Source organism: Natranaerobius thermophilus JW/NM-WN-LF, from assembly GCF_000020005.1.
Taxonomy (GTDB): Bacteria; Bacillota; Natranaerobiia; order Natranaerobiales; family Natranaerobiaceae; genus Natranaerobius; species Natranaerobius thermophilus.
The window spans coordinates 70,172-127,842 of record NC_010718.1 but is presented as its reverse complement, the minus strand read 5'-3'; the positions used below and the strand labels follow the sequence as shown (position 1 = coordinate 127,842).

Sequence of the window (57,671 nt, the reverse complement as noted above, 5' to 3'; positions counted from 1 at the left end):
GCCTTGTAGTGTCTCCTTTGTTTATTTCGTATGGTCTGGTTTTGGACACCATTATTTCCAAATCGTCAAGGGCGATGAGTTTATGCCAAGCACGGCGGACCGCATCAATCAAGGTTAACCAAGAACTTTTACCCTTGATAATTTTGACTTTTTTGAGAAAATCACCCAAAGATTTTAAAGGGGGTTCAAAGATAATCATATCTGTATCGTAACCTGCATCCTTTAAAATTCTATGATGCATTTCTCCATAATATCCAGCACGACAAGGACCTACGCCTCCTGAACTCACAATGGTATCTGCTCCTTGTTCAATGGCTTCGATATAAGTCCCCATCAATACTTTAAAGGGAATACATGCGAATTCCGGTGAATATTTTGTACCATAAGTCAAAGTTTGTTTGGTAGGCGGCGGTGGTGTCACAGCTTCATGACCCAAGTCCTCCACAAGCATTTTAAACGCAATATAAGAAGTCCCCATTCTGGGAAAAGTAACCTTTCTCATTATAATCCCCTCTTTCTCTTCAACATATCCACAAAGGCTTCTACTCTAGTACCTACACCAGCTTCTCCGGTGTGTTCATCTAAAGATAGTGTCAAGAAAGGAACTCCATTTTGTTTGCATTCTAATTCTACTAATTTATCGACCATAGCATCGGGACCACAGCCAAAAGCCGTCACATGGATCACACCATTCACTCTTGGTTTGTCTAAATAATACAAAGCCGCTCGTGCAACCTGATTACTATAATACCAGAACATCTCTTTCGAAAAATTCTTTCTTTGTTTGAGCAGCTCTTGAGGCGGTACATTATCCTTTGTTAAGACATTAACCCCCATATTCTTTAATCGCTCAAACAAACCAACACTAATATAAGAGTCATATATTGTATAAGGATATCCAAGCAATGCAATTGATATGTCTTCTGATTGAGTTTTGTTATTATTAGAGTCTAAATTCTTTTCCCCTCTTAATGCCTCCCAGGCATTTTGGGGTGTAAAGCCTTGAGTCAGTAAGTTTCTATATTTTTGATACTCTCTACAAGCTACCTGATAAGCTTTAAATATTTCCAAAAAACCTTTATTGAATGTACGTCCAATGCGATAAAAAAACTTCCATAATTCAAATCTTCCCTTTCTTAAATCAAGTCGTTCATCAATGAGAGGAGGAAGCCCCTCAATTGAATATCTCACCATATCAGGTAAGCCTAAAAATTTAGGACACACAGTCTCTTCACCATCTAAACTCACTAATCGAGGAACAAATAAGTAGTCAACTTTACCTGTCAAATCTTTAACATGACCATGATATATTTTTATAGGAATGCAAGCATCATTAACAGTTTCCTTTACCCCTTGGTCCAAAACCTGCTTATTGCTCTCACTAGACACCATAACATCCATATTCAATTGTTCAAAAAAAGTAATCCAGAGAGGGAAAAAAGTAAAATAAGCTAGTGCCCGTGGGATCCCTATTTTGGTAGTCATACCTCCCACTCTCCTTTCCGATCTAAATCTAAACTAGTATATACACTTCTATTCCCTTCGATTTTAAATTAATTTCATTTTTTTTGCAACTTAAAAAGCTGCTGAACCTTCGAGGTGTCAGCAGCTGATATAGTCCAAGTAATTTATTCTTCATCTAAATTAGTATTTCTTATTGTTCAAGATATTTCATAGCCTTTTTATGATATTCTTCAGCGTGATTTTTTAAATTATTGGCCTCTTCCTGGGAAAGTTCTCTAACGACTTTACCAGGCACTCCAACCACCAAACTATTTGGAGGTATTTCTTTACCTTCGGGAATTAGCGTTCCAGCACCTATTATACAATTTTCGCCAACAGTCGCACCGTTAAGAACAGTAGCACCCATCCCTATCAAAGTATTGTTAGCAATTGTACATCCGTGTAGAATAGCTCCATGACCAACTGTAACATAATCTCCAACTTTTAAAGGTTCATTTGTGTCTACATGACAAATAGACCCGTCTTGGATATTAGTTTTTCTGCCAATTTCGACAATATCCAAATCCGCTCTGATGACTGAATTAAACCAAACACTAGCGCCTTCAGCAATAGTTACATCACCAATAATTTGGGTGCCATCTGCTACAAAAACATCTTCAGATATATCAGGATATTTCCCTTTAAATTCATGCAGCATCCGTTACTCCCTCCTGTCTAAAAATGTATTCTTTTAAATTTTACACTATCCTTTGTATATATGGCAAATTTAGGTATAGCAAGCTGAACACAATGTCAGTTTTTTAACTAAGGGTTGTTATATTTTGTTGTTGATATTAAATTAATATTTTAAAGTTACCAACATTCGGTTATACCATTCGATTTTACATAGCTTAAACTAGAAAGGATTACCATTAATCAGGGCTTTTGCAGCCAATTGTGCCAATTCATAAGGAATATTAGTCGGGAATAAGCTTAAAATCAAACAACTAAAGCCCAAAATCGCAACGGGCATTACCATTTTCATAGGAGCTTCTGAAATCACTCCTTTTGATTCTACGTCATCATCAGTTTCTTCACTTTTTCCAAAATAAGCAGTGTTAATTATAGGTAAGTAATAGACACTGTTCATCAAACTACTTATTAATAAAATCACGACATAATATGGTTGTCCCGCTTCTAAAGCTCCTAAGCTCAATGACCATTTGCTAATAAATCCATTAAGAGGAGGTATACCAATCATAGCTAAAGCTGCTATTGTAAAAGACAACATGGTTAAAGGCATGGCACGACCTACACCTTTTAGATCTGCTATTTTCTTTTTACCCGTTTTCATAATCATGGCGCCAGCGGCTAAAAAGAGGGTGCTTTTCATAAAAGCATGACTAAATATATGGAAAATATCACCTGTCATCGCAGTTTCAGTTAATATGGCCAAACCTAGTAAAATATAACCCATTTGCCCAATACTCGAGTACGCTAACCTACGTTTTAAATCCTCCTGGGTAATAGCCACAGCGGAACCTAAGAAAATAGTGATGACTGCAACTACTGCTAAAATCAAGTGCCAGTTCGCCTCTAGTATCATTTGGTAATCAAAGACGTGAAACATGATTCTTATTAATCCATAGGCCCCTGTTTTGATCATAATACCAGATAGCAAAGCACTTGCAGGAGAGGGAGCCACCGGATGAGCTTCAGGTAACCAAATATGCAACGGAACCATTCCCGCTTTCATGCCAAAACCGATCACAAATGAAAGAAAACCTGCAAAAGCTAGGGAAGTAGGCGTTGAAATTATTCCCATTTCACTTAAAGTAATTGTCTGACTTAACTCAAAAGTAATGATGATTCCGAAAAACAGAAATAATCCACCTATAATTGTTACAATCAAATATTTATATCCAGCTCTAAGAGCCTCCTTAGTTTCATTATGGATTATTAATAAGTAGGAGACCAGAGACATAATTTCAAAAAATATGAACATTGTAAATAAATCTCCCGCTAAAAATAGACCCATAGAACCGCTTAAGGTCAAAGACAATGCGGGATAGTACCTACCTGTATAATTCTCTTTTTTCATATATTCAAGGGAATAAATAGTAACTAACATCCAAATAAAAGAAGCCAACAAACTCAAACCGAATCCTAAAGTATCAACCATAAATGAAATTCCAAAGGGAGGTATTAAGTTTGCTAATTGATAATAAATAACCTCACCTTTTATAACAACAGGATACATGGCCGCCACCATTAAAAAAGTTATGGCAGATGTAACCACCGATAATAAATTCCTACCAAATATCGACTTTTGTTCAACTAAGAAAATAACCCCAGTCATAATTAAGGGGAATAAAACAATCAACATCGGTAAACTATATACTAAATCTGTAAAAGACACTACTAAAACCTCCTAATTGTGATTATGTTCACTTTAATCTGCAATAGATTAATAGCCAACCTGCTCTTTTAATGCATCGCTTACCCAATAAAACACCCCCTCAGTTCAGAATTACAGGTATTTTTCAGAATTTTTTTGACAAATTGTCCAGTAGTAAACTTGATACTGTTATCATTTTTCAATTTTAACAATTAGATTTAATTCCGTCAAACTCGACAGATTTTTATGATTACGTCTAATCACGCTTAAAAAAGGATGATACTGCCTTTTTACCGCTTGAAAAGGCGAGCTTAAAAAAGTCACCATGGTGGTCTAGCAGTTTATCTAGAGAATCCACAACATAGTCAATTTGTTCCTTGTCAACTATTAATGGTGGCTCTAATCTAATAACATTAGGATTATTCAAGGTGAATGCAGTTAAAACTTGATATTCATTCTGCAGCTTTTCGGCCACAAAAGCACCAGTGTATTCCTGACTTACTTTTTCAAGCATTCCCTTAGACAGTTTGTTTAAGACACTTTTTTCCGGAGAGTTAAACTCAATTCCGATTAATAAACCTTGTCCTCGCACCTCTTTAATCATGTCGTGTTTATCATCTAGCTGTTTCAAAGAGTTTATAAAGTATTCACCATGTTCATTTGCACGTTCGGGCAAGTTGTTATCCAAAATAGAGTTGATTGTCGCTATTGAAGCGCCAGTAGCTAAGGCATTACCGCCAAATGTTGATGTATGCATCAGGGCTTCTTCCATTCTACCATAGGCCTTATTCCACAGTTCAGGAGTAGTAATAAAGGCACCAATGGGAAACACGCCACCGCCCAAGGATTTTGCAAAACAAATTATGTCGGGAGTTATTTGCTCCCATTCGCATGCCAGCATTTTACCAGTTCTACCCAAACCTGTTTGAATTTCATCTAAAATGAAAACAATATTGTTTTGACTACAAATTTCACTAACAGTTGATAAATAACCCTCAGGAGGAACTATTACACCTCCTTCACCCATAACAGGTTCTAAAATAACGGCCGCTGTATTTTCATCGATTTCTTCTCGTAGGGCTTCATCATCACCATAGGGTATTTGAGTACATTCAGGGACTAAAGGGAAATACCCTGCTTTAAATTTATCTCTACCGGATACAGATAAAGAACCCATGGTCTTTCCATGAAATGATCCCTTGGCTGAAATAACCTTTGATTTGCCAGTTGCTCTTCGTGCAAGTTTCACCGCTCCTTCAACTGCCTCAGCTCCACTGTTGCAAAAAAAGGAATGCTGTAAATTACCTGGTGTTATAGCAGCCAGGTTTTCTGCTAAAGCTGCATTAAATGTCCCGGGAGCAGCCTGTAAAATGTTCGGTGAACCTTTTATTTTGTCTAGAGCATTAAACACTTCTTCAGGATTATGTCCCAAATTTAAAGAACCATATCCGCCCAAAAAGTCTAAATATTCTATACCATTATCATCCCATACTTTAGTACCTTCAGCCCTGACAAATTTTTTATCAAAACCTAGTAAGCTTAGCATCTTCATAAATCCCGGATTTAAATAGTTATTATGTTTCGTACGCAGTTCTTGTCTTGTCATTTCTAAAGTTTCATCAATATTAATTAACTCCATTTCAATCCATCCTTTCGGATATTTCGGATATTCTTAGTCCGGAGTTTCTGTACAAATTACAAAACCAGAAAGGTCATTGTCATTATTTTAATCCCTGTCAAACTCTCCATCTCTGGCTCTATGTGCTATCCTAGAAGCTGATGAAGCTGCTATAGCACAAATTAGGTCATCTAAAAAAGTATTGACCTTTCCTCCTTTTTCTTTATTAATCTTATCAATCACTCCTGGTTTCTCTTTATCAAGATAACCGAAGTTAGTTAAACCAATAGAGCCATAAATATTGACTATACTGAGGGCTAGGATTTCATCAACCCCGTATAATGGATCATCAGTAAGTAGAAGTGACTGTAAAGGTTCATCCACATCTCCCTTCTCCGAAGCAATATCCAAATAAATCCCTGTTAAAATAGCATTCTGTACTTCTCTTTTCTCTAGTACTGCATCAACACTATCCCTAGCATCTTCCAGAGTCAGCTTTGGTAAGTATGGTTTTTGCAAATCCAATACCAGTTCAGCAATTTCGTCCAGATCAACTCCTCTTTCTTTTAACATGGCAAGAGTTGCCTGGTATAATTCATTATATTCCATATAAACCACCCTTTTTGAGGAAATTTCCTCTCTATTTGTATTGTACTCCAATTATTGAAAGTAAACAATGGAAAACCAGAATTGATTTGTAAATAAATAGTTAAGTGAGCTCACTTAACTATTTAACTCTTCCAAGCGATTAATGTCACCCTGTTTCCCTACTACGATTAAGACATCACTTTTATGAAACTGCGCATTTGCTTTGGGAGAAATATTAATATCGTTACCCCTCTTAATAGCTAAGACCGTTACACCATATTTAGCTCTTAAGTCTAGTTCTTGTGGAGTTTTACCCACCATTTTTGTGGGTACAGAAACTTCTGCTAGGGAATACTCAGGTGATAGTTCGATATAGTCTAATATATTTGTAGTCGCCAAGTTATGGGCGACACGGCAACCCATATCCCATTCGGGGAAAATTACTCTATCCGCTCCGATTCTCTTTAAGACTTCTCCGTGCATTTTATCCTGAGATTTGACCACCACATGTTCCACACCCATGTCTTTCACCAAAATTGTAGCCATAATGCTGGCCTGGATATCTTCACCAATGGCAACTATTACTACATCAAAGTTCCTAATACCTAAGGCCTGCAAGTTCTTCTCTGAGGTTACATTGGCTTGAACTGCGTGAGTAACTTCTTTAGAAACTTCTTCTACTCTTTCCTCATTTGAGTCTACAGCTAGAACATCGTATCCCATATTAGTAAGAGTATAAGCTACACTAGATCCGAACCTTCCCAATCCTAGAATAGCAAATTGCTTTTTCTTTGCCATATCATCAACCTCCTGTATTAACCGATTAACAGACGTTCTTCTGGATATTTAATACCAGTATCGTCCGATTCTTTCGCCAAGGCAAAAGCCAGTGTTAATGGACCTACTCGCCCAACAAACATGGTTACTATAACCACTATTCTTCCTACTGCGCTTAAATCCGGGGTAATGCCTTTTGATAATCCTACAGTTCCAAAGGCTGAAATTGCTTCAAACAAGGCTTCTTCAAAATTAGCATCTTCTGTCACTAAAAGCACCATGGCCACTAAAACTACTATCCCTAGGGATATGAATATAATAGCCAAAGCTTTACTAATCAGATTATATGGAATTCGCTTTCTCAAAAAAGACACCTGATTTTTTCCCTTAACTACCGATATGACTGCCAAAAGTAAAGTTCCAAAGGTAGTAGTTTTGATACCACCACCTGTTGAAGCTGGCGAAGCACCGATAAACATGAGAACCATTATAAATAAAGTGGTGGCCTGGTTTAGCTCATCAGTAGGTAACACATTAAAGCCTGCCGTCCTTGGTGTTGCCGCAGTGAAAAACGCACTCCAAATTTTCGCCCCACCTGTTACTGAACCCAGAGTTTTAGGGTTATTCCATTCCAAAAGGGTCACAGTTAAGAAGCCAATCAATAAAAAAGACCCAGTTATGATCAATGCCACTTTGGTATGAAAACCCAGCCTGGTTATGTAACGAGTGAAGTATAAATCGACTAAAACTGTAAAACCCAAACCACCTATTATAAATAATAAAGGGAGCAAGAGTGAAATTAAAGGATCATTTACATACGGCATCAAGCTGCGAAAATCACCTATTAAGTCAAATCCAGCATTACAAAATGCACTGATGGAATGAAACAAACCGAAAAAGAAGCCTTTAGCCCATCCCAGTTCTTGTGAAAACCTGATTCCCAAAATCATTGTTGCTATACCTTGAATAGAAAAAGCCAATATTAATATTGACCTGACCAAGCGAACAACTCCCTGCAAGTCAAATTGATTCAATGATTCCTGAATAACTATACGTTCTCTCAAAGTTATCTTACGACCAAGGGCCAAAAAAATCAAGGTAGCTGAAGTCATAAAACCAAGGCCACCTGCTTGAATTAATAGCATAATGACAGTTTGGCCAAAAACAGTAAAGGTGGTTCCGGTGTCCACAACTACCAGACCAGTAACACAAACGGCCGAAGTTGCTGTAAATAAAGCATCTAGTAAGGGCAATCTTCCGGCTTCTATTGTAGCTATAGGTAGGCTTAAAAGTACAGCTCCTATTATTATCAATGATAAAAATCCTAAAACCAATGTCCTGGCAGGATTAAATCTGGTTGCTCTTACCATATTGCTCACTCCAAATTCCCGAAATAAATATAACTCTTTTAATTGATACCTAAAGCCATTTTACATATAAAAACCGTCAATTACAAGCAGAAAGAGACAAATAACAATTAAAGGGGTGTTACCAGTATCATTTTTGGCACACCCCTACTAGCACCCCTAAATATAGTTAGTTAAAAAACATACTTGCATAATAGTTTTTAATAGTTTTCAAAAATTAACTCTGGATCTCGAAATGGTTGTTGTGCTCTCAAATTTTTGTGAATTAGCGGAAGTTCTGTTTTATCTCCTAATAAAATGGCTCCCTTTAGACAATTTTCTCTAAAGATAGCTTTTTTAAAAATTTTATTACTGGAGTCTATCTTGGTCACCACCTGATCGTCTTCTTGAGGATAAATTTCCCCGAGAGAGATCAGATCTATTCCTGCAATTTTTAAGGAAGTCGAAGGAATAGTCCCTTCGTAATTTTGTCCCTCTTCACTGGCCATGTTTACTGCTGCTAATTTGCCTTGTTCTAAGGCAGCTGGAATAATTCCATAACTTTTATCTTGGAATTCTGCTACATCTCCTGATGCGTAAATATTTGGATCACTTGTCTTTAAATGTTCGTCTACTACAATTCCTTTATTGACTGAAATTCCAGCCTTTTCAGCTAGAGATATATTAGGGCGTACCCCTGCGGAAAAAATAACTATCTGTCCTGGTATTTTTCTACCATCTTTCAAATTAACATTTAAATCTTTGGAATCTCCTACAGAATTTTTTGGCGGTTCAATACTTTCAGTATTCCCTTCTAAAACTACTGAAATCCCGTATGACTTTAAAATTTCTTGCAGAAGTTCACTACCTTTTTGATCAATTTGCCTTTTAAGAAGCCACGAATTCCTATCAATCACAGTAACTTCTTGCTTTAATTTAGTTAAACTAAAAGCCGTTTCTAATCCCAATAAGCCCCCACCAATAACGATACTTTGACTACTTGTAAGAGCTCTTCTTTGTATTTGCCTAACCTCATCAATGGTTCTAATAGTGAACACACCACGATTTTCTGCCCCTGGGACAGGTGGAAGATTCGGGGTACTTCCATTGGCAAGCAATAATTTATCATAAGAAATTTCCTGACCACAATCGGTAATAACTAGCTGTTTTTTACTATGAATTTCTTTCACTGTTACATTGAGATAAATATCAATTCCCTGTTGACAATACCAATCAGGAGGATAAAAGAAAATATTTTCGATGTCAACCTCTTTTCCCAAAAGTTCTATTAATCTAGGTCGATTATAACAGTAATGTGGCTCATCTCCAAGAATAGTAATTTTGGCCTCAGGTTTTAAATTTCTCAGATTTTTAGCTGCCGTAATTCCTGAAACACCACTACCTACTATTACGTAATGCAAAATGACACCCCCAGTATATTAAAACCAGAATAAAAGATGCGGGCCCAAACATATTGGTCCCGCATCAAGAGTTTAGTCACCTTAAACTTATTGTTCTTCAAACATGCTTTTATCAACACCACATTCTGGGCAAACCCAATCCTCTGGGATATCTTCAAAAGCTGTACCAGGTTTCACTCCATTATCTGGATCTCCCTGTTCAGGGTCGTACACCCAACCACATACAGTGCAAACGTACTTTTTCATGCTAAATTCCTCCCTTGAAGTGTTAATCGTAATGACTACTGGTTTCACCAGTTATTACTAGTTATTTTAACATATAGTTTTGTAAAATTCTAGCACTGTTATCAATCTTTTGCAATATTTAAGATTTTTCAACTTTGACGGCGCTGACTTTTAGTTCTGGGGTTTTAGCCGCAGGATCTAGGGCGTCATTAGTTAGCCTATTAGCTGCTGCTTCTTTGTAGTGGAAATCCATATAAACAACTCCTGGAGCCACTCTATCAGTAACCTCTGCAACAGTCACAACTTCACCTCTACGGGAGGAGACTTTTACTTGGTCACCATTTTCAATACCTAATTTTTCAGCATCTTGCGTGTTTATTTCAATATCACCTTCAGGGACTTCTTCATTAAGTTCTCTGACCTTTCGGGTCATAGTAGCATGATAGTGGTACAGCATTCGCCCTGTAGTCAGTACAAATGGATATTCATCATCTGCTGTTTCAGCTGGTTCTCGATAATCCACGGCCTTAAATTGTCCTTTGCCTATTGCAAAGTTACCTTCTTTATGAAGATATTTAGTACCAGGATGGTCTTCAGATGGACAGGGCCATTGAATCCCTTGATCTTCAATTCTGTCATAAGAAATACCACTATAGCTTGGTGTTAATTTCCTAATTTCATCCATGATTTCTTGAGGATTGCTGTAATTCATTTCATAACCCATCTGTTGAGATAAGTCAGCTATGATTTGCCAGTCTGGCTTACTATCTCCCACTGATTCTATGGCCTTTCGAACTCTTTGAACACGTCGTTCAGTATTAGTGAATGTTCCATCCTTTTCCGCAAAAGAACTAGCTGGTAACACTACATCTGCTTTTTCTGCAGTCTCTGTTAAGAAGATATCTTGAACAACTAAAAAGTCCAAGCTATCAAGGGCTTCTTCCACATGACCTAAGTTAGCATCTGTGACCATAGGATTTTCACCCATAATATACATAGCTTTTAAATCTTCACCAGTTGCTTTTAGCATTTCAGTAACAGCCATACCCGGCTGATCATTTAGCTCCTGTCCCCATTCTTGAGAAAATTTGGAGACTGTTTCAGGATCTGCTACTTTTTGATAACCAGTTAATACATTGGGTAATCCACCCAAGTCACAGGCTCCCTGGACATTATTTTGACCTCTCAATGGATTAACACCAGTACTTTCTCGACCGACATTGCCTGTCATCAATGCCAGGTTCGCAATTGAAGAAACTGCATCGGTTCCAGTGGTGTGCTGAGTGATTCCCATAGTGTACAGAGTAGAAGCTTTATCGCTTTCTCCATACATGATAGCAGCTTGTTCAATTTTGTCCTTGGGTACTTGGGTTATCTGTTCAATTTCATCCAATGACACCTGTTCAAGTTGTTTTTTAACTTCTTCAAAACCTTCAGTATTGTTTCGGATAAATTCTTTATCGACCAAATCTTTCTCCAAAATAACTTTCATAATTCCATTCAGTAAAGCTACATTGGTTCCTGGTAAAGGTCTCAACCATATATCCGCTTTTTCAGCTATCTCTATCTTCCTTGGATCAGCGACAATCAATTTTGCCCCTTTATTTTGAGCTTTAAATACTTTTTGAGCGATAATTGGATGAGCTTCTGTAGTATTAGTTCCAATAGCAAATATCGTACTGGTATCTTCTATTTCTCCGATACTGTTAGTCATTGCTCCACTACCAAACTGTGTGGCCAGACCGGCCACTGTAGGAGCATGTCAGAGGCGGGCACAATGATCAATATTATTTGTACCTACTACCGCTCTCGCAAATTTTTGAAACAGGTAATTATCTTCATTAGTGCATTTTGCAGAAGCTAAAAATCCAAAGGCGTCGCCACCGTGTTTTTCTTTTAGTTTTTTAAAGTTTTCCGCAACAGTATTTAAGGCTTCTTCCCAATCAGTTTCTACAAGTTCACCATTTTTTCTAACAAGAGGTTGGGTTAGTCTATCATCATTATGGATAAATCCTGTTCCAAAGCGGCCTTTAACGCAAAGGTATCCATCGTTTACTTCAGCCTCTTCATCAGGACTGACACCAACAACCTCTCCATCTTTGACATTTAGATTAAAAGTACACCCGACACCACAGTATGGGCAGGTTGTCTTGACTTTTTCGAAATCGTAATCCCTTCCCTTACCTTTCAAGGGTTTTGGAATCAAAGCACCTACTGGACATACATTTATACAATTACCGCAATCTACACAGGGGGAGTCGCTAAGTCCTTTATCATAAAATGTTGCCACTTTAGTTTCAAAACCTCTATCCATGAAATCAATAGCTTCACTTCCTTGAATCTCGTGGCAAACTCTAATACACTTCCCGCACAAAATACATTTATCCAGGTCTCTTTCAACAAAGCGACTAGTTTCATCTATTTCATGTTCGATAACTTCTCCCCGAAATCTGCTTTCAGTAACCCCGTATTCATAACAGTAATCTTGAAACTTACAGTTTCCGTTAGATTCACAAGTTAAACAATCATTTGGATGATTTGCCCATAATAATTCCAAAACCATCTTTCGTGCATGCCTTACTTCATCAGTGTTTGTATTGATCACCATGCCATCTTTTACAGGAAGAGTACATGCCGTTGGAAAGTTTCCAGCGCCTTCTACTTCCACAACGCACAAACGGCAAGCACCCACTGTAGTCAGATCTTTTTGGTGACAAAGGGTAGGAATTTCTTTTCCTAATTTTTCACAGGCATCCAGCACAGTAGAGGTCTTGGGAACTTGTATGCTTTGACCATCAATGGTTACAGTTACAAGACTCATTTACCCTCTCCCCTTTCTACATTATCCCTAATTATAAAAATCCGTTTTTAAATTAATTTAGCCTAAAGTTATTGCTTCAAATTTACATTTTTCATAGCACTCACCACAGCCAATGCACTTATCCGGATCAATTTCATGGGCTTGTTTTTTCTCGCCAGAAATTGCGTCAACTGGACAAACTTTGACACAAGCCGTACATCCGATACAGTTATCTGCAATAATTTTATACTTAACCAAATCAGCACAAATTCCGGCAGGACAACGACCCTTTTCAATATGCTCTCTGTATTCGTCTTCAAAGTATCTTAATGTGCTTAGTACTGGATTTGGTGCTGATTTCCCAAGTCCACACAGAGAAGTGTTTATTATCATTTCTCCAAGTTCTTTTAAGAGATCGATATCTTTAGGCTCACCCTGTCCTTTGGTTATGCGCTCAAGAATTTCTAACATACGCTTAGTTCCTTCACGACATGGTGTACATTTACCACAAGATTCGGCTTGAGTAAACTTAAGGAAAAACTTAGATACATCTACGACACAGGTCTCTTCGTCCATTACTACCAGTCCACCAGAGCCCATCATAGCGCCCGCATCATCTAATGTATCAAAGTCAACTGATAAGTCCAGTTTGTCTTCAGGAAGGCAACCTCCTGATGGACCACCAATTTGGACAGCTTTGATTTTATTTCCGTGTTGTATGCCTCCACCAATGTCAAAAACAATATCTCTAATACTTATTCCCATGGGAACTTCAACAAGTCCTGTATTATTCACTTTACCAGTCAAGGCAAAAACTTTAGTACCGGGACTTTGTTCTGTTCCGAACTTAGTAAATTCTTCGGCGCCCTTTGATAATATAAAGGAAACACAAGCTAAGGTTTCTACATTATTCAGCACTGTTGGTTTTCCCCAGAGTCCTTTTTCTGTAGATCGTGGCGGAGTTGGTCTGGGCATCCCCCTTCTACCTTCAATGGACCTAGTGAGGGCAGTACTCTCGCCACAAACAAAGGCTCCTGCACCTTCTTTCACTTTTAATTTAAAGTTAAATCCTGATCCAAGAATATTCTCTCCCAAAAGGCCCAGTTCTTCTGCTTGCTGGATTGCTTCTTTTAAACGACGAACCGCCAAGGGATATTCAGCCCTTATATAAACATACCCAACTTCCGCACCTATTGCATAGCTGGCAATGGCCATTCCTTCTATTACACTGTGAGGATCACCCTCTAAAATACTTCTATCCATAAAGGCTCCCGGGTCACCTTCATCGGCATTACAAACCATGTATTTTGTTGGTTCAGGTTCTTGACTAGCAAACTTCCATTTTTTGCCTGCAGGGAAGCCAGCACCACCGCGTCCTCTTAGGTTTGCATTAATAACTTCTTCGGTAACTCCTTGGGGGTCAAATTCTGTGACAGCCCTGGCAAGGCCTTGATACCCACCTCTAGCAATGTATTCATCGATGCTTTCAGGATTGATATAACCACAATTGCTTAGGACAATTCTCTCCTGTTGTTTATAAAAACCAATTTCATTATAGTAAGGAATCTTTTCCGCACTTTCCTCATCTTGATACATTAATCGTTCTACTTTGCGACCTTTTAAAAGGTGTTCTTCTACTATTTCTGACACATCTTCTGCTGATACGGTAAAGTAGGAAGTTCCCTCAGGATACACGATAACTATAGGACCGAGCTCACATAGTCCATGACAGCCCGTAATTATTAACTTAACTTCATTCGAAAGATTGTGTTTATCTAATTCTTCATTAAACTTATCTTGCACTTGTTGACATCCGGATGAACTACAACCAGTACCACCGCATATCAAAACATGAGATCGATACACTTCCATTTTTATCCCCTCCTCTCCCAATTACTGATTAGGTTTACCAATCACTAAATCTTGGACTAATTTGCCATTAATAAGGTGATCATTTACTATCCTGGGTATATCCTCAGGGGTTACATTTCCATAAGTGATTCGTTCTTCCCCTTGTTTTTTGACATCCACTAAGACTTCATTTTCACACATTCCAATACATCCAGTTTGGGTAACTGTAATTTCCTTTAGACTTCTTTTATTTAATTCTTCTAATAGGGCGTTCATAACTTCTCGAGCGCCAGCCGCGATACCACAAGTACCCATTCCTACAATCACCATATTTTCATTTGTCTTTCTAACTTCAGTACTATTTTTCGCTTGTTCTCGATATTTTTTTAAATCTTCCAGTGATTTTAATTTCGACAATCTAGTCACCCCCATTTAACGAAGTAATATTTTCTTCAAGGTATTGTTTTACCCACATAAGCACTTCTAAATCTCGAAAGGCATTTTGATGAACAATTTCTTTGATCTCTTCAGTTGAAAACTTAAAAAGTTTATTTTCAACTTGATAACTAAAATACAGCTTTAGGTCGGGATTACCTTGCAGTATTGAAATAAAGGTATTAGATAGTTTCCCTAGGGGTGGACGGTCCCAATGGCTATATTTAAACCTAGCATTAACTTGAGTCCCTTGTCCCCAGGGGCTTGAAGATATATTGATATCTCCATCGCATTGTTCCGCTTTCATTTGAAGTAGTGACAATCCCAAACCTACTTTTCTGGTCTTTCGTGAGGTTTTAAAGGGATCAGTAGCCTGTTGTTTGAATTTGTCATCCATGCCTCTTCCATTATCTATAACCTTTAAGGTCATTACATCATCTTGATAACTCAAGTAAAAGTCAACTTGAATTTTAGTAGCAGAAGCCTCAATGGCATTTTGTATTAAATCTAACAGATGTAATGAAAGTTCCTTCATTATTATTTATATTTGTCTAGAATCTCTGGAATTTGATCTGGAACTAATCGACCATGAGTGTTATCATTCACCATAATAACGGGGGCCAGACCACAACACCCGATACATGCCACAGGCTCGAGAGTGAATTTTAAATCCTCTGTAGTTTCACCAGGTTCAATATTCAGTTCTTCAATCAACTTATTCATAATTTTCTCTGCCCCTCGCACATGACAAGCCGTTCCAGTACAAACCCGGATCACCCATTCACCTCGAGGTTGTAAATGGAACTGGGCATAAAATGTTGCTACCCCAAAGACTTTACTTTCAGGCATGTCAAAGGCTTCAGCTACTTTTTGCATACCTTCTTCAGGCAAATAGCCATAAAACTCTTGAACTTTCTGTAAAGCAGTAATTAAAGCTCCTTTTTCGTTTTTGTATTGGGCTAAAATTTCTTCGAGCTGTTGTTCTTCTTTTTTCTTAGCAGCGCTACCGCATTTACATTCAGCCATATCTATTCCTCCTCTCTATAAAATCAAAGTCTAATATCTAATTTTAATAAATTTTTACCGTATCCCCCTTTAATTAAGTATCACCTCCCTGAATCCTTGAGATTCCAAGGCTTTTTGAATGCCACTTAATACAGGCTCTTCCAATAAAAAATAAGTTTTATATTCAGGTTTCTGAAAATCTTGCAAATCATGAGCATCTGAAGACATAATTATTGGGTAATCTTTCAAATTAGAAAATTGATTTGTAAATTTAATATAATTAGAATAACTAAAAAATTCCAAGGCTTTGAATCCCTCATTCCCTATTGGGGGGCCAAGATTAGTCAATAAACTGTAACTAGGTTTATCAACATGGGCTGGAATAACCAGGCCAGAATACTGTTTCACTTTCTCCATTAATTCAGATATTCCTAAAGAGGATGAAGAAAGTAACATGCGCTCCTCATGAGCTAATATTTCTTCCCTATCATTAATCACCAGCTGAGTGCCAAAAATATCCTCTTTATTCGGAATTTGTGGAAAAGTCTGAGCTATCATAGACTCAAAGCGGGCCAAATTGGAATAACTGGGGAAATAGCAAAGACAATGGACCTCTTCCCTTGTCTGTAATTCCATCCCTGGTATGACAGTAATCCCTTCTCTAGCCGCTTTTTTTTGAAAAGCTGGTACATTTCTACCTGTGTTATGGTCAGTAATGGCTATAATTTCAATATTCTCTCTTTTACAAATATCGATAATATTGTTCGGACCCATATCCAAATCAGCACAAGGAGACAAGACACTGTGAATATGAAGATCAGCTTTGAACCACTTTCCCTTAGACATGACTTTTTACACCTAATTGATACAATTGTCCTGCTATTTCATAGCTTGTATCTTGACTCCTGAGAATGACTGCTTTTTCCCGTTTTGCTTTATCTAAAGTCTCTTGTTCGATCTGAACACCTTCGGTCACTATCACAGCAGCTAAATCAACTAAGGAAGCAACAGCTACAATATTGGGATGACTTTGCAATGTTATCCAAACATAGTTTTTAGCACTCCTAGACATGACAAAGCTCAGTAAATCAGAGCAATAACCACCTTCGATTGGCTTATCCAATTCATCTTCACCGACAATCACCTCTAGATCAAGCTCGGCAATTAAATCCCGGAGAGTCATCAACAGACCACCCACCTATCTAGGTTAAAATGAACATTATTAAGTCCAGTTTATTCCCATGTATATATTAATCTTTTCTAAAGTTATAAAGTCCCTTATGCCTCATTTTAAGAACATGTGGAATTCCTTTTGCCATGGTATAAGCTTCTTGAGTTAAGCTTGCAACATTATCAAGCAAGTAAAAAACACAGTCCTTCATATCTGCTCTTTGAAGCACCACATCTTCCGCTAAAGATCTGCAAGAAGGTGAACCGCAAGCTCCACAATCTAGTTGTGGTAGACAGTTCAATAGTTTTTCAATTTCAGATAGTTTTTTAACCGATTGGCTGATGCTATTTGAAAGCCCTTCTAATGGTCTTGGCTGAATATTAATTTTTCTGATATTAAAGCTTTTTGGTAAACTCTGTGTTACTCCATCTAGATATGAGCTATCTTTTTCCATTTCGTTAATTATCTTGTTCATTCTCACCTTGGAGACAAAGGGATTTTCTACATTTAAAACCCCTCCAACACAGCCTCCATAACAGGAATGCAATTCTATATAATCTAGTTCTGATATTTTTCCTAGCTCGATTTCTTCTAAAACATCCATCACATTATTAATCCCACTAATTGAAAGACAATCATTAGATTCTATTCCTGTTTGGTCACATCCCGTTACATCGTGCCCAACACCAATACCTAGCTCTGGTGGATAAATGGCTCCATCCAAGTTTTTACGGTTATTTGAAATTTGTTCTTCTTCACTATTGGTAGCTTTTACACTTTTTAATAGTTGGCTATAAATATCAATTAAAGACAGTACGCCATTAAGTGAAGAAAAAGGTCGGCCCTCTGGGCTTTTGACAGCTGTTACTCTTGCAGAGCACATTGAAATTAAAAAAATACCGATATCTTCATCATCTAAATTAAGTTGGTTTTTTAGATATTCTCTAGCTATATCTCCTGTAATATCCAGAGGTGTATCTACAGGAACTAAATTGCCTACAAGTTCAGGAAATTTTACTTGGATTAATCTTACAATAGCTGGACAATGAGTAGAAATTAATGGTTTTTTTGAAAAATTTGAGTTTAAAATTTTATTTACTTCATATGAATACCATTCTCCACCAAGAGAAATTGAAAACACTTTATCAAAGCCTAAATCTAGAAAAGCTCGAAAAACCTCTTTTGGTAATACATCTTTGGGAAACTGCACTAAGACTGAAGGAGGAACTACAGCGACTTTATGTTGAAAATTATCAATTTGGGAAATATTATCTGATTCTGCAATTTTGGCATTGTTAGGGCAAATTTGAATACAGCCCCCACAGTCGATACATCTTTCCTTTAGGATCTCTGCCCGTCCTCCTTTTATTCTTATGGCTTGGGTAGGGCAGAACTTGAGACAGTGTACACATCCAATGCAAGACTCTTCTTTTAGTCTTACTGAATGATAATAAGGCTTCAAAATTACCCGCTCCTTTATATTAACCTAATCTACTGAATCAGCTTCTAGTTAATATATACTGTAGCTTCAAGGACAGTTCCTTCTCCAACTTGTGAATTAATTTTTAGATTGTCCGAAAATTTTTTGATATTAGGCAAACCCATTCCGGCACCAAAGCCCATTTCTAAAATTTCGGTGGACACTGTAGTATAACCCTCTTCCATGGCTTTATCAATATCCTGTATACCGGGGCCAGTATCTTCAGTCCTTATGACGACTCGATACTGGTCAACATCCAAAATTATTTCCCCGCTATATGAATGGATAATTACATTCATCTCTGCTTCATAAGAAATCACAGTTGCTTTTCTAATAATCTTTGAAGGAACTCCTAGGCTTTTTAGTATTTGCTTTATCTGAGCCGAAGCTTCACCCCCAGATTGAAAGTCCTGACCTTCTAATTTATAAGACTTGATAAACTTCTCTTGTTCTTCATCCATGGTCTAACCCTCTTTCAGGGCTTTCGGGTAAATTATCATCAGTATTTATTCCTCTTAAACCATGGGTAAATAATAAACCGGATGCTTCGTAAAGCGTGTAATCCGTAGACAACAAGGTAATACCACATTCTTCAGCTTCCTTAATCAGTTCATCTTTTGGCTCTTTTCCTCGTACGAAAATAATGGCATTTATATCGAGTAGTTCAGCAGTTCTGATCACTTGTAAGTTTGTAAGTCCAGTTAGCAACAGGGTATTGTCAGATTCACCAAAAAAAGCTAGCACATCGCTCATCAAATCTGTTCCAAATGCAACTTCGACTGAGTTTTCCTCTTTTCCAGTTAATATATCGGCTTGAAGTATCTTCTTTATTTGTGAAATTTTCAAGATTATACCCCTTTCAAAAAAGCATTATTCTGTCGAACAATTATCTCAGTTTGATTCTTGATTAATTTGCAGCCCATATTTTTTAATTTTATTTAAAATTGTAGTATGGGAAACTCCTAATTGTTTAGCAGCTTTTCTGGCACTTGCATGTTCACTCAAAACTTTTTGCAATATTTGTTTTTCAACTGACTGTAATATTTGAGAAAAGTCTTTGTCTTTATAATTTACACTGATTTCTGCTTCGCTCTGACCATTTTGATACTGTTGATTCTGTTCCCAGTTTTCCATTTCGCCTTCGTAATTTGAAAAACCATCCTCTTGACCAAAAAATAAATGTTCACCTTCAATTATATTGTCATTAGCCAAATTAACTGCACGCTCAATTATATTTTCGAGTTCTCTTACATTGCCGGGCCAAGAGTAAGTTTTTAGCAGTTCTCGACTTTTTGGGGAAAGTTGATACTGTCCTCCATGATTAGTCCTCATTTGCCCGAGTATATGGTTTGCTAAAGGAATAATATCCTCTTTTCTATTTCTTAATGGTGGCAGTTTTATAGGTATAACATTTAAGCGATAATACAGGTCTTCTCTAAAATAACCTTCATTAACAAGCTTTTCTAAGTTATGGTTTGTTGCAGTGATTACCCTTATATCGACACTAATTTCCTCTTTTCCACCTATTCTGCGGACTTCTCTTTCTTGTAAAACTCTGAGTAATTTGACTTGTAATTGTGGATTGAGATTACCTATTTCATCTAAGAATACTGTACCTTTGTTAGCTAGCTCAAACAGTCCATGTTTTCCACCTTTTTTCGCACCCGTAAAAGCACCTTCTTCATATCCAAATAATTCACTTTCCATCAGTGTTTCCGGTATGGCAGCACAGTTAAGAGGGACAAAGGGACAATCCTTCCTAGGACTTTCCATATGAATAGCTCTGGCGAACAATTCTTTTCCTGTGCCGCTTTCCCCAGTTAACAGAACGGTAGAGTCTCCATGAGCAATTTTTTTTGCAAACGAAATTGTTTCATTCATAATACTACTTTCAGCTATTATATCGTCAAAAGATAGCATGGTCGGGTGAGTAATCCGATGAACTAATTTACGCACTTCATTTATATCTTTGATGGCAGCTACAGCTCCTACAGTATTGCCATCATCGTTTTTGATAGGTCTCCCTGAAGTCAAATAATGGCTTTTACCACCAGGTAGTGTGACAAAAATTTCCTTATTGTCATAATCCTCCCCGGCAGACAAAGTTTTTAATATGGGTAATTCAGCAGAAAGTATATCTCGAATGTCTCGACCCTCAATGTTTTCTGATAGATTTAAAATCTTTTCTGCCGAGGGATTAATCATAGTAATTATTCCAGATTTGTCTAATGCAATTATTCCTTCTCCTATAGTATCTAAAATACCTCTGAGTTTTTGTTCTTTTTCTTCTTGAGGCAACAGACTAATTTCATCAATCCCTCTAACACCAGGAATTTCTTTGACTGCGCTTTCTAAGGCCCCTTTCATAGCAGGCGCAAAATCAAGTTTCAAATAGATTAACTGCGGTGCCACTTCCATAGCAGTTATATTAATATTTTTTAAGTATACAACTCTTAAAACATCGAGAACCATTCCAACTCTATCAACAGTCTGAACTTGATATCTGAAAAAACTCATTAAATCACCCCATCATTAACTATTGCTAGTTCGGTGTTTTAATAAACTTCTATCCCCAATGGATAGTTCCTCCCTATCATCCCCCTGAATACCAAGAAAATATGAGAAACAGGTTGAATTTAGTAACAAGTGATGGGGTGAAATAAGCTATCATTCAATTAAAGTTTAAGTAGATCTTCTAATACCAAACTTGGGCCAGACAGTTCTTTCAAGAATTGTTCTATAGCCAAAAAAGGTACCGCAGGATAAGGCCGCAAGAGTGCCAAGTCTGCCACCAAACCCTACATAGGCTGGAGCAGTTGCAATAAACATCATGCCACATATTATTCCTAAAGCTGTTACTTGGCGCATGCTGCCAATTTTATCACCAGACACCATACCCGCATAAGAAGCTGCTGCTAAAACTCCAGCATGTTCAGTGGTAATCAAACCTGGAAATACCGTTTCCAAGAGTCCCGCCATAAACACAACTACAGCTGAACCCAAAACATTGCCTTTACCAAGATGCACACTAATGTAATATGTCACTATGATCCCCAAAGTTGCTAATATAATCAATGACAATTCATCCAAACCCATCATTGCAGTCACCTCCAAGTTATATTTTTCACATTATCGGCAAATAATTAACAACAATCAAAGTAAGCAATACAGCCAGGGCAGCTGTTGTTCCACCTTTGCCTCCCCAACCGGCAAATATCGGCTTAGTGGCCAAGATTACAATACCAGCAATAATCCCTGAAATAAGTGCCGTTGAAAAGGTTGGTAGGATAAAATCGGCTGACATTCCTACAAAGGAAGCAGTATAAGCTGCGGCAGCCAAGCCTTTAGGTAAAGTTAGAGCAGCAACAATCCCAACAGTTCCATTAGCAATAAAAGGGCCCAATCCTAGTCCGTGATTAATATAATATGTTATTAATACTGCTATAAAAGCCATCGTAATTGTCAAAATACTGTCTTTATATTTCATTTGGCACCCTCCCTTTCAGTTAAATTTGGCCTTTCCATTTGCTGACCTCTTCCTTGGGTGGTTTCTGTGTTCTCGCCCATAAGCTCTTCAGCGTGCTCTCTTATGCTATAGTAAAAACCTATAACGGCTAGTAATAGGAAAATAGCACTGATCAGCGATTCGGTGAATGCTAGTGAATAGGTTAACATTCCTATACAAGTGGCGGCAAATAATGATAAACCAATTAAGCTCATATTTAACCCTCCTAAAAGTTAGTAAGGCAACCCAGCCTTCTTTAGAATCCTAAAGATTCTCAGAAAATTGTTACATGTTTCACAAAAAACAGTTTTTAAAAAAGCTTGATACCGTGTTCACATATTTCGATTTCATTATATAAGGATATACTTTCTTTGTCAACAAATTTTCATTCAATTTTTATTTCTCTCATAAATTATTTTCAATCCCTCTAAAGTTAAATACGAGTTTAAAATATTTATGGTTTCGCTTTCTGGATAAACCAAATGTGCCATACCTCCCGTAGCAACTACCGTAGGGGCTTGGTTAAATTCCTGTCTCATTTTCTTGATAATTCCATCAACCTGACCGATAAATCCATAAAAAATTCCTGACTGCATACTAGAAACAGTATTTTTCCCTATCAGATTAGCTGGTTTAGTCAGTTCCACCCGGGGTAGTTTGGCTGCTCTCTCAAAAAGTGCATTGGTCGAAATAGATATCCCAGGGGAAATAGCTCCTCCTAAATAATCACCTTTTTCCGAGATGGCACAAAAAGTAGTGGCTGTACCAAAATCTACAATTATAAGAGGCCCCCCGTATAATGTATAGCCTGCAACTGCGTTAACAATTCTATCCGCCCCTACTTCTTTGGGGTTATCATATTTAACATGCATTCCAGTTTTAATACCTGGGCCTACTATTATAGGCTCCATGTTCATAAATTTTTTGCTCATTCTAGTTAAGGTTTGTGTAATTGGTGGCACTACTGAGCTAATCATAATGTCATCTATCATGCCAGGGTCTAAATTACTATGATAAAATAGATTCTTTATCAACACACCATATTGATCTTCTGTTTGCTCTCTATCACTATTTATTCGCCAGTGAACTACTAATTCATCATTTTTATAAAGCCCTAATACTATATTAGTGTTTCCTACATCAATTGCTAATAACATCATACATCTCCTCCCTAAATATTAATAGATAAATCACCGGTTAGTATTCTTTGTTCTCCTTGGGGGGTCTCCACAATCAAAGCCCCACTTCTATCAATATCTTTTGCAATCCCTGTAATTGTCTTCGACACTTGTTTTACAGTAATTTTTTTCCCTAAAGTGCAGGAGTATTCCTTCCAGGTATTTAAGACCTTAGGGATACAATTTGGTAATTCAAAAAATAATTGAGTAATCTCTTCTAATATACTATTTAACATTAATTTGCGATTTACTGGCGAGCAATTAAGTTCTCTCAAGGAAGTGACAGACTTTTTCAGCTCCTCAGGGAATAAATTGGTATTTTGGTTGGCATTAATTCCCACCCCTATTACAGCTTTCTGAGGAGCATCGGTTTCGCCAGCAAGTTCTACTAAGATCCCAGTCACTTTTTGACCTTGAACTAAAATATCATTAGGCCATTTTATTTCAGCTTGGATTCCCAGTTCCCTTTTAAGAACTTTGGTAATAGCAGTTGATATCAGCAAGGGAATTGTAGGAATCTCATCTACTGAACACCGTGGAGTAATCACTAAGGAAAAATAAATTCCTCCAGGGGCAGAAAACCACGCCCTGCCCATACGACCCCGCCCTTTGGTCTGTTGTTCAGCAATCACCACTTGCGGTGGTTGCAAAGAACGTGCATAATTATTAGTAGAATCGATATTATCAAAGTAAGTTATTTGGTAATCTTTTTTTAACGAAAAATCTAGTTCCCATGGATAAAGGTTATCAGGTATAACTACCAATCGATATCCTTTACCCTTTATGGGATCAATTTGATAACCTAAATTGGCCAGCCCTTGAATATTCTTCCAAATGGCTGTCCTGGAAACATTTAATTGAGAACTTAGAAATTCACCAGAAACATATGGCTGTTTTTTCAAATTGTTTAAAATTTTTGATTTTACAGGACTGAGATCCGTTTCCGATAATTTAATAATACTCACCTCTTACATTATATAGATTCATCAAATTTACATACAAGGCACAATTATATTTACGATCGATGCTATCTTTAAGTCAAATGCAAAGAGAAATTCAAATCCAATTTTATCACCAAGCTATAAGACAAGCAAATATTTAGACAGGGAGGAATAATTATTGATAAAGCAACTAAAAAAACTCAACCCTTTAGTTAAAATTTTAATAGCCATGCTGTTACTAATTGCCATTGGAGTTTTAACAGCAACCATTATAATTAATTCACCCTTTTACCTTGAACGGCCATGGGAACCTCTAGAAAAAGGAGGAATTTATTCATTTCAGGATTGGGAAATTGAACTTGATTTTTTGGACATGCATTTCAACAATGGTGTGGTTGTCCTAGGATATCAGCACGATGAACTGACAGGTATGGTGATTAAAGGGGATGGTGATTACCAGGTTAATGTACCCTCTTATAGAATAAAAGAAAACAACAGTTATCACCAATCAGGTAGCCTGGAAGCCGTCTACTTGCCTATAACCGAAGATACCCTGGATAAACTTAAAGGAAATGTTATTTTTTCTCCTATAAGTGATCATCAAATAGATCTGGATTATTCATCTTATTTTGAAGCCGAACAAAAACTACTGGCCAAGATAGAAACATTCAATATTTCTAGGACTATTCACCCAGGTGAAACGCAAAATATGAGTTATTTATTTACTGAAGACTATGACGCCAAGTATTATGAAAGTAAAACTATTAATCTGTCCTCCTGTGATGGTAAAACTACTCAATTAGTTGCTGATAGTGATAGAAAACCTTATCCACCTGAGAATTTTCAATTATTTACTATCAGTTATTTGTTAATATCATTATTATTATTAGCACTGTTGGTGTATATTTTCTCTGTAGACATTGACGAATTCTATTATAAGCACAGTGCCTCTCAAAGCCTAACAACAATTTTCACTATTATATTTAGTGGAGCAACTTTTTTCTTTTGGCGCTGGATCGATTTAGAAGTCACTTTAAGTGATTTTGAATCAGGACTTTTCTACTTAATAGCATCAGCTATACTCTTAATGTTACATCTCAGACAAGGTAGTAAGTTAATAGAGTTAGGACTAACTACACACAATTTAATCCGCAGCATTGTCATCAGCTTTTCTTTTAGTTTATTAATTATGGGTTTGAGCACATTGATGTTACCATCGGGGTTATCTTTTCCTGATGATTTTGAGCTATTTAACATGCTTTTAATAATCTTCTTCGTCATTTTATTTAAAGAATTGGTCTTAAGAAGCTTTTTACTTGGTTCTCTTGAGAAAATTTTGGGGGCTAATCTAGGCTTGTTCATTCATATATTGGGGATTAGTGTTATAAATTTAATTCTGATTTTTATCACTGATACCCATTTATCCTTTGGAACTCAATTTAGTACTTTTTTGGATATCCTCATCTTACCTTTGTTTACTACAGCTTTTCTGGGGTACCTTTATCAAAGAGTACGGAACATATTTTGTCCTGTATTAATCCAGGTTTTTGTAATTTTACTTAGTAACATTATATATTTTTAAATACTTATATGAAATGAAGTTGCTAATATTCAGTTTCCCTTTCATTATTAAAGGCCTTGTTATATCAAAGCAAAAGCACACCAAAAAAAGGCTGCTCGACATCGAATGAGCAGCCTTCTATAAACTGTATCATATTAACTAACTATATCACCCGGATTACTTAAAATAGACCTGTAATTTGTCCATCATCATCAATATCAATTTCTTCTGCAGCTGGTTGTTTGGGTAAACCTGGCATAGTCATAATGTCCCCAGTCATGGCTACAGCAAAGCCAGCCCCTGCTGAAATCCGTACTCGTTTAACAGTTATGCTAAAATCCTTGGGCCTTCCCAATAGCTTAGGATCATCAGAAAAAGAGAACTGGGTTTTAGCCATACATACTGGCACCTGATCCAGACCTTTTTGAGCTAGTTGTTTAATATTTCTTCTGGCAGTCGGAGTAAACTCAACATCGGAAGCTCCATAAATTTCTTTAGCAATAGTTTCTATTTTTTCTTCCATAGATTTGTCAACATCATATAAGTATTTAAAATTGGACTCTTTACTGTCAATTATGTCTAATACTTCTTTGGCGACTTCTTCGCCACCTTCTCCACCTTTAGCAAAAACTTCACTCAATGCCACTCGATAGCCTTTCTCTTGACACTTATTGATAAGTAGTTCTAGTTCTTTTTCTGTATCTGTTGGGAATCTATTCACTGCAACTACTGCTGGCACACCAAATTTATTTATGTTTTCCATATGTTTTTCTAAGTTTTCAAACCCTTTTTCTAATGCTTCTAAATTCTCTTCTTTTAAATTGTCTTTTTCGACTCCACCATGCATTTTCAAAGCACGGGCAGTAGCCACCACAACAGCCGCATCTGGATTTAAACCTGCAAATCGACATTTTATATTAAAGAATTTTTCTGCTCCCAAATCAGCTCCAAATCCAGCTTCAGTCACTAGATAATCTGACATTTTCACTCCCATTTGAGTTGCCATGGCCGAATTGCAGCCATGTGCAATATTAGCAAAAGGACCGCCATGTACAAAAGCAGGCACATTTTCATAAGTTTGCACAAGGTTTGGCTTAATTGCATCTTTTAATAATACTGCCATGGATCCCTGCATCTTTAGATCAGCAACTGTTACAGGCTGTCTATCCCTGGTATAGCCAATTATTATTTTGCTTAACCTTTCTTTTAGATCTTTAATATCTGTTGCCAAGCATAAGATCGCCATTATCTCACTAGCAACAGTAATATCAAAGCCATCTTCCCTAGGGAAGCCATTACCTCTACCACCTAAGGCTACAACTGTGTTTCTTAAAGCTCGATCATTCAAATCAACTACCCTTCGCCAGTTAATTCTTCGTGCATCAATATCAAGATTATTACCTTGATGAATATGGTTGTCAATGGCTGCCGAGAGTAAATTATGTGCGGTAGTAATAGCATGAATATCACCAGTAAAATGTAAGTTGATGTCTTCCATAGGTACTACCTGTGAGTAGCCCCCACCTGCAGCACCGCCTTTAACACCAAAACTTGGACCTAAAGAAGGTTCCCTTAAGGCTACCATAGTGTTCTTGCCCAATCGCTTTAAAGCCTGACCCAAACCTACAGTGGTTGTAGATTTACCTTCACCGGCTGGAGTGGGAGTGATGGCAGTAACCAATATCAGATTGCCATCTGGTTTGTCTTTAAGCCTTTTCCATGCATCAAAAGTTATTTTAGCCTTGTAATCACCGTATAATTCCAGCTCTTCATCCTTGATGCCAACTTCTGAAGCGATGTCCTTGATTGGCCGCATGGGTGCCCCTCGAGCTATTTCGATATCACTTTTCACGAGTTAACCCCTCCTTCAGTATTTTCAGATATTTTAAAAAATTGTTACCACACTAGTTTAATACAACTAACATTTAATATTAATTCAATAAATTAATACAATTTCCTTACTGTGCGACAAATTAAAATAGTAAGGATTATTGCAACAATGATTTCAGGTATTCCATGACTGACAGCCACACCTGCTGCTGCATAGCCAGGTAAATACCCACGTAATGTTGCAAGTGATAAAACCCCCGCTGTGTTTATAACTGTTCCCGTAAAAGCTCCAGCTGCATAGGGGAGAAAATCTCTTTTTGTCTTATCAGATAGAAGCCTAGCTGTTAACCTCATTGCAAAGTAAGACCCCATCCCAATAAACAACCTAGGGATAATGGCGACCACCGGATCTACAAAGAAATTTGCCCCTCTGATAAAACTCGTTAATCCAAAAATACTGCCTACCATAGTTCCTATATAAGGCCCTTCTAGTAATGCCGCAATTATGACTGGAACATGCATGGTAGTGACTGAACCGGCGGGTGTAGGCACTGGTACATAACCAAGGGGGGTAAAGCTCATAACTATGCTGATCGCCGACAATAATCCGCCTACAGCAAGTTTTCGAGTACTGCTATTAATTATCGCTCTGCTATGCACTTTTTCCACCTCCGTTCCAGCTCCTTAAAAGGATGCCGGACAATTAATTTTTATTAAATTCTTCTTCAAAACATTTGTGATATTAAGATAAAGGCTTGCTATCCCGGCCATTTTAGGTCCGGGTAGCAAGCTTTATTCATCTGTCAGAGAGTTTCATCCAATTGTTACTTATCTTTATCTTTGTTATCTTTATCTTCTTTATTGTAGTCTATTTTAAGATTGAAGTCGTTGTTCCCCTTGTTTTTATCTTCTTCGTTATCTTCATCGTCTTCAGGTCGATTGTCATCATTAGTTTGTTGTTCGTCGTCAAATTCTGTTGTTGAATCATTTTGATTGTTATCTGCTTGGTTTTCTTGGGACTGTTGTTCATTGTCTGATTCAGATTTCGTATCTTGTTGTTCGTCAACTAAAAAATCTAATGTTTCTGTGTCTTCACTTTCTTCAATAGGAGGCAAGTCTTTTCCTTCCATTAACATTTTAATTTCTTTGGCCACCAAGGTTTCTCTTTCCATCAAGGCCTGAGCAATTTTTTCGAGTTTGTCAATATTTTCTTCTAATGTTTCCCTGGCTTCTTGATAAGAACTGTCAACCATGTTTCTTATTTCTTTATCTATTGCATAAGCAATATTTTCACTGTAATCCTTATCTCTAGCAATATCTCTTCCCAGGAAGACCTGACCTTGTTTTTGACCTAAAGTGATGGGTCCTAAATTTTCACTCATGCCGTATTCCATTATCATTTGTCTCACAATGGTAGTTGCTCTCTCAAGATCGTTTTGAGCTCCAGTACTAATCTCTTTGAGTTTGAGCTCTTCGGCAACTCTTCCTCCTAGTAAAGTGCTCACACGTTCCAATAGTTCAGTTTTCGTCATAAATTGTCTATCTTCTTCTGGTAACATTAATGTGAAACCACCGGCTGCTCCGCGTGGAATAATAGAAACCTTGTGAACGGGGTCAGTATGTGGTAGAAGATATCCCACAATGGCGTGACCGGCTTCGTGATAGGCAACAATTTTCTTTTCAAATTCGCTGATTACACGACTTTTCTTCTCTGTACCTGCAATCACACGATCTATTGCCCCTTCAAGTTCTTTCATACCAATTCTATTCTTGTTTCTTCTAGCAGCATAAATAGCTGCTTCATTGACTAAGTTTTCCAAATCTGCACCCGTAAAGCCTGGAGTTCTTCGAGCCACTACTTTTAAATCTACGTTATCTTCTAGAGGTTTATCACGGGCATGGACCTTTAGTATTTCTTCACGTCCTTTTAAGTCAGGAGCATTGACAGTTATTTGTCTATCAAAACGTCCCGGTCTTTGTAAGGCTGGGTCGAGGATATCAGATCTGTTTGTTGCAGCCATTACAATAATACCTTCATTGACGTCGAAACCATCCATTTCAACAAGTAACTGGTTTAAAGTCTGTTCACGCTCATCATGACCTCCGCCTAATCCGGCGCCTCTTTGTCGACCTACAGCATCAATTTCATCAATGAACACTATACATGGTGAATTTTTCTTAGCATTTTCGAATAAATCACGTACCCTGGATGCTCCAACTCCTACAAACATCTCTACAAAGTCTGAACCACTAATGCTAAAGAATGGTACACCCGCTTCACCAGCTACAGCTCTACCAAGTAGTGTTTTTCCTGTACCGGGAGGCCCAACTAGTAAAACTCCTTTCGGAATTCTAGCACCCAAATCGATAAACTTCTGAGGCTCTTTTAAGAAATTCACTACCTCAACTAATTCTTCCTTTTCTTCGTCGGCACCTGCCACATCATGAAACTTAACGTTACTTTTCTGATCGCCTTCGTGAAGTTTGGCTTTACTTTTTCCAAAATTCATCATACGTCCACCGCCGCCTTGGGATTGTTGCATAAAAAAGAAAAATATCGCTATTAGTAATACAAAAGGAATAATATAGGTAAATAGTGACGCCCACCAAGGAGGACCGGGGACTTCATGGTCTTTAATATTAACTTCGTACTCTTTTAAGGTTTCAATCAACTCTGGATCGCCTGGATCCCTGGTCACAAATGAAGTACCATCGGTCAATTCACCTTCAATATCCCTCTCAGTAATATCTACTCTATCTACTTCTCCTGCCTCTACTTTATTGAGAAATTCATTGTAAAATAAGTCTTCTTCCGCTTCTGGTTCTTGGTTAAGTTGCTGAAAAATTCCAACTACAATCATCAGTATCAGTAAATACAGTACTGCTTGTCTGGTAAAACGGTTCAACTAGAGCCCTCCTCTCTTGAAACACACAACTCTACAATATATGCATCATGGTATTTTATCATAAAATATTCTCTAAAACAACTAATCAAATTTTCATTAATCAGAATAATTATTACTCGTCTTCTTCTGGTAAAACATAAATAGCTGGCCAATCCCGATAATATTCTGCATAGTCCAGGCCATATCCTACCACGAATAAATCGGGTATTTGAAAACCAATATAATCGGGAGTCAGATCCACCTCTCTGCGATCAGGTTTATCTAATAAAGTACAAATTTTAAGTGATGCCGGCTTTCTTGTAGATAAGGTTTCCAATAAATAATTTAGAGTCAAGCCAGTATCTACTATATCTTCTACAATCAGCACATGTTTATTTTCTATACTAGTATCTAAATCTTTCAATATTCTAATTATACCACTTGATTTAGTACTAGCGCCATAGCTTGATACAGCTAGGAAATCAATTTCATTAGGTATGCTTAATTGTCTCAACAAATCTGCTGCAAAAACAAAGGAGCCTTTTAGTACCCCAACAGCAATCACTTCTTGTCCTTGATAGTCTTGCGAAATTTGTTCTCCTAATTCTTTAACCTTATCTTTTATTTCCTCTTCACTAATTAATTGTTTAAAAGCATCTTTGTCATAAGCCCTTTCCACAGTATACCCTCCTTTTATTCATTACCTGAATTTTTAAATTAATACTCCGATAGTTGAGCTTCAATGCAAAAATATCTTCTAGTATCCTTAGTAACTTTATACTGTTCATTTATGCGATATCCTATCACCCACAATATTTCACCTCGGCCGCTAACTAACAAAGGAATTTTGTCACGATAATTTCTGGGTACTTTTTCATCAATAAAAAAGTCTTTTAATTTTTTGGGGGAATTCATTCCCAATGGAACAAACCGATCCCCCACCTTTCTATTTCTTATTATTACTGGTAAATCAATCTTATCATAATCTAATGTAGCTTCAAAAGAATTTCTGTTAATTGTTTTGTGATAATGACTCGATTGCTCTGATTTGTGATCTTTTATATAACTATAAAGCCACATATTTGATAGAGGCCAGTAAGTCCACCCGGGGACTTCTAATTCTGCCTGTTTAGTCCCTTGAATAGCATATGATGATGTTAAATTTTGATCTGAAATTACCATCACTTGTTTTGACTGACCTGAAATCATTCGAGTATCTATAAAAGTGTAGATTTTTCCTGGTAATGTTATTTCTTTGCCTGTTAAGCCTAACTCAATCATCTTCGCCACGGCATCTATATGTTTTTTTGAAACATTTTCTGAATTTAGATGCCTGTCCTCTTGGTCAGTTTTAGAAATAAAAGAATAAACTGCTGTTAATAAGATTCTGCGTAACAACACTTTAGGCGATTTTTGTAATGTTTTAAGGCAAAATAATAGTTCTCTTTCTTGTCCTTGGTAAGCCAGGGGTTTTGTATTATTTTGACTCCGTCCAGTATCAACTTGTGACTTTTGATATAGCTCGTTAGCTGCCTTGTTTAAGTAGTCATTTTCTTCTTTTAACAACTCCATTGTTTCTAAAAGTCTTTCATTAATATTGGGGTTTATATCCTGAAAGACAGGTAAAATTTCATGTCTCACCTTATTCCTAAGATAATTGGTCTCTTGATTTGTTGGATCTATTTTATATTTTAGTTTATTAGTTTGTAAATACTCTTTAATTTCACTTTTTGACACCTCTAACAACGGCCTGATTAGCAGCAGATCATTATTTAACTTTCTTATAAATTGCATACCTGAAAGGCCTTGAGTTCCAGCACCTCTTATCAAGCGTAAAAAAAAGGTTTCCACTTGATCATCTATATGATGGCCCAGAGCTAATTTAGTTGCACCGAAATCTTTTGCAGCTTGTTCAAAAAATTTATACCTTTGAATTCGGGCCCCTTGTTGTGGTGAAAGTTTATAGTAATTAATATAATCTTTTACCTGCCATTTGTCGTAAATTATCGGTAATTCCAAATCTTCGGCCAGTTTTTTTACAAAATCAGCATCTTCTTCAGCACTTTTATCCCTAAAACCATGATTTAAATGTGAAACTACTAATTTGAACTGAAGTTCTTGCCTTAGTTCATATAACACATGAAGGAGGGCTACTGAATCAGGCCCTCCAGAAACTCCTACTAATACCTTGTCTCCAGATTTTATTAACCCTTTTTCAAAAATGTTTTGATAAACTTTTTCTTTCATAGTAATCCCCTCATACTATCCTTTCATATATACGTTAATTCGTCATTTTTTATTTAATTCCTGCTTTCATTAATTTATCTTTTCCCATATATCTAATCCCATAGTTTGAGAGTCCAATTCAGATTCCTTAGAATTACTTGTGATTTTAGCGATTAAAATAGTTACATCGTCAGGGAAGTCTCCATAACTATATCTGCGCTTCACTTTTTCCAGGAGTTCTTCTGCCATTTCTTGGGGGTCCTTTGATTTTAAATTAGAAATTGCTTTCTCAAACCATTTTTCACCGTCACCCATATCAAAGACACCATCACTCACCATATATAAATAATCGCCTGGTTTTAAACTATATGTCATTTTTTTAGGTTCAACTGACTCTATGATACCAGCAGGTAACGAGGAAGCTTCTACCTTTTCTACCCCTTCAGCAGTTGAAATAAAGGAAGAAACAGCTCCCGCCTTGCAAAATTCCCCAATACCAGTATACAAGTCAATTAACGCCATATCTACTGTGGCAAAACTATCTACTCGATTGATAGTAGCTAATAGCGAGTTAACCGACCTTATCACCATTTGTTTATCATAACCATAATTTAGTAATTTAGTAATTAAGTTAACAGTGGCTTCACTTTCCTCGTTAGCTTTAGACCCAGACCCCATTCCATCACTTAATAATAGCAAGTGTTCTCCAGTTGATAGCTCCCTTGACATGTAAGTATCTCCAGATAAAGGTTCACCTTCTTTATTGATCTGGATACAACCAGTAATAACTTGCAACTGTTGTTCTGCTCTTAACCTTATAAAGTAATGGTTATTTATTTTGGAGTCTTCACGATATAGGTCCCAAGTTACAGGTGACAGTTTTTCACCTACGACCTCTGATACTAATGTTGATATTTCTTTAATATCTTCTTGTTTAGTCCCGGAACAATTTATTATTAGCTCTATAGTTAAATCTTCTTGAACCTTACCTGTTACACAAATTTCTTCACAAACAAAATTCTTGTTTTCAATGGCCGATCTAATTTCTTGTTCTAATTCCCTGTTATTACTGGAATCAACAACTTTAAACTTGGCCATTTTATTAAAAAGTTCTGATAGTGCAAACATTTGTTCAGATAATAATTTTTTATTTTCTGCTGCACTACTTTTAGCCTTATTATGCTCTAATTGATAGTCATCAAATACACTGCCAGCATTTTCCAATAGTAAAGACGGTCTAATACAAGATTCTTGTAAGTATTCGGGTAATTCGTCTCTGTGTAATTTTTTTCCACTATCCACCTTGCTTATCACATTTAAAAAGTTTTTATAAGTTACAAAAAAGTTTTTCTCCCAACAATAAGATACTTTGGAACATCCACCACAAACCTGGTTGACTACAGTTTGGACAAAATCTTCAATTTCACTACTGTCATGATAATCTTGTTCATTTGAATTAGGTTCAAATACTTTAGCCATATCGGAGAATAAGCTAGCAAATTCATAAAATTTATGATTGATAATTTGATCCATCTTTCTATCACTTACCATTTTAGATCCATGAGAGATTGGAGAAGGTGTAATTTTATAGAAAAATCTTTCAGGAATTACTAAGAATATTACAGAAATAATTAAAATTTCTTGTAAAAAGTGCAGCATAACAAAGGGCTCTCCAAGGTAAAATACCACTAACCCAGATGAAAAAATGAATGCAAAAGTCGAGCTCAACTTCCCAAAATCTTTAAAAATACCAGCCAATAGACCGCTTAAAGTTAACGCTCCAATGCTAATTTGGGACAGACTATAGAAACTAGTTATAGTGCCTAATATAGCGCCAGCCGCGGCACCTTGTCCTCCGCCATACCTATATCCAACAATTAGCACAGCTAATAAACTCACCAATCTTGGAATTGAATAAGGGCCAATCATAATACCTTGTAAACCCATAAAAGCCATGGATGCTAACAAAATAATGCTAACTATTTCTTCTTTTTCAATGTTATCAGTTTTCCTCTTTGACTCAATAAATTGCAAACCAGGCATTAGCAAGACAGCAAAGATTACCAATAAACCACCCTCTATGGCTAAAGGTAGCAGGTTAAAAGGAAAACTTCCAGGCAGTCCACCGTAAAACCATGAAGTTACCATAAAAGAAGCAACGAATATAACAGTTCCTATTTTTGGTTTGTTCCCAAGACTTCTTCTTTCCCACAGTAAATAAATCATTGCTGGTATAATAACAGTAACAGTTCCTTCTATCCCGTGGGTCAATTGGATACCTATTAGAGACCCAATAAATGCAGCCGAAAAATAACTGGCTTTTTCAAGCCTTAGTGCTAGTAAATATGCTAACACCAATGGTATTAGACCACCTCTAACCTCAGCTCGTCCAAGTAAAAAACCCGTTAATAAATATAGAGTTGATAAACTTGTGACACCGTTAAATAATTTAATAAATAATTCACGGAATTTTTCCCAAAAAGTCACCAACAATTTTGTACGTGGAGTAGCACTTTTAGAAGTATCTAAAGGTTGATAAGCTTGTTTATAGGTTCTTTCATAAGTTTTAATATATTCAGTTTCATAAGCCAAAATCCTCACCCACCTTAAACTTTGATTGTGTGCTTAACAATTATAAAGGGTGAGGAACTGGAAGAATGTCAAAACTTTAGTATAAGTCAAATTTTTTTCTCGACATCCTTTATGTATTTTATAACAAAAAAACCGGACCTTTTTGGTCCGGTTTTTAAGCTATTTGGTTGCGGGGGCAGGATTTGAACCTGCGGCCTCCGGGTTATGAGCCCGACGAGCTACCAGACTGCTCCACCCCGCGTCGACAGTGATTATAATTATAACTTAAGTAAACATATTTGTCAAATTCTCAGTATTGATCTCGAATCAAAAAGTTTAAATCTCCAAAATCAGCCCCATTAACATATCATTGTCACTAGCCCAATATCCTTTCGCGCCAATCTCTTGAAGTAAATAATTTATTATATAACCTCCTGCAATTATTATATCTGCCCTGTTAGGTGTGAGAAAAAATTCATCAACACGTTGTTCCAAATCATACTTTTCCATACCCTTCAATAAATTATTTAGGTCAGTCCTACTCAGATATGTTCCATGAATATCCTCTTTTTTATAAACTGGGAGTTTTTTATAAGCCTTTGCCAAATAAGTGGCCGTTCCGCCAACACCAACTACCTGTATATTTTCTTGATATGCACTTAATATTTCTGTAGTGATTATTTTTTGGACTGCTTTCCTTAAGTCTTCGTGATTTCTAATACGCCCTTCTTCATCACAGTAACTTTCAGTTGCTTTAACAGCACCTATGGGAAAGCTAGCCATAGAATTTGGATCTTGAGGTATTATTTCAAGACTCCCACCACCTAGATCAAAAACAAAGGCATCTTCTGTTAATTCCATAGTAGCACCTTTGTAATTAAGGGCTGCTTCCCTAATTCCATCTACTACTTCGATATTGATTGGTTGAGCTATGGCTCTGTTAACTTCATTAAAAAACTCTTGATTATTTGATGCTTCCCTTATTGCACTGGTGGCAACAATTTTAGTTTCGTTTACTTGATACTGATGGATTATCTGATAATATTCCTTAAGTACATGGACAGAATCGTTGATTGATCTTTGGGTTAATTTTTCATAGTGTTGAATTCCTTCCCCTAACCGAGTAGTTTGGACATCCCTATATAGCTCCTCTAGTCCATTTTTATTGACTCTAGCTATTAGCAGCCTAATTGAATTGCTTCCTATATCAATCGCAGCTTTAATCTGGTTTGTCATAATCAGCCACCCTTTCACAATATGGTATATAAACATTTCTACATATACTGTTAACTCCATCAACATCATATAAAGGGAGTTCAATACGAAAACAAGCACCCCTCAAGGGGCTATTCTCTGCTACTAGATACCCTCCTAAATTCTGAATAATTTGTATGCTGACAGGCAATCCCAGGCCAGTACCTCTAACCTTAGTAGTGGCAAAAGGGGAAAACAGCTTATTCATAATATTTTTGGGAATCCCTGGGCCAGTATCTATAAATTCTAAGATCACTTTTTCATTTTTATCATCTTTATTATTTGATTTATAAATATCCACCTTGATGGTTAGTTTCCTACAATCCTGAGGTATCTTTTCCATGGCTTCCAAAGAATTTTTTATCAGATTTATAAATACTTGTTGTAATTTATCAGATTTCCCCCGTAGATATATAGGGTGTCCTGGACATTTAATATTTAACATAACTTTTTTATTTTTAAATTGGGGGCTAAAAAAAATCAAAGTCTTTTGGAACACTTTACACAAAGACACTGTTTCATTTGTTTCATGTTCTTCTTGATTAGAAGGTTTAGATAGATGCAAAAACTCTTTTACAAGTTGCTCCATTCTGTTAACTTCATCTGTGATAGTAGCTAAATATTCTTTTCTCTTAGATTCTGGTAACTCATTACTTTCTAACAATTGTAAAAACCCTTTGATTGTAGCAAGAGGATTTTTTATTTCATGAGCGGTCCCCGCCGCCATTTCACCTACAATAGCTAGCTTTTCTGCCTGAGTAAATTTTTCTTCCCATCTTTTTGTTTGTTCCTGGTATTCCTTTTCACGTGTAATGTCTCTGAAAACACCTATAACACCTAAGAAATTTTCGCCTTCATATATTGGATAAGTGTTACCCTTAATAATCACTTCATTATTCTCAGAATCAATTAGGTGTAACTCTTTATCATGAACTGCTTTCCTTTCTGATAAAGCAGTTTCAAAAATTGAAAAATTTTCAAACTCATAGGTGTAACTGTACTTTAAAAGTTCACGGTAATCATATCCAACCAAAGTCTCGCCTTCAATTTTCAGCACTTGTTCAACAACTTTATTAATATAAGTTATTACTCCAGAGTGGTTAATAACTAATACTGCATCAAATAAAGAATCCAGGATTCTGTTAGTATCAATTTGATTTATGTACTTCCCTTTTTGGAAATACGGCCTTTGACTTTTCAATGAAGGCCCCCCAAATAATGAATTAATCCTTAAAAAAACAGAGCGCATGTTGCGCTCTGTTTCTTACTTAATCACTGTTAATTACTGTGTAATAGCTACTGGTTAGTTAATTAATTAAACGCTTTAGTATCGCGACTTCCACGCTTACCTTCCGTATTTTTTCTTAAGTCGCGCTGACGCTCATCACTTTCTCGTAAAAACTTGGCCATCTTATCTTCAAAGGAAACATGCTTTTCTTTGTTTTCCCGGACTCGTTTTAATGACAAACCAATTTTGTCTCCATCAATGCTAAGCACTTTTACTTTTACATGTTCTTCTTCACTTATGAACTTGCGAATATCTTTAACGTAAGTATCGGCCACTTCCGAAATGTGGACTAATCCAGTTTCACCTCCCGGAAGTTCAACAAAAGCTCCAAAATTTGTAATCCCTTTTACTACACCTTCTACAGTTTTTCCAACTTTCAAGGACATGATTAATTTTATTCCTCCCCAGTAAATTCTTAATGGTGATTATACCGCAAACATTTGAACTAGTCAAGAACTGCCCAACTAATAACTATTCCTCTTCAAGTGGAATTTCCAATAATATATCACTTTCTCTTATAAGACCAAATTTTCTTCTGGCGAGTATTTCTATGTATTGCGGGTCTCGCAGTTGTTCGACTTCTTCTTCTAACTCTTTTTTCTCTTGCTCTGCTTGTTCAATTTCCGTCTTTAAATCCTCTCTTTGCTGGACTAATTGATAATATTTAATTCCCTGATCAATAATTAAAAAAGCAAAATATACCACAGCTACAATTAATAAAATACTAATCATTTTATCTTTAAAACCTGATTTTGAATTGTTATCCCTTTTAGGGGCACCATGTTTAATTGTATTAACCTGTTTTTTTGCTTGTCTACCACTTTTACGGGGAAATTCAGTAATTTTATTCATAAATCATCCACCCCTGTTCATGGTTTATATAAATTAGCCCATAAATTTCTTCTTAAATATGGCTTGGCCTGCGAAATTTAGCCTTATATATCCAATATTTTCTCGGTTATCTACATTTATTCCTTCTTATTGAAAATATTTAACCTAGATAGAATAACCTTGACCAAACCAATAATTTTAGAAGTTATTAAAATTACAGCCCTCTTAATAATGTTTAATATCATACAACATGCTCTTAAAATGAATTGAACAGGGATAGAAATTATTATGATAGTTTTTTGAAGAGCAGAAAAAAATTTATCAATAACTTGTTCTGATACATAAAAAAATACTACATAACCTTCAATAATTGATTTACTAATCCAAATATAATATGCAATTATGCCAACACCTGTAAAAACAAATACATAAGCCCTAACTTCACCCCAATTGCTTACTAACAAAACTGTAGCTAATAACAAAAATACAAAAACCCAGTAGATCAAATCAGTAAAATGTTTTAAAATCTTAGGGAATTTTTTTCTACTACGGAATACTCGAAAAAAATCAAAAACTATTCCCATGATCATTCCAGTAACAACAAATATTAAAAACAAAACAAATTGCCCTCTAATATCAGTCATTGTTACCACCTGCTTATCGGAAGATCCTGCTAAAAATTCCTTTTCCGCGGTCTTGAGGACTAGCTTCATCGGAATAAGCTGCTTCAAGAATTACTCCTTCAACTGTTAATAATTTATCATCTAGGTTGAGTTCTTTAATATCTAGCTTTTCTCCTCTTAAAGCTAATAAACCTAATTCAGTTTCTAAAACAATCTCTTCTTCATCAAAGCTGTCAACATGAAGCACTCCTGTTATCTCAGTATATTCCCTATCAGTTATAATCAGTTTATGACTCGTCTCTTCTAACCTTTCTTCCATCTTTCGCCCCCCTTGTCCGTAAGTTATCCTGTTACATTTTACTAGCAAAAGTCCGCTTTTATGACTATTTTAAACTTAAAAAGCTGTATAAAAGTTAAATGTTAAAAACTGTATAATTTCAATTCCACTTATAAATGCTCAGGTTGGGTACTTTGAGTACACAACACCAAAAAAAAAGGGAATAGAGTATCTCTATTCCCATAAATCTACAATGCTAACATTTTCATAAAAGTAAGTCACAACTTCTTCTGGAGAATTGTTTTCTTCAACCAGTGCTTTAGCACCCCATTGACACATGCCTACACCGTGGCCAAAACCCACGCCAGAAAAAGTAACTTCATCTTCTCCTTCCTCTATATCATCTTCATCGTAGAAAGTAGACCTCATCACCTCACTGCCTAGTTCTAATCTGAGTTCCGGTGCTGGAACTTGCACTCCGCCAATATCAAGTTCCATGGCTCTTCCAGATGGGCCTTCCTCTACAATTTCCACCTGCTCTATACTTTCAGGACTTTCGCCAGTAACGGCTTCTACAGCGGAACTAATCTCGTCATGGGAAAAGCTCTCTTCCCAATTTTTTTCTTCTTCTGGTACAATATCCATTCCCGGGCTGTCAACAACTTGAATGTAAGGGGGATCTTCTTCATCATAGCCAAGTCCTTCTTCAGCTGTAGCTGTTTTAGGACCAGCAAAAGCGTGGAACCAGCTTCTAATAAAGTTATCTTCATATACAGCGACTTCGCCCCGAGTATCTTCTACAGCTTGCTCCACCTCTTCAGTAATATCCTCTTCACTATAAGCTTGAAATTCTTCAATATCAGTGGATGCATGTGCGTCTCTATCAGGAACTCCACCGTCTTCAGAGATTTTGTGCAAAGTAAAGGTTCGAGCAAGAATTGCTTGAGCTGCCAGGGCATCTTTCGGCCAGTCCGGTTCCATTTCTCCTGCCACAACACCTTTTAAGTATTCTTCAAATTCCATTTCTTCTACTTGTTCTTCTTCATGTAAAAAGACCTGTAAGGTTGGTTCTTCTCCTTCGGTTTCTCTAATTTCTTCTGGAATATCAGGAACGGCTTCATCATCTTCGACTTCTCCATTGGGCGCACCTTCGGGCCCTTCTTCTTCACCTGGGCCACATCCCCCCAGTATTAGCGCAGTCGTTAATAGTAGCATGCCAAATAAAGCTTTAATAGAAATATTCATGGACTGTCCCTCCAAGTTTTTTATTAGTATCTGATACTTGGTAGGGAGATATACAATATATATAATAAAAGCGGGCCAATGGGCCCGCTTAAAATTATGTTCTACTTTACGATTGCTTATCCATTTTTCACTTTTTCTTTTAAAGCTTTTCCTGCTTTAAAAGCTGGAACTTTAGTAGCTTCAATCTGAATTACTTCACCTGTAGATGGATTTCGACCTTCTCTAGCAGCTCTCTCCCTCACCTCAAAAGTTCCAAAACCAATCAACTGCACTTTGTCTTCTTTTGCCAACTGATCAGAAATTACATCGAAAACCTCGTTGACAACTTTTTCTGTGTCTTTTTTAGTCATTTCACTTCTTTCTGCAACTTTACTAATAAGTTCAGTTTTGTTCATAAAGTAAATCCCTCCTAAAAATTAGTCTTTTGAACCGCCAATACTGAACTTTAATCTCCTTTTCTAGCTATTCGAGGATTTTTTTGTAATTCCTGCTAAAATCGCGAAAAAATCCGCTAAATCCCTCTTTTTTTTGCTTCATCCCAATAATTGTCAAGTTCTTCCAGGGAATAATTGGAAAATTTCTCGTTCTGCTTCCTAACTTTATCTTCGATATATCTAAAACGTCGCCTAAATTTCTCATTAGTCCTTTCCAGGCTAACTTCGGTTGAAATATTAAAAAATCTAGCTAAATTAACCAAGGAAAAAATAATATCTCCAATTTCTTCTTCTAGCTTTTCCCAATTTTCTTGTTGGTATGCATCTTGTAATTCTGTAAACTCTTCATTCACCTTTTCATAAGCTCCAGAGGAGTTCTCCCAATCAAAACCCATTTTTTTGCCTATCTTTTGTATTTTTTCCGCTTTAACTAAGGCAGGGGCGGCCTGTGGAACTTTATCAAGCACTGATTTAGATTCTCTTGGATGTTTATTGCCTTCTCGATCATCGATTTCATTTTGATTTGGAGATTTCCGATTATTTTGTTGTTCTTCTAATTTAATTTCTTCCCAAGAAAGAGGGTCAGTACCAGTTTGAGCATACTTTCCACCAAATACATGAGGATGACGTGTTATTAATTTATCTTTTAATTTGGTTAAAACTTCATCCAGCTGAAACTCACCTTGTTCTTCAGCAACTTGTGCATGAAAAATGACTTGTAATAAAAGATCTCCTAGTTCTTCACAAACACTGTCAGGATTTTGTTCATGAATTGCTTCAATAACTTCATAAGCTTCTTCGATCAAATAGGGCTTTAGGGTTTGGTGAGTTTGTTTTTTGTCAAATTCACATCCTCCAGGACCCCTTAATTTCTCCATCACCATTTTAAGAGGTAGCAATGACAGTTCTTCCTGTGGGCCTAAAAAATTGATATCAATGTCCACTCCTCTTTCTTTCGCTAGTGACAAGATTTGTGAAATATTATTATCTTTACGATTATCAGTTATGTAAAAAATACCATTAGTTCCCCAAGTATCTATACTGTCTTGTTCAATAATTTGATAATGAATTTGCTCTGATTGTAAAAACTCTATAATTTTAGATTTACTGTTAGAAACCAGGATATTACAGTTTGAATTCATTAACTTACGATAATATTCTAGACTGATATGTTTAGTAACCGGTTGTGTTACTATCAGAATATCAAAGCATATTCTGTTTTGACTTATCATAAGCTCCCCTCCCCTATTAAACTTTTAATGATAAAACGAAAGGGAGCGCAAAACTAGCGCTCCCTTTACTGTTCCATTTGTTTTGCTAAAAATCCTGCTGCGGTTTCTGCAATTTTTAATTCCTGATCTGTCATTGTATAATCTTTTTCTTTAGTACCAATTATTACAGCACCGATAGCATCTCCCTGGGCAATTATAGGGGCAATGACTTCTGATTTAAATCTACTTCTCTGCTCATCTTCAGCTTCTTGATAGTAGGGATGATCTGCTGAATCTTCAATTTTCACTGATTGCCGCTCTTCCATAGCCCTATCCACAGCAGGTGATAGTGGACGATTTAAAAATTCTTTTTTTGCAGTCCCAGCAACTGAGATAATCATATCTCGATCAGATATACATGCTATATGTCCGGTAGTTTCATGAATTGATTCAACATATTCCTCTGCAAATTCTCCCAATTCACCTATTGGAGAATATTTTTTTAATATCACTTCCCCTTCTCGGTCAACGAAAATCTCCAGGGGATCACCTTCTCTTATTCTCAAAGTCCTTCTGATTTCTTTTGGTATAACTACCCTGCCCAGATCATCTATTCTGCGAACAATGCCGGTTGCCTTCACAGTTTTACCTCCTTTATTGGGGTACATTATTGGTTGCAACAATTAGTATTTATTTAGCTGGTGCTTTTTATACAAGAAAGACAAAATCATCCTCAGTTTCAGTTACGCTACCAACTCTAGCAAAGATTCGGCAACTTTATTGATCATGTCCATTAAACCCGAATCTTTTAAGTTTTTAACGTTTACTTTTAAGGTTAATCCATCTGTTTGAGAAGAAACTGTGATTTTCCCAGGGAATTTTGTAGTTAATTTTATTAAATTTTCCCCACTAATTTTCTGACGAGGATCTAAGTCCAAGTGTACCCAATAGCCTTGCCTGGTAATAGAAATGATACCTGTTTCCCGGGCAAGAACTTTCAGGCGAGTAATATCTAGCAAGTTTTTAACTTCTTGAGGTAATGAACCAAATCGGTCTTTTAACTCCGTTTCCAAGTCATTAGCTTCACTATAGGAGTTAATACTTCTTGCTTTTTTGTAAATAGTTATCTTTTGTTCATGATCAGAAATATAAGTTGTTGGTAAATAAGCATTAATATTCAACTCCACTTTTACTTCTTCTGGTTTTTCAACTTCAGTTTTGTCATCTTGAATCTTGGTGGTTTCTTCTTGAGTTTGACTTTCCTGAGAAATTTCTTTAATAGCATCTTTCAGCATTTTTGTGTACATATCAAAACCTACGGCCATAATATGTCCATGTTGTTCTGGCCCTAGTATATTGCCTGCTCCCCGAATTTCTAAGTCACGTAAAGCGAGCTTAAAACCAGACCCCAGTTCTGTAAACTCTTTGATTGCTTTTAAGCGTTTTTCTGCTTCTTGTGTTAATACTTTATCTTTCTGATAAGTTAAATATGCATATGCCATTCGATTACTTCTTCCTACTCGGCCCCTTAACTGGTATGGCTGGCTTAAGCCCATACGATCTGCATTATAAATTATGATTGTATTAACATTTTGAATGTCTAATCCAGCTTCTACTATGGAAGTAGACACTAGTACATCATATTTACCTTCGTAAAAGTCTAACATAACTCGTTCCAATTGTTTTTCGGGCATCTGACCATGAGCAACACCTACTTTGGCATCAGGCACCCAATCAGCTACTTCCTTTGCTACTTTATTTATACCCTTCACTCTGTTATGAACAACATAAACCTGGCCTTCTCGGCTAATTTCCCTGTTAACGGCTTCTCTAATTAATTGAGGAGAATGTTCCATAACATAAGTTTGTACAGGAAAGCGTCCTTCCGGAGGAGTTTCAATCACACTTAAATCTCTAACTCCAACTAAAGACATATGCAAAGTTCTTGGAATTGGCGTAGCTGTCATAGTCAACACATCTAAATTCTTTTTAAGCATTTTAATTTTTTCTTTATGTTGAACTCCAAATCGCTGTTCTTCGTCTATTATTAATAAACCTAAGTCTCTAAATTTGACTGATTTATTTAACAGTTTATGTGTTCCAATGATAATCTCAGCATTGCCTTCTTTCATTTCTTCTTTAACTAGTTTCTCATCCTTTTGACTACTAAAACGGCTTATAACACGAATATCAACAGGATATGGTGCAAACCTCTCTTTAAAAGTTTGGAAATGTTGTTGTGCTAAAATGGTTGTTGGTACTAAGACACAGACTTGTTTCCCCTCCATGACAGCTTTGAAGGCTGCTCTCATTGCTACTTCTGTTTTCCCGTACCCTACATCCCCACATAATAATCTGTCCATAGGTTGTTCAGATTCTAAATCCTCCTTGATCTCAGAAATGGCCTTTTTTTGGTCCGGAGTTAGCTCATAAGGGAAATAATCTTCAAACTCTTTTTGCCATGGTGTGTCCTGGCTAAATGCGTATCCCTTACGCGAACTTCGTTCGGCATATAATTTTAATAAATCCTCTGCCAACTCTTTGACTGAAGATTTTACTCTTTGTTTTACTTTTTGCCATTCACTACTTCCTAGAGAATAAAGCTTAGGAGGTTTTCCTTCCTTACCAACATATTTTTGAATCTCATCAATTTGTTCTGTGGGAACATACAGGCTGTCATTCCCGGCATATTTGATATGGAGATAGTCTTTATACAAGCCACCGACTTCTAACGTTTTTATTCCCATATACTTGCCGATTCCATGTTTTTCATGAACTACATAATCTTCAACTTGAAGTTCACGATAATCAGATACTTTCACTGCTTTATCTTCTGACTTATCACGTTTTCTGCTACGTATTTTCTTCTTTTGATGTCCCCATAAATCTCCATAAGTAATTACCGCTAATTTACTTTCCTGTAATATAAAACCACTTTTTAAATCTCCTACAGCAATAACAACTTGATTTTCTGTTTTAGTATTACCCTTCTCCACAATAGTCGCACCGATTTCTTCCTTCTTTAAATTTTCATATAATGTTCTAGCACTTTCCGGGGTAGGTGAAAACAAGATGATGCGATAATTGTTATTCATCCACTGTTTCATTTCTTTTAGAAAAAAATCCCACTGACCATAAAACTGATTCATTGACTTAACTGACATATTAGTAGCCTGGGACACATTTTCAAATGGATTCTGGCGTAAAAAATTAGCAGAATAAATTGTATCAAAGGGGTTTCCTGACAACACATCTTCAATAGAATAAAATAAATTACTTTCTCCAGGAAGAATTTTACCTTCTTCAATTAGAGATTCCGCTAATTCTGTTATTTCATTATTATAAAACTCGTCACTTTCTTTAATCCTATTAGGCTCATCAACCCAAAACAAAGAGTTTGTTGGTAAAAAATCTATTATCGTACCATAATTTTTTGGGTAAAAATAAGATAAATATCTATGAAAATGAGGTAATGAGATCCCGTTTTCTAAGGAACTTAAATCCCTGTTGATCCTCTCTTCTAATTCCTCGGATCGATCAGTAATTCCATCTTTCATTAATTTACCTTTTTGTAGCTCAAATTCACGAGTCAGTTGATTCAATGCCTGAGATAAATTAGTATTATCTCCTATTACAAGCTGACTTCCTGGTCCAACTACCAGGCTATTATACTCTTTTAAAGATCGTTGAGTTGCTAGGTCAAAAGCTCTAATTGACTCTATCTCGTCATCAAAAAACTCTATTCGGACAGGTAGTTCGCTTGCCACAGGGAAAACATCAATGATGCCTCCTCTATGACTAAACTGCCCCTTTTGTTCAACCATAGAAGTATTTTCATAACCTAATCCTGTAAGTTTTTCTGCAATCATAGTTGGAGAAAGCTTTTCATTCCCAACTTCAAGGTTAAGAAATGTCTGTTTTACAACTTGAGCGGGAGATAGCTTTTCTTTAGCAGACTTCAATGAAAATATATAAACAGCAGATTTTTTACTTAACATAGCTTGTAGGACCTGGGCTCTTTCGTTATTTACATCTCTACTTTGCCAGGCTAGTTCAAAAGGATATACTTGATGCTCCGGATAGATATAAACTTGTTCTTTGTCCAACAGTGTAACTAAATCTGAATATAAGCTTTCCGCTCTGTAATTATCATATGTTATTAGAGTGATTGGCCGGCCATAAGCTCTAAACAATCCTGCCAGTATTAATGGAAATTCACTTCCGCTAATACCTGATACCATCTGCTTAGTACTCCGCTTACGCCTAGGAGAAAAATCTTCAATAATATTTTGTAAACTATTTTCATAAGGAATTATGTCAACCAAATAGCTCATATCTGTCCCCCCGCTAATTTACGGATTTATATAATAAGCTTTGTTGATAACTTTGATAACTTAAGATAATATTTAGATATTTTTAAGGATTGAATTGATTTCTAGGAAATTATATGCTTAACTTTTCCATATGTCAACTATTTTAAAGTCTTTTCCTGGTTAATACTTAAAATCAAGGAATTCCATCCTATATGTACTACAGCGCCTAAGATAATACCTAAAATCAAATATCCAGTCAATCTATAGATCCCCAAGGTCACACTCCCAAAAAAAGAATGACCAATAATAGAAGCCATGCAAGCTCCCCAGCTTCTATCGACATACAAATCTTTTAAACCTTCTGCTATCCCAATGCCTACATGAACACCAATAATCGTATTTGCTATAACAAAACCAAGGATAGTTTTAATAAATTCTTCGACTATAGGTGATAAATAGTTTATTAATGCTTTTATATTATAAGTTCGATAATTGATTAAAAAAATCCCCCAATTATACAGATATATAATTATTAATGCGATAATTATTGTAAATAATAAATCCAAAGAAACACCCCTAAAGTGTATTATTAATTACATTTCAATTGAATATTACAGAACAATTTCTCAACCGACAAGTTGTATAGTAACTGACTTTGGTGTTAAACTAACTGCTAGTTGTTTTATCAATTCGCTGTTATATATCCGTGTTGACATAGCCTGTAAAACAAGAACGATAAGGTATTATAGGAGGAATAATATGATAGATTTATGGGTAACAACTCTAATAGCATTAGCTGTAGCCTCAGATGCATTTTCAGTTTCTCTAGGAATTGGGACAAAATCAATGACCTTGAGCCGAGTTGGAAAAATATCTTTACTGGTAGGATTTTTCCATGTTGCTATGCCTCTTCTCGGTCTGTATCTAGGTGATCTACTGGCAGGTTATTTAGAGGAATTGGGGGAAATCTTGGGTGGCGGCCTATTAATATTTATCGGATATCGCATGATTAGTCAGTACCTAGCTGAAGAGGAAAATGAAGAAACTATAGATTTCACCAAAGGGACCGGACTATTAATCTTTTCAGTCTCTGTCAGTATCGATGCCTTAACTGCTGGGTTTACTTTAGGATTAGCAGGTGCCGCATCACTTTTAACGGCTTTGATATTTGGAGTTGTAGCTTTAGTTATGACAGGATTTGGATTATTTTTGGGGCAGCAACTCCAGTCTATTCTAAGAGGTAAAGGAGAATTAATCGGTGGTATTTTAATAATTGGGATTGGCCTTTACTTTATAGTGTTTTAATTGAAATCATGATTAATCTACATAAGAATCAATAATTTTCATGCAAGTAAATACTCCCCTGGATTCACCCAGGGGAGTATATTACATAAAATACTATTGGATTTCCATTCACGAATCATCAGTGTACCCTACTTGATTAGACAAACATTTGTCCACCTGGTCCGATTGGTAAGTTTAGCGCATACCATAAAATTAGCATTATAGTCCAAGTAATCAAGAATACAATGGAGTACGGAAGCATTGTAGAAATAAGTGTACCAATTCCGACTTTTTCGTCAAATCTCTTGGCAAATGCGATGATTACTGCAAAATATGGCATTAGTGGTGTAATTATATTGGTGACAGAGTCTCCTACACGATAAGCCATTTGTGTTAGTTCTGGAGCATAACCTAATTCCATGAACATAGGAACAAATACTGGAGCCATAATTGCCCATTTAGCAGAAGCACTTCCAACAAATAGATTGATAAAGCCTGCCACGATTACAAAGGCAATTAATAATGGTATTCCTGTAAATTCGATGGCCTGCAAGAAATCTGCTCCTGCAACAGCCAGGATTGTACCTATCTGTGACCATTCGAAGTATTTGACAAACTGACCGGCGGCAAAAGCCAAGGCCACATAACCACCCATATCCGACATAGCCTCTGACATATATTTTGCTACATCTGTGCTGTTTTTGACTGTTTTGGCAGCATAGCCATAAGCAATACCAGGTAAGAGGAATAGTACCATGATAATCGGTACCATACCACCCATTAAAGGTGCTTGCATAGAAGTCAGTGAACCTTCATCATCACGGAGAAGGCCATCTGCAGGAACAGCCATCACTAGTAATAAAGCAAGCAAAATAATTAAAGTAATAACTGCTGCTTTGATACCGCTTTTCTCCTGATTATTAAGAGGTTCAAGTTCTGGCTTGTAATCACCAGTATACTCTCCAAAACGGGGGGCAACTATCTTTTCTGTTACTATGGCACCAACTGCTGAGATTATGATCGTCGATGCCATCATGAACCACAAGTTAACAGAAGGAGCCATGGGATAACTGTCAACCCATGTTTCGGCAGCATCCCTTGTAAGTTCTGTCAACAATGGATCTAAACTGGTTATAATCAAGTTGGCACTGAAACCACCTGATACACCAGCGAAGGCTGCGGCCAAACCAACCATGGGATGGCGTCCCTTGGCTGCGAAAATAATTGCACCTAGGGGAACTACCACTACATAACCTGCGTCAGTAGCAACACTGGACAAAATACCTACTAGAACTACTGCTACTGTCAATAATTTCATAGGAGCGCCTAATATTAAAGATTTCAACACTGAATTTATGAGTCCGGATTTCTCTGCTACTCCAACTCCTAGCATAGCTACTAGTACAACACCTAAGGGTGCAAAACCAACAAAATTATCAACTGCTTCAGTGACTATTCTTTCAAAGCCATATCTTGATATTAAATTGACAGCTTCAACTGTTTCGCCAGTACCTGGATGTTCAACAGTTACTCCAGCAGCTGATACCAACCAAGAAGCTACGATAGTTAAACCAGCTAGAATGAAAAATAAAATGATAGGATGAGGAAGTTTGTTTCCTACTCTTTCAATAAAATTCAGAATTCTCTCAAACAAACCTGACCCTTCTGGGGTCTGTGGCGTTTGTGGGGTAGGTGTTTCACTTTGACCTGCCATTAATAAAATTCCCCCTTTTTAAGTTATTAAAAAAAATTACTCCCAAGTATTATTAAAACAGGGGGTTGTTTAAATGTCAAGGACTAATTTTCTTTGCCTCTTTAACCGTATGCAACTTTAAAACTTTAGCTTAGTTTTGCAAGCTATTAACGAAATTCATAGCTTCGTTAATGCCTTCTTTGCAAAACAGTTCAATACCTTTTGACAAGTCAGGGAATTTATTATTTATGGTTTCAAACTCTTTTTTAGTAAAATCTTTTAATACATAAGAAGATGTTGACTCTTGGCTAGCAGGACGGCCAATTCCGAATCTAATTCTGGGAAATTCTTTACCACCTAAAGTTGACACAATAGACTTTAATCCGTTATGACCACCTGTGCCACCCTTAGGACGCATTCTCAAATCCCCTAGTTCCAAATCCAAGTCGTCATAAATAATCAACAAATCTTGATTTTCAATCTTAAAGTAGTCTTTCCAAAGTTTAATAGCATGCCCACTTCTGTTCATATAAGTTAAAGGCTTTATTAAAACGATTTTTTCACCTTCTAGGCGGAGCTCATCCCACATGGACTGATGTTTAAGTTTGGTAACCGATAAACCATGCTGTTTTGCGAAGTAGTCAATTACCATAAAACCTATATTATGCTTGTTGTACTGATATTTTTTGCCTGGATTTCCAAGGCCGGCTATTAACTTCATATAATACCTCCCATAGTTTCCTAGTTCATTTAATACCAATTTAAAAGGGCGCATTTACATGCGCCCTCTTGTTCCAATTACTCTTCAGATTCTTCTTCCTCTTCTTCACTTTCTTCTTCAACGTCTTCTTCGCCTTCTTCATCTTCTTCTGTATCCGGTTCTTCTTCCGTTTCTGGCGCAACTACTGACATGACTGTTTCTTCGGGTTCAGTAACCAGCTCTGAGCCTTCTGGTAGTGGTAAATCACCTACATTAATGCTTTCGTTTAGATCTATATTACTAACGTCGACCTCAATATGATCTGGTATTTGGGTAGGTAGACATTCGATTTCAATTTCTCTAAGCTGATACTGTGGAATACCTCCATTTTCAACACCCACAGGCTCACCTTCAATGTTAAGTGGCACACTAACTTGTAAGGTTTCTTTTAAGTCAATAGTATGGAAGTCAATGTGGATAAAAAACCCTTTTATTGGATCTTTTTGAATTTCCTTAAAAATTGCTGGATAAGATTCTCCATTATCTAGTTTTAAGTCCAATAGAACGTTATCTCCAGCAGCGGTAGATAATGCATCTAGCAGTTCTCTTTTTTCAATGCTTAATTTTTTACTTTCGATGTTTTTGCCATATAAAACAGCTGGAATTTCATTGTTAGTTCTTAATTTCTTAACTTCACTTTTTCTAGTCACTGTCCGCTCTTTTACCTGTAATTCTTTTCTATCCATCTATAATACCCCTTTCTTTTCGCGCTTAATATCTATGTTAAAAATATACCAAACATTAGTATATCTATTTTTGCGAAATTAGTCAAACATTAGTCATCTTCAAATAAAGTGCTTACAGACATTCTGTTATGAACCCTTAAAATTGCTTCCCCAATTAAAGGAGCCACTGATAGAACTTTAATTTTATCCAGTTCTTTTTCTTTTGGAAGTGGAATTGTATTAGTAACCACTATTTCTTTAATGGGTGATTTACTCAATCTATCTACTGCAGGGCCACTTAAGACAGGATGTGTACAACATGCGTATACATCTTTAGCCCCATGCTTTAATAGGGCTTCCGCCGCTAGTGACATAGTTCCTGCAGTATCAATCAAGTCGTCAATCATGATAGCCGTTTTCCCCTCAACATCTCCGACAACATTCATTATTTCGGCCACATTGGCATCGGGACGACGTTTATCAATTATGGCTATCGGACAATTTAAGTTCTCGGCCATGGCTCTCGCTCTAGGTACACCACCCATATCAGGAGAAACAATCACAGGCTCATCTAACCCTTTTTCTTGGAAATAGTCGGCTAGGATTGGCCCAGCTTGAAGATGATCTAGCGGAATATTGAAAAAGCCTTGAATTTGTTGGGCATGTAAGTCCATGGTAATGACCCGATTGGCACCAGCTGTTTCCAGTAAATCTGCCATTAATTTTGCTGTTATTGGATCCCTAGCACGAGCTTTTCTATCTTTTCTGGCATAACCGTAATAGGGTATAACTACATTGATTTCTTGAGCTGATGCTCTTTTAAATGCATCCAACATGATTAACAGTTCCATTATATTTTCATTTGCCGGAGAACAAATAGGTTGTACTACAAATACATCAGAACCTCTAATACTTTCTTCAATTACAACATCAATTTCTCCATCACTAAATCTTGTAGCTTTGCCTTTTCCCATGTCTACTCCCAAATATTCTGTTATTTCTTGGGATAGATTTAGATTAGCATTTCCTGAAAAAATCTTTAAGTTTTTAGTATTAAGTCGCTTTTCATCATTAGCCATCACTATACCCCCTGCCCATTTTTTTAGTAACCCAATCTTCTTTGTTTGTTTGTCTGCATCGAGCAATCCCCAAGCTATCTTCAGGGATGTTTTCTGTTACAGTACTCCCGGCAGCAACGAAAGCATTCGTTTTTATCGTAACGGGAGCTACTAGATTACTATTACAACCAACAAAAGCTCCATCCTCTATAACTGTTCTGTGTTTGATCTGTCCATCATAATTCACTATAACACTGCCGGCCCCCATATTAACATTTGATCCTATATCTGCATCGCCAATATAGGCCAGATGATTAGCTTTAGTGTTTTCACCGATACTTGAATTTTTGACTTCAACAAAGTTACCTATTTTAGCTTTTGATCCAATTGTTGTACCTGGACGAATTTGAGCATAGGGACCTATAGATACCTCATCTTCTAATATACTATCCGTAATCTGTGATTTTTTTACTTTACAGCCATCACCGATAAAGGAATCTGAAATTTGTACCTCTGGACCAATTTCACAGTTCGTCCCTATACGGGTGTCCCCAGTAAGATAAGTATTAGGGTAAATAACTGTATCATATCCAATAGAAATCTCAGGATCTATATATGTGCTTTCTGGATCTTTTATAGTCACTCCACAATACATAAACTCGTTGTTTATCTCCTGGCGTTTTATTTTTTCGGCTCTAGCCAGTTCTGCTCTGTCATTAACACCCAATGCCCGATATGTTTTTTCTATTTGATATCCTAAAACACATTCGCCTGTTTGATACAAAATATTGATAACATCAGTTAAGTAATATTCACCTTGATTATTTTCTGAGTCCAATTTATCTAAAGCAAACAAAAGTTTTTCAGTCTCAAATATCATGAGTCCTGTATTAATTTCATTAATATCTTTCTCTTGCGGTGTGGCATCGGCTTCTTCAACTATTTTTTTAACAAAACCGTCTTTATCTCTAATAATCCTACCATAGCCATGAGGATCATTCTCGGTAATGGTAAGTATTGTAGCTGCAGATGCATTATCAACATGGTATTTTTTCAGTCCTGACAGCTCTTGATCTGTAATCAATGGTGTATCCCCTAACAACACCATAGTGTGTGGACTATTTAATTGATTTTTTGCACATACAACTGCATGCCCAGTACCCATCTGACGTTCCTGAATTGTAGTTGTTAAGTTTTTATCATCAAATTTTTCTTTAAGAAAGTTTTCTACTTTTTCTCTACCATAGCCAGTCACCACTGTCTGCTTATCCGTAACAGATTGAGCAGCTGTTAAAATATGCCACAATAGTGGTTTATTACAAACTTCATGTAATACTTTTGGAATTTTTGACTTCATTCTGGTACCCTTGCCAGCAGCTAAAATAACAGCAGTAGTATTAGCATCATTCAAGCTAATCACCCCAGTCATCCAATTTAAGTTCGAAAATATTATATCACAGTTAAAGGTTAACACCAAAAAAGGAGCATATTAGCTCCTTTTTTGGACATAATTATACCGGTTCTGCACTCATTTCATGATAAACTTCCAAGATAGTTTCTTGCATGTTTTTTCTAAATTCGGGAGTTATGGGATGCACTATGTCCTTATACTCGTTGTCTTTGGTTTTACGGCTAGGCATTGCCACAAATAAGCCTGAGTTGCCTTCAACAACCTTTATTCCATGAAGAGCCAAGGAGTCCTCTATCACTAGTGAAACTAATGCTTTAACTTTACTGTTATCTTTTATTAGATTTATTTTAATATTGCTAATTTCAAGGGTTTCTTTATTGGCTGCCAACAAGGTCACCACCTTATACTCGAGTTATTATTACTTCTACAATTATACTAAATTTCCTTCTAATAAAAATTGTTTTTTAAAAAATCTCCCCGTCTCATAGTCAGATTAACTTGTCCCTGTTCTTCATTGATATTTTCCAATATACCTAAAGAGAGATGTTCAGACACGAGTTTTTCTTTTTGGGTACCTTGTTCAAGCAAAACTCCCAAACCAACAACATTACTTTCAAATTCGTATGTCAAATTTTTAAGGCCTTTTAAAGTTCCCCCTCGTTTCATAAAATCATCTATAATCAGTACTTTACTATTTTTTTCAATAGCCCTGGTTGATAAAGACATGGTCTGTATCATATTAGTTGAGCCAGAAATATAATTTATAGTTAATACGGAACCTTCAGTAACCCGACTGTTTCTTCTAGCTATAGCCAAAGGTACGCCTAAATAGTCCGCCGTGTATCCAGCTAGTAATATCCCTTTGGTTTCTACAGTTAAAACTACATCAGGGCCCTTAGGGGAAAAATAACCAGCAAACATTTTAGCCGCATTTTTAATCAATGCCGGGTTAGAGATAATATCTCCCATATATAAATAACCCCCAGGCAAAATTCTATGAGCTTCTTTGAGCTTAGCTTCTAATTGATCAAGGTTGGCCTGGATTGTTTCTTGTGATTGTAGGGGTATAAATTTAATCCCACCATTTTTGCCTGACACTGTTTGTAATGTACCTTCCCCTGATTCATGTAAATTCTGTTTGATTTCCGTTAAATCTTCACTTATAGTGGATTTAGCAGCTCCCAAATTATCGACAAAATATTTTAGTGATATTATTTTCCCAGGATTGGATAGTAATTTTTGGGTCATAAAAAAAATCCGTGAAATTTTAGATGCTCTCGTAACTTTCACTCTGTCACCTCTTTCTATATTTTTTAGACATAAACTTTTTCTCTATCTATTATTTTTTCAGCTAATTTCATATCACTTGATTTATCTATATCGATCCCAAGTTCCGGATAGTGTGAAACAATAACTTTAGCTTGTATCTGCAATATTTGTGAAATTTTGGCTTCAGCTTGTTTTAAAGATAACTTTCCCATTAAAAATTGCGCCAAAAAACTAATCCCAAAATTCGTGGCCATTAAAAGCGGATTTTTCCTGTTTCTTATTACTCGATCAACTCTTTCGTAGCAAGGCCTAACCTTTGCCGGGTTAATATAAAAAACATTCCCACCAGTAAAGCTACCATTAGATAAGTTTACATAGGTTCTCTCTACCTGTGGAAATTCCTTTTGATTAGCTTCTTTCGGTATTACTGGATAAAGTAAATCCAGTTTGTCATCGCATTGGTTGATAAAATTGTCTATGGCTTCAGGCGTTAGTAAAGGTATATCTGAAGTTACAACTAAAATATTATTTTGAGGTTTTAAAAAATCTATCCCTTTTAATAGATTATCCAATACTTTCCCCGATTCGTGTTTTTCAATAATTTCAAAGTTTTGAGATTCACCCTTTAGTCTGCCTGTCAACTCCTGTTTCGGACCTACAATCACCATATCATCTACTAAGTCAGATTTTTTTAGGGCAGAAATTATGTACTGAATCATCGGCTGTCCATTAATAGGTACCAGTGCCTTGTTATTAATATTTTGAGATGTTAAATCTGCTACTTTTCTATCAGTTTCAGAATTTCCTGCTAACACAACACATTGAACCATTAATTATTCTCCTTTCCCACTCCCATATCACGGGGGATCGAGAGAAACACATACTTAAATTCTCTTTCTAATTGTTTTTTTGCATATTTAGCAGTGTCATAGTTATCAAAAACGCCAAAAATAGTTGAACCACTTCCACTCATTAATACTTTTAAAGCCCCTAATTGCTCAATTTGCTGTGATATTATTTGCATATCCCTATGCCATTTAAACACAATCTCTTCCATCTTATTATACATATTTTCTACAATTCCAGTTAAAGTTCCTTTTTCCAAGCCTGAAATAATTCCATTGACCCTTGATTTTGTTTGATGATTTTCTCCATATTCGGTATCCGTTTTAAACCCTAGCTCTTGATACACTTTTCCCGTACTAACTCCAAAATTGGGTTTAACTAGTACAAAATAACAGTTGGGCAAAGAAGGTAGTGGATGTAAAATTTCTCCTCGTCCCTTGGCAAGCTTGGTTCCGCCAAACAAACAAAAGGGAATATCTGAACCAAGGCGAGCACCTATGTCAGATAGTTCTTGCTCGGTAAGTCCTAGTTGAAACATGTGATTTATTGCCCATAAAGTTGCAGCAGCATTACTACTGCCACCGGCTAACCCCGCTTCAGTTGGAATGTTCTTCTCTAAAATCACCTTGATTGGCGGTAATCTAAAATCATTCATCAATAACCTGGCAGCCTTAATTATTAAGTTATCTCCCCTGACAGGTAATTGGTCAATACAGTCCGATGATTTCATTAGCAATTCAATATTGTTATTGTTACCCTGGGATTGTCTTATAAAAGTTAACCGATCACATAAAGAAATCGATTGCATTACCATTTCAACTTCATGGAAACCATCCTGCCTCTTCCCTAAAATATCTAAGTAGAGATTAATCTTAGCAGGAGATTCCACTCTCAAAATATCTGGTGACAAGTTAAGCTCCCCTCCTCAGAACTTTAGTAGTCCATATATCTTAGATATACTTCACTCTTTGCAACTCCTCCAACTCCTTCAACTCCTTGATAATGATATCATTAATTGAGTTTTTGGGAAACTGGATTATTAGATTGGGATGCCAATTTATTAAAGTCTAAAGGTTCCGGAGATAAGCCTAGCTCTTCAGATGCATTAAAGAAACTGTCTTTTTGTTCGTAAAATATTAGAACCAAATCATTTTCACCCGCTTCTGAAAGAGCTGTTTTTATTGCTTCAATTTCTTGTAAGTTTTGTTCTACAGCCAGTTCTTCTGAAAATTCGGTCATAGTTGTTTGTAACAGATTCGCTGTTTCACCAGACTTTCTCCCCCTTAAATCCGAATCTTCTTTGACTAGAACTTTCTCGATTAATTCATGATACTTTCCCACCACTTTTCCCGTTTCTTTAATCAGTTTGTCATTCCTGTCACCAGGTACTCCAATCACACTTATCACTTTTTCTACTGGCATTTTTTCTACCATTGCTAACACTCGATTCATCCCTTCGGGGTTGTGACCATAATCGAGTAAGACTGTTTTTCCTTGACAACGAAACAAATTACATCTTCCCGGGGTATCTTGATAGCTTGGAGCAAATTGCTTTAAAACTTCAAATGCTTTGCTAGGAGCTATGCCGAAACCAATAGCAGCAGCTATCCCTGCCATGCAATTTTCTATATTATGACGAGCCATACCAGCCATGGTTAGAGGCAATTGAGTTATCTCCCCTAATTTTCTGTGAAATTTCCCAGTAGCGTATACAATATTATCCTGATCTAAATATAGTGCTGATCCTCCCGCCGCTAAATGTGATTTAACATAATGATTATCGGATTCCATGGCGTAAAATATTATTCTCCCTTTAGCCTTTCTAATGAAATCAGATACATAGTGATCGCTAGCGTTCAAGACAACGACACCTTGTTTCTCAACAGCTTCAACCACTAGGCTTTTAACAAAAATAAGATCGTCAATTGATTCAATGCCATCTTGGCCCAGGTGA

56 protein-coding genes and 1 tRNA gene (2 of these 57 running past the window's edge) are annotated in these 57,671 nt (G+C 36.5%); 2 read left to right on the top strand and 55 right to left on the bottom strand.

Features of this window, described 5'->3' with window-relative positions; all coding sequences use genetic code 11:
- From NTHER_RS00610 to NTHER_RS00480, 26 genes are all read right to left on the bottom strand, one after another.
- A protein-coding gene (locus NTHER_RS00610) for a hypothetical protein (protein ID WP_012446600.1) crosses the window boundary here: on the bottom strand, positions 1 to 502 show its 5' end (the start). It extends 578 nt beyond the left edge of the window; 502 of the gene's 1,080 nt are visible here — the first part of the coding sequence; its start codon is at positions 500 to 502; the stop codon falls past the left edge of the window.
- Entirely contained in the window at positions 502 to 1,485 is a 984-nt protein-coding gene (locus NTHER_RS00605; RefSeq protein ID WP_012446599.1) for an acyl-CoA dehydratase activase-related protein, read from the bottom strand. The genes NTHER_RS00610 and NTHER_RS00605 overlap by 1 nt, the downstream gene beginning before the upstream one ends.
- A 169-nt stretch (positions 1,486 to 1,654) precedes the next feature.
- Complete coding sequence (locus tag NTHER_RS00600; RefSeq protein ID WP_012446598.1) at positions 1,655 to 2,161, bottom strand: gamma carbonic anhydrase family protein; 507 nt, start codon at positions 2,159 to 2,161, stop codon at positions 1,655 to 1,657.
- A 198-nt stretch (positions 2,162 to 2,359) separates the two neighbouring features.
- Positions 2,360 to 3,862, bottom strand: a complete 1,503-nt coding sequence (locus tag NTHER_RS00595; protein WP_012446597.1) for a complex I subunit 5 family protein — start codon at positions 3,860 to 3,862, stop codon at positions 2,360 to 2,362.
- Between the two features lie 235 nt (positions 3,863 to 4,097).
- On the bottom strand, positions 4,098 to 5,480 hold the full coding sequence (locus NTHER_RS00590) for an aspartate aminotransferase family protein (protein WP_012446596.1): 1,383 nt from the start codon (positions 5,478 to 5,480) through the stop codon (positions 4,098 to 4,100).
- An 87-nt stretch (positions 5,481 to 5,567) separates the two neighbouring features.
- A complete protein-coding gene (locus NTHER_RS00585; protein ID WP_012446595.1) occupies positions 5,568 to 6,068 on the bottom strand; it encodes a phosphatidylglycerophosphatase A family protein in 501 nt (166 codons plus the stop codon).
- A 114-nt stretch (positions 6,069 to 6,182) separates the two neighbouring features.
- A complete protein-coding gene (locus tag NTHER_RS00580) occupies positions 6,183 to 6,845 on the bottom strand; it encodes a potassium channel family protein (RefSeq protein WP_012446594.1) in 663 nt (220 codons plus the stop codon).
- Positions 6,846 to 6,862: 17 nt separating this feature from the next.
- Positions 6,863 to 8,194 (bottom strand): TrkH family potassium uptake protein, encoded by a 1,332-nt coding sequence (locus tag NTHER_RS00575; RefSeq protein WP_012446593.1) that lies wholly within the window; start codon positions 8,192 to 8,194, stop codon positions 6,863 to 6,865.
- A gap of 197 nt (positions 8,195 to 8,391) precedes the next feature.
- Positions 8,392 to 9,591 (bottom strand): NAD(P)/FAD-dependent oxidoreductase, encoded by a 1,200-nt coding sequence (locus NTHER_RS00570; RefSeq protein WP_012446592.1) that lies wholly within the window; start codon positions 9,589 to 9,591, stop codon positions 8,392 to 8,394.
- An 87-nt stretch (positions 9,592 to 9,678) separates the two neighbouring features.
- On the bottom strand, positions 9,679 to 9,837 hold the full coding sequence (gene rd, locus NTHER_RS00565; protein ID WP_012446591.1) for a rubredoxin: 159 nt from the start codon (positions 9,835 to 9,837) through the stop codon (positions 9,679 to 9,681).
- A gap of 118 nt (positions 9,838 to 9,955) precedes the next feature.
- On the bottom strand, positions 9,956 to 12,637 hold the full coding sequence (fdhF, locus tag NTHER_RS16220) for a formate dehydrogenase subunit alpha (protein ID WP_012446590.1): 2,682 nt from the start codon (positions 12,635 to 12,637) through the stop codon (positions 9,956 to 9,958).
- Between the two features lie 57 nt (positions 12,638 to 12,694).
- Positions 12,695 to 14,488 (bottom strand): NADH-quinone oxidoreductase subunit NuoF, encoded by a 1,794-nt coding sequence (locus tag NTHER_RS00550; protein ID WP_012446589.1) that lies wholly within the window; start codon positions 14,486 to 14,488, stop codon positions 12,695 to 12,697.
- 21 nt (positions 14,489 to 14,509) lie between these two features.
- Positions 14,510 to 14,884 carry a (2Fe-2S) ferredoxin domain-containing protein gene (locus NTHER_RS00545; protein ID WP_012446588.1) on the bottom strand — a complete coding sequence of 125 codons (375 nt, stop codon included), beginning with the start codon at positions 14,882 to 14,884 and terminating at the stop codon, positions 14,510 to 14,512.
- A gap of 1 nt (position 14,885) precedes the next feature.
- A complete protein-coding gene (locus tag NTHER_RS00540; RefSeq protein ID WP_012446587.1) occupies positions 14,886 to 15,437 on the bottom strand; it encodes an ATP-binding protein in 552 nt (183 codons plus the stop codon).
- A gap of 2 nt (positions 15,438 to 15,439) precedes the next feature.
- Positions 15,440 to 15,928: an NADH-quinone oxidoreductase subunit NuoE gene (gene nuoE, locus NTHER_RS00535; RefSeq protein ID WP_012446586.1), complete on the bottom strand. Its 489-nt coding sequence runs from the start codon at positions 15,926 to 15,928 to the stop codon at positions 15,440 to 15,442.
- 69 nt (positions 15,929 to 15,997) lie between these two features.
- Positions 15,998 to 16,753 carry a PHP domain-containing protein gene (locus NTHER_RS00530; RefSeq protein WP_012446585.1) on the bottom strand — a complete coding sequence of 252 codons (756 nt, stop codon included), beginning with the start codon at positions 16,751 to 16,753 and terminating at the stop codon, positions 15,998 to 16,000.
- A complete protein-coding gene (locus NTHER_RS00525; protein WP_041366760.1) occupies positions 16,746 to 17,090 on the bottom strand; it encodes a DRTGG domain-containing protein in 345 nt (114 codons plus the stop codon). Before NTHER_RS00525 ends, NTHER_RS00530 begins: the two co-directional genes overlap by 8 nt.
- Positions 17,091 to 17,157: 67 nt before the next feature.
- On the bottom strand, positions 17,158 to 18,540 hold the full coding sequence (locus NTHER_RS00520) for a [Fe-Fe] hydrogenase large subunit C-terminal domain-containing protein (RefSeq protein WP_012446583.1): 1,383 nt from the start codon (positions 18,538 to 18,540) through the stop codon (positions 17,158 to 17,160).
- Positions 18,541 to 18,584: 44 nt separating this feature from the next.
- Positions 18,585 to 19,019 carry an ATP-binding protein gene (locus NTHER_RS00515; RefSeq protein ID WP_012446582.1) on the bottom strand — a complete coding sequence of 145 codons (435 nt, stop codon included), beginning with the start codon at positions 19,017 to 19,019 and terminating at the stop codon, positions 18,585 to 18,587.
- Positions 19,012 to 19,404, bottom strand: a complete 393-nt coding sequence (locus tag NTHER_RS00510; protein WP_012446581.1) for a DRTGG domain-containing protein — start codon at positions 19,402 to 19,404, stop codon at positions 19,012 to 19,014. Before NTHER_RS00510 ends, NTHER_RS00515 begins: the two co-directional genes overlap by 8 nt.
- 45 nt (positions 19,405 to 19,449) lie before the next feature.
- Positions 19,450 to 21,075: a sigma 54-interacting transcriptional regulator gene (locus NTHER_RS16325; protein ID WP_012446580.1), complete on the bottom strand. Its 1,626-nt coding sequence runs from the start codon at positions 21,073 to 21,075 to the stop codon at positions 19,450 to 19,452.
- Between the two features lie 165 nt (positions 21,076 to 21,240).
- The gene (locus NTHER_RS00500) at positions 21,241 to 21,657 is read right to left on the bottom strand and encodes a hypothetical protein (protein ID WP_012446579.1); all 417 of its coding nucleotides are present in this window, start codon (positions 21,655 to 21,657) and stop codon (positions 21,241 to 21,243) included.
- Positions 21,658 to 21,682: 25 nt separating this feature from the next.
- The gene (locus NTHER_RS00495; RefSeq protein ID WP_012446578.1) at positions 21,683 to 22,045 is read right to left on the bottom strand and encodes a hypothetical protein; all 363 of its coding nucleotides are present in this window, start codon (positions 22,043 to 22,045) and stop codon (positions 21,683 to 21,685) included.
- Positions 22,042 to 22,278: a hypothetical protein gene (locus NTHER_RS00490; RefSeq protein ID WP_012446577.1), complete on the bottom strand. Its 237-nt coding sequence runs from the start codon at positions 22,276 to 22,278 to the stop codon at positions 22,042 to 22,044. Before NTHER_RS00490 ends, NTHER_RS00495 begins: the two co-directional genes overlap by 4 nt.
- 174 nt (positions 22,279 to 22,452) lie before the next feature.
- Positions 22,453 to 23,220: a type III pantothenate kinase gene (locus NTHER_RS00485; RefSeq protein ID WP_041366757.1), complete on the bottom strand. Its 768-nt coding sequence runs from the start codon at positions 23,218 to 23,220 to the stop codon at positions 22,453 to 22,455.
- A gap of 14 nt (positions 23,221 to 23,234) precedes the next feature.
- A complete protein-coding gene (locus NTHER_RS00480) occupies positions 23,235 to 24,206 on the bottom strand; it encodes a biotin--[acetyl-CoA-carboxylase] ligase (RefSeq protein ID WP_012446575.1) in 972 nt (323 codons plus the stop codon).
- Between the two features lie 154 nt (positions 24,207 to 24,360).
- Here NTHER_RS00480 and NTHER_RS00475 point away from each other — a divergent pair, with 154 nt between their 5' ends.
- On the top strand, positions 24,361 to 25,764 hold the full coding sequence (locus NTHER_RS00475) for a hypothetical protein (protein ID WP_012446574.1): 1,404 nt from the start codon (positions 24,361 to 24,363) through the stop codon (positions 25,762 to 25,764).
- A gap of 160 nt (positions 25,765 to 25,924) precedes the next feature.
- Here the strand turns inward: NTHER_RS00475 and NTHER_RS00470 are convergent, their stop codons facing one another.
- From NTHER_RS00470 to NTHER_RS00380, 19 genes are all read right to left on the bottom strand, one after another.
- Complete coding sequence (locus NTHER_RS00470; protein WP_012446573.1) at positions 25,925 to 27,595, bottom strand: formate--tetrahydrofolate ligase; 1,671 nt, start codon at positions 27,593 to 27,595, stop codon at positions 25,925 to 25,927.
- A 92-nt stretch (positions 27,596 to 27,687) separates the two neighbouring features.
- The gene (locus NTHER_RS00465) at positions 27,688 to 28,233 is read right to left on the bottom strand and encodes an ECF transporter S component (RefSeq protein WP_012446572.1); all 546 of its coding nucleotides are present in this window, start codon (positions 28,231 to 28,233) and stop codon (positions 27,688 to 27,690) included.
- A 164-nt stretch (positions 28,234 to 28,397) separates the two neighbouring features.
- Entirely contained in the window at positions 28,398 to 30,479 is a 2,082-nt protein-coding gene (ftsH, locus tag NTHER_RS00460) for an ATP-dependent zinc metalloprotease FtsH (protein ID WP_012446571.1), read from the bottom strand.
- A gap of 112 nt (positions 30,480 to 30,591) precedes the next feature.
- On the bottom strand, positions 30,592 to 31,137 hold the full coding sequence (gene hpt / locus NTHER_RS00455; RefSeq protein ID WP_012446570.1) for a hypoxanthine phosphoribosyltransferase: 546 nt from the start codon (positions 31,135 to 31,137) through the stop codon (positions 30,592 to 30,594).
- A gap of 38 nt (positions 31,138 to 31,175) precedes the next feature.
- Positions 31,176 to 32,705, bottom strand: coding sequence for a tRNA lysidine(34) synthetase TilS (tilS, locus tag NTHER_RS00450; RefSeq protein ID WP_012446569.1), 1,530 nt, complete (start codon positions 32,703 to 32,705; stop codon positions 31,176 to 31,178).
- A gap of 69 nt (positions 32,706 to 32,774) precedes the next feature.
- Entirely contained in the window at positions 32,775 to 35,276 is a 2,502-nt protein-coding gene (spoIIE, locus tag NTHER_RS00445; protein WP_012446568.1) for a stage II sporulation protein E, read from the bottom strand.
- A gap of 164 nt (positions 35,277 to 35,440) precedes the next feature.
- Positions 35,441 to 35,517 (bottom strand) — tRNA-Met (locus NTHER_RS00440).
- Positions 35,518 to 35,591: 74 nt separating this feature from the next.
- Entirely contained in the window at positions 35,592 to 36,491 is a 900-nt protein-coding gene (locus NTHER_RS00435; RefSeq protein ID WP_012446567.1) for a Ppx/GppA phosphatase family protein, read from the bottom strand.
- Positions 36,475 to 37,710, bottom strand: a complete 1,236-nt coding sequence (locus NTHER_RS00430) for a two-component system sensor histidine kinase NtrB (protein WP_041366756.1) — start codon at positions 37,708 to 37,710, stop codon at positions 36,475 to 36,477. The genes NTHER_RS00435 and NTHER_RS00430 overlap by 17 nt, the downstream gene beginning before the upstream one ends.
- A 110-nt stretch (positions 37,711 to 37,820) precedes the next feature.
- Complete coding sequence (locus NTHER_RS00425; protein WP_012446565.1) at positions 37,821 to 38,183, bottom strand: S1 RNA-binding domain-containing protein; 363 nt, start codon at positions 38,181 to 38,183, stop codon at positions 37,821 to 37,823.
- Positions 38,184 to 38,268: 85 nt separating this feature from the next.
- Entirely contained in the window at positions 38,269 to 38,649 is a 381-nt protein-coding gene (gene ftsL / locus NTHER_RS00420) for a cell division protein FtsL (RefSeq protein ID WP_012446564.1), read from the bottom strand.
- A 116-nt stretch (positions 38,650 to 38,765) separates the two neighbouring features.
- Positions 38,766 to 39,272: a spore cortex biosynthesis protein YabQ gene (gene yabQ / locus NTHER_RS14965; protein ID WP_012446563.1), complete on the bottom strand. Its 507-nt coding sequence runs from the start codon at positions 39,270 to 39,272 to the stop codon at positions 38,766 to 38,768.
- Between the two features lie 13 nt (positions 39,273 to 39,285).
- Entirely contained in the window at positions 39,286 to 39,570 is a 285-nt protein-coding gene (yabP, locus tag NTHER_RS00410; RefSeq protein ID WP_012446562.1) for a sporulation protein YabP, read from the bottom strand.
- A gap of 192 nt (positions 39,571 to 39,762) precedes the next feature.
- Positions 39,763 to 40,773: a SpoIID/LytB domain-containing protein gene (locus NTHER_RS00405; protein ID WP_012446561.1), complete on the bottom strand. Its 1,011-nt coding sequence runs from the start codon at positions 40,771 to 40,773 to the stop codon at positions 39,763 to 39,765.
- Positions 40,774 to 40,889: 116 nt separating this feature from the next.
- Positions 40,890 to 41,168, bottom strand: coding sequence for an HU family DNA-binding protein (locus tag NTHER_RS00400; RefSeq protein ID WP_012446560.1), 279 nt, complete (start codon positions 41,166 to 41,168; stop codon positions 40,890 to 40,892).
- A gap of 116 nt (positions 41,169 to 41,284) precedes the next feature.
- On the bottom strand, positions 41,285 to 42,439 hold the full coding sequence (gene mazG, locus NTHER_RS00395; RefSeq protein WP_012446559.1) for a nucleoside triphosphate pyrophosphohydrolase: 1,155 nt from the start codon (positions 42,437 to 42,439) through the stop codon (positions 41,285 to 41,287).
- Between the two features lie 65 nt (positions 42,440 to 42,504).
- A complete protein-coding gene (gene spoVT, locus NTHER_RS00390; RefSeq protein WP_012446558.1) occupies positions 42,505 to 43,059 on the bottom strand; it encodes a stage V sporulation protein T in 555 nt (184 codons plus the stop codon).
- A gap of 102 nt (positions 43,060 to 43,161) precedes the next feature.
- Complete coding sequence (gene mfd / locus NTHER_RS00385) at positions 43,162 to 46,752, bottom strand: transcription-repair coupling factor (protein ID WP_012446557.1); 3,591 nt, start codon at positions 46,750 to 46,752, stop codon at positions 43,162 to 43,164.
- Positions 46,753 to 46,889: 137 nt separating this feature from the next.
- Positions 46,890 to 47,297: a hypothetical protein gene (locus tag NTHER_RS00380; RefSeq protein WP_012446556.1), complete on the bottom strand. Its 408-nt coding sequence runs from the start codon at positions 47,295 to 47,297 to the stop codon at positions 46,890 to 46,892.
- 193 nt (positions 47,298 to 47,490) lie between these two features.
- On the opposite strand from NTHER_RS00380, the gene NTHER_RS00375 reads away from it, so the two are divergent.
- Positions 47,491 to 48,036 (top strand): manganese efflux pump MntP, encoded by a 546-nt coding sequence (locus NTHER_RS00375; RefSeq protein ID WP_012446555.1) that lies wholly within the window; start codon positions 47,491 to 47,493, stop codon positions 48,034 to 48,036.
- Between the two features lie 136 nt (positions 48,037 to 48,172).
- On the opposite strand, the gene NTHER_RS00370 is transcribed toward NTHER_RS00375, so the two are convergent.
- The 10 genes from NTHER_RS00370 to cphA form a co-directional block, all read right to left on the bottom strand.
- Positions 48,173 to 49,729, bottom strand: coding sequence for an AbgT family transporter (locus tag NTHER_RS00370; RefSeq protein ID WP_012446554.1), 1,557 nt, complete (start codon positions 49,727 to 49,729; stop codon positions 48,173 to 48,175).
- 130 nt (positions 49,730 to 49,859) lie between these two features.
- Entirely contained in the window at positions 49,860 to 50,429 is a 570-nt protein-coding gene (gene pth, locus NTHER_RS00365) for an aminoacyl-tRNA hydrolase (protein WP_041367250.1), read from the bottom strand.
- A gap of 77 nt (positions 50,430 to 50,506) precedes the next feature.
- Positions 50,507 to 51,154 (bottom strand): 50S ribosomal protein L25/general stress protein Ctc, encoded by a 648-nt coding sequence (locus tag NTHER_RS00360; protein ID WP_012446552.1) that lies wholly within the window; start codon positions 51,152 to 51,154, stop codon positions 50,507 to 50,509.
- Between the two features lie 89 nt (positions 51,155 to 51,243).
- The gene (locus NTHER_RS00355; RefSeq protein ID WP_012446551.1) at positions 51,244 to 52,212 is read right to left on the bottom strand and encodes a ribose-phosphate diphosphokinase; all 969 of its coding nucleotides are present in this window, start codon (positions 52,210 to 52,212) and stop codon (positions 51,244 to 51,246) included.
- Positions 52,205 to 53,611: a bifunctional UDP-N-acetylglucosamine diphosphorylase/glucosamine-1-phosphate N-acetyltransferase GlmU gene (gene glmU / locus NTHER_RS00350; protein ID WP_012446550.1), complete on the bottom strand. Its 1,407-nt coding sequence runs from the start codon at positions 53,609 to 53,611 to the stop codon at positions 52,205 to 52,207. Before glmU ends, NTHER_RS00355 begins: the two co-directional genes overlap by 8 nt.
- Before the next feature lie 91 nt (positions 53,612 to 53,702).
- A complete protein-coding gene (locus tag NTHER_RS00345) occupies positions 53,703 to 53,999 on the bottom strand; it encodes a SpoVG family protein (protein WP_414628108.1) in 297 nt (98 codons plus the stop codon).
- Positions 54,000 to 54,049: 50 nt separating this feature from the next.
- Positions 54,050 to 54,892 carry a pur operon repressor gene (gene purR / locus NTHER_RS00340; protein ID WP_012446548.1) on the bottom strand — a complete coding sequence of 281 codons (843 nt, stop codon included), beginning with the start codon at positions 54,890 to 54,892 and terminating at the stop codon, positions 54,050 to 54,052.
- Positions 54,893 to 54,915: 23 nt separating this feature from the next.
- The gene (locus NTHER_RS00335; RefSeq protein WP_012446547.1) at positions 54,916 to 55,701 is read right to left on the bottom strand and encodes an NTP transferase domain-containing protein; all 786 of its coding nucleotides are present in this window, start codon (positions 55,699 to 55,701) and stop codon (positions 54,916 to 54,918) included.
- Complete coding sequence (gene ispE / locus NTHER_RS00330) at positions 55,701 to 56,627, bottom strand: 4-(cytidine 5'-diphospho)-2-C-methyl-D-erythritol kinase (RefSeq protein ID WP_012446546.1); 927 nt, start codon at positions 56,625 to 56,627, stop codon at positions 55,701 to 55,703. The genes NTHER_RS00335 and ispE overlap by 1 nt, the downstream gene beginning before the upstream one ends.
- A gap of 101 nt (positions 56,628 to 56,728) precedes the next feature.
- A protein-coding gene (cphA, locus tag NTHER_RS00325; protein ID WP_012446545.1) for a cyanophycin synthetase crosses the window boundary here: on the bottom strand, positions 56,729 to 57,671 show its 3' end. Its footprint extends 1,742 nt past the window's final position; only the last 943 of its 2,685 coding nucleotides appear in the window; its start codon lies beyond the right edge, outside the window — the gene reads right to left on this strand; the stop codon is at positions 56,729 to 56,731.

What these genes read in the sequence shown, in the direction of transcription:
- NTHER_RS00605 (WP_012446599.1), bottom strand. Translation starts at nt 1,485, where the DNA reads ATGACTACCAAAATAGGGATCCCACGGGCACTAGCTTATTTTACTTTT.
- NTHER_RS00600 (WP_012446598.1), bottom strand. Translation starts at nt 2,161, where the DNA reads ATGCTGCATGAATTTAAAGGGAAATATCCTGATATATCTGAAGATGTT.
- NTHER_RS00590 (WP_012446596.1), bottom strand. Translation starts at nt 5,480, where the DNA reads ATGGAGTTAATTAATATTGATGAAACTTTAGAAATGACAAGACAAGAA.
- NTHER_RS00585 (WP_012446595.1), bottom strand. Translation starts at nt 6,068, where the DNA reads ATGGAATATAATGAATTATACCAGGCAACTCTTGCCATGTTAAAAGAA.
- NTHER_RS00580 (WP_012446594.1), bottom strand. Translation starts at nt 6,845, where the DNA reads ATGGCAAAGAAAAAGCAATTTGCTATTCTAGGATTGGGAAGGTTCGGA.
- NTHER_RS00575 (WP_012446593.1), bottom strand. Translation starts at nt 8,194, where the DNA reads ATGGTAAGAGCAACCAGATTTAATCCTGCCAGGACATTGGTTTTAGGA.
- rd (WP_012446591.1), bottom strand. Translation starts at nt 9,837, where the DNA reads ATGAAAAAGTACGTTTGCACTGTATGTGGTTGGGTGTACGACCCTGAA.
- NTHER_RS00550 (WP_012446589.1), bottom strand. Translation starts at nt 14,488, where the DNA reads ATGGAAGTGTATCGATCTCATGTTTTGATATGCGGTGGTACTGGTTGT.
- NTHER_RS00540 (WP_012446587.1), bottom strand. Translation starts at nt 15,437, where the DNA reads ATGAAGGAACTTTCATTACATCTGTTAGATTTAATACAAAATGCCATT.
- nuoE (WP_012446586.1), bottom strand. Translation starts at nt 15,928, where the DNA reads ATGGCTGAATGTAAATGCGGTAGCGCTGCTAAGAAAAAAGAAGAACAA.
- NTHER_RS00530 (WP_012446585.1), bottom strand. Translation starts at nt 16,753, where the DNA reads ATGTCTAAGGGAAAGTGGTTCAAAGCTGATCTTCATATTCACAGTGTC.
- NTHER_RS00525 (WP_041366760.1), bottom strand. Translation starts at nt 17,090, where the DNA reads ATGACTCTCCGGGATTTAATTGCCGAGCTTGATCTAGAGGTGATTGTC.
- NTHER_RS00515 (WP_012446582.1), bottom strand. Translation starts at nt 19,019, where the DNA reads ATGGATGAAGAACAAGAGAAGTTTATCAAGTCTTATAAATTAGAAGGT.
- NTHER_RS16325 (WP_012446580.1), bottom strand. Translation starts at nt 21,075, where the DNA reads ATGAGTTTTTTCAGATATCAAGTTCAGACTGTTGATAGAGTTGGAATG.
- NTHER_RS00500 (WP_012446579.1), bottom strand. Translation starts at nt 21,657, where the DNA reads ATGATGGGTTTGGATGAATTGTCATTGATTATATTAGCAACTTTGGGG.
- NTHER_RS00495 (WP_012446578.1), bottom strand. Translation starts at nt 22,045, where the DNA reads ATGAAATATAAAGACAGTATTTTGACAATTACGATGGCTTTTATAGCA.
- NTHER_RS00490 (WP_012446577.1), bottom strand. Translation starts at nt 22,278, where the DNA reads ATGAGCTTAATTGGTTTATCATTATTTGCCGCCACTTGTATAGGAATG.
- NTHER_RS00485 (WP_041366757.1), bottom strand. Translation starts at nt 23,220, where the DNA reads ATGTTATTAGCAATTGATGTAGGAAACACTAATATAGTATTAGGGCTT.
- tilS (WP_012446569.1), bottom strand. Translation starts at nt 32,705, where the DNA reads ATGAAAGAAAAAGTTTATCAAAACATTTTTGAAAAAGGGTTAATAAAA.
- NTHER_RS00435 (WP_012446567.1), bottom strand. Translation starts at nt 36,491, where the DNA reads ATGACAAACCAGATTAAAGCTGCGATTGATATAGGAAGCAATTCAATT.
- NTHER_RS00425 (WP_012446565.1), bottom strand. Translation starts at nt 38,183, where the DNA reads ATGTCCTTGAAAGTTGGAAAAACTGTAGAAGGTGTAGTAAAAGGGATT.
- ftsL (WP_012446564.1), bottom strand. Translation starts at nt 38,649, where the DNA reads ATGAATAAAATTACTGAATTTCCCCGTAAAAGTGGTAGACAAGCAAAA.
- yabQ (WP_012446563.1), bottom strand. Translation starts at nt 39,272, where the DNA reads ATGACTGATATTAGAGGGCAATTTGTTTTGTTTTTAATATTTGTTGTT.
- yabP (WP_012446562.1), bottom strand. Translation starts at nt 39,570, where the DNA reads ATGGAAGAAAGGTTAGAAGAGACGAGTCATAAACTGATTATAACTGAT.
- NTHER_RS00405 (WP_012446561.1), bottom strand. Translation starts at nt 40,773, where the DNA reads ATGAATATTTCTATTAAAGCTTTATTTGGCATGCTACTATTAACGACT.
- NTHER_RS00400 (WP_012446560.1), bottom strand. Translation starts at nt 41,168, where the DNA reads ATGAACAAAACTGAACTTATTAGTAAAGTTGCAGAAAGAAGTGAAATG.
- mazG (WP_012446559.1), bottom strand. Translation starts at nt 42,439, where the DNA reads ATGATAAGTCAAAACAGAATATGCTTTGATATTCTGATAGTAACACAA.
- mfd (WP_012446557.1), bottom strand. Translation starts at nt 46,752, where the DNA reads ATGAGCTATTTGGTTGACATAATTCCTTATGAAAATAGTTTACAAAAT.
- NTHER_RS00375 (WP_012446555.1), top strand. Translation starts at nt 47,491, where the DNA reads ATGATAGATTTATGGGTAACAACTCTAATAGCATTAGCTGTAGCCTCA.
- NTHER_RS00370 (WP_012446554.1), bottom strand. Translation starts at nt 49,729, where the DNA reads ATGGCAGGTCAAAGTGAAACACCTACCCCACAAACGCCACAGACCCCA.
- pth (WP_041367250.1), bottom strand. Translation starts at nt 50,429, where the DNA reads ATGAAGTTAATAGCCGGCCTTGGAAATCCAGGCAAAAAATATCAGTAC.
- NTHER_RS00360 (WP_012446552.1), bottom strand. Translation starts at nt 51,154, where the DNA reads ATGGATAGAAAAGAATTACAGGTAAAAGAGCGGACAGTGACTAGAAAA.
- NTHER_RS00355 (WP_012446551.1), bottom strand. Translation starts at nt 52,212, where the DNA reads ATGGCTAATGATGAAAAGCGACTTAATACTAAAAACTTAAAGATTTTT.
- NTHER_RS00335 (WP_012446547.1), bottom strand. Translation starts at nt 55,701, where the DNA reads ATGGTTCAATGTGTTGTGTTAGCAGGAAATTCTGAAACTGATAGAAAA.